The sequence below is a fragment of the Paenibacillus sp. 4624 genome (assembly GCF_050435065.1).
GTDB classification, from domain to species: Bacteria; Bacillota; Bacilli; order Paenibacillales; family Paenibacillaceae; genus Paenibacillus; species Paenibacillus amylolyticus_D.
The window spans coordinates 173,015-230,685 of record NZ_JBNDJR010000005.1 but is presented as its reverse complement, the minus strand read 5'-3'; the positions used below and the strand labels follow the sequence as shown (position 1 = coordinate 230,685).

General features: G+C 45.1%; 43 protein-coding genes (2 of these 43 running past the window's edge). 7 read left to right on the top strand and 36 right to left on the bottom strand.

What is annotated here, in order from left to right:
• A protein-coding gene (locus ABIE27_RS13820; RefSeq protein WP_123063459.1) for a carbohydrate ABC transporter permease crosses the window boundary here: on the bottom strand, positions 1 to 33 show its 5' end (the start). The gene continues 846 nt to the left of window position 1, outside the view; the window shows 33 of its 879 coding nt (coding positions 1-33); its start codon is at positions 31 to 33; its stop codon lies beyond the left edge, outside the window.
• 18 nt (positions 34 to 51) lie between these two features.
• A complete protein-coding gene (locus tag ABIE27_RS13815) occupies positions 52 to 1,002 on the bottom strand; it encodes an ABC transporter permease (RefSeq protein WP_373323151.1) in 951 nt (316 codons plus the stop codon).
• Positions 1,003 to 1,147: 145 nt separating this feature from the next.
• Between ABIE27_RS13815 and ABIE27_RS13810 the strand changes: the two genes are divergently transcribed.
• Both ABIE27_RS13810 and ABIE27_RS13805 read left to right on the top strand, forming a co-directional pair.
• Positions 1,148 to 2,857: a sensor histidine kinase gene (locus tag ABIE27_RS13810; RefSeq protein WP_123063460.1), complete on the top strand. Its 1,710-nt coding sequence runs from the start codon at positions 1,148 to 1,150 to the stop codon at positions 2,855 to 2,857.
• A 9-nt stretch (positions 2,858 to 2,866) separates the two neighbouring features.
• Positions 2,867 to 4,507, top strand: a complete 1,641-nt coding sequence (locus tag ABIE27_RS13805) for a response regulator (RefSeq protein WP_123063461.1) — start codon at positions 2,867 to 2,869, stop codon at positions 4,505 to 4,507.
• A 119-nt stretch (positions 4,508 to 4,626) separates the two neighbouring features.
• On the opposite strand, the gene ABIE27_RS13800 is transcribed toward ABIE27_RS13805, so the two are convergent.
• From ABIE27_RS13800 to ABIE27_RS13770, 7 genes are all read right to left on the bottom strand, one after another.
• A complete protein-coding gene (locus ABIE27_RS13800) occupies positions 4,627 to 6,264 on the bottom strand; it encodes an extracellular solute-binding protein (RefSeq protein ID WP_429350826.1) in 1,638 nt (545 codons plus the stop codon).
• 219 nt (positions 6,265 to 6,483) lie between these two features.
• Positions 6,484 to 7,062, bottom strand: a complete 579-nt coding sequence (locus tag ABIE27_RS13795; protein WP_429350723.1) for a hypothetical protein — start codon at positions 7,060 to 7,062, stop codon at positions 6,484 to 6,486.
• 175 nt (positions 7,063 to 7,237) lie between these two features.
• Positions 7,238 to 7,951, bottom strand: coding sequence for a beta-glucanase (gene bglS / locus ABIE27_RS13790; RefSeq protein ID WP_123063463.1), 714 nt, complete (start codon positions 7,949 to 7,951; stop codon positions 7,238 to 7,240).
• Positions 7,952 to 8,202: 251 nt separating this feature from the next.
• Positions 8,203 to 9,045 carry a formylglycine-generating enzyme family protein gene (locus ABIE27_RS13785; RefSeq protein WP_123063464.1) on the bottom strand — a complete coding sequence of 281 codons (843 nt, stop codon included), beginning with the start codon at positions 9,043 to 9,045 and terminating at the stop codon, positions 8,203 to 8,205.
• A gap of 94 nt (positions 9,046 to 9,139) precedes the next feature.
• Positions 9,140 to 9,772, bottom strand: a complete 633-nt coding sequence (locus ABIE27_RS13780) for a glycoside hydrolase family 11 protein (protein WP_123063465.1) — start codon at positions 9,770 to 9,772, stop codon at positions 9,140 to 9,142.
• A gap of 37 nt (positions 9,773 to 9,809) precedes the next feature.
• Positions 9,810 to 10,577 (bottom strand): alpha/beta hydrolase, encoded by a 768-nt coding sequence (locus ABIE27_RS13775; protein WP_123063466.1) that lies wholly within the window; start codon positions 10,575 to 10,577, stop codon positions 9,810 to 9,812.
• A 55-nt stretch (positions 10,578 to 10,632) separates the two neighbouring features.
• Positions 10,633 to 11,916 carry an SGNH/GDSL hydrolase family protein gene (locus tag ABIE27_RS13770; RefSeq protein WP_429350722.1) on the bottom strand — a complete coding sequence of 428 codons (1,284 nt, stop codon included), beginning with the start codon at positions 11,914 to 11,916 and terminating at the stop codon, positions 10,633 to 10,635.
• Between the two features lie 291 nt (positions 11,917 to 12,207).
• Here ABIE27_RS13770 and ABIE27_RS13765 point away from each other — a divergent pair, with 291 nt between their 5' ends.
• Entirely contained in the window at positions 12,208 to 13,350 is a 1,143-nt protein-coding gene (locus ABIE27_RS13765) for a glycosyl hydrolase family 8 (protein ID WP_429350721.1), read from the top strand.
• 126 nt (positions 13,351 to 13,476) lie between these two features.
• On the opposite strand, the gene ABIE27_RS13760 is transcribed toward ABIE27_RS13765, so the two are convergent.
• From ABIE27_RS13760 to ABIE27_RS13690, 15 genes are all read right to left on the bottom strand, one after another.
• Positions 13,477 to 15,117: an ABC transporter substrate-binding protein gene (locus ABIE27_RS13760; protein ID WP_123063469.1), complete on the bottom strand. Its 1,641-nt coding sequence runs from the start codon at positions 15,115 to 15,117 to the stop codon at positions 13,477 to 13,479.
• A 35-nt stretch (positions 15,118 to 15,152) separates the two neighbouring features.
• The gene (locus ABIE27_RS13755) at positions 15,153 to 16,079 is read right to left on the bottom strand and encodes a carbohydrate ABC transporter permease (protein WP_251503561.1); all 927 of its coding nucleotides are present in this window, start codon (positions 16,077 to 16,079) and stop codon (positions 15,153 to 15,155) included.
• Between the two features lie 27 nt (positions 16,080 to 16,106).
• Positions 16,107 to 16,961 carry an ABC transporter permease gene (locus ABIE27_RS13750; RefSeq protein ID WP_123063785.1) on the bottom strand — a complete coding sequence of 285 codons (855 nt, stop codon included), beginning with the start codon at positions 16,959 to 16,961 and terminating at the stop codon, positions 16,107 to 16,109.
• Positions 16,962 to 17,249: 288 nt separating this feature from the next.
• Positions 17,250 to 19,565 carry a helix-turn-helix domain-containing protein gene (locus ABIE27_RS13745; RefSeq protein WP_429350720.1) on the bottom strand — a complete coding sequence of 772 codons (2,316 nt, stop codon included), beginning with the start codon at positions 19,563 to 19,565 and terminating at the stop codon, positions 17,250 to 17,252.
• Positions 19,566 to 19,884: 319 nt separating this feature from the next.
• On the bottom strand, positions 19,885 to 21,597 hold the full coding sequence (locus ABIE27_RS13740; RefSeq protein ID WP_429350719.1) for an RICIN domain-containing protein: 1,713 nt from the start codon (positions 21,595 to 21,597) through the stop codon (positions 19,885 to 19,887).
• Positions 21,598 to 21,688: 91 nt separating this feature from the next.
• Positions 21,689 to 21,838 (bottom strand): hypothetical protein, encoded by a 150-nt coding sequence (locus ABIE27_RS13735; RefSeq protein ID WP_161556876.1) that lies wholly within the window; start codon positions 21,836 to 21,838, stop codon positions 21,689 to 21,691.
• A gap of 69 nt (positions 21,839 to 21,907) precedes the next feature.
• Positions 21,908 to 22,855: a carbohydrate ABC transporter permease gene (locus tag ABIE27_RS13730; RefSeq protein WP_429350718.1), complete on the bottom strand. Its 948-nt coding sequence runs from the start codon at positions 22,853 to 22,855 to the stop codon at positions 21,908 to 21,910.
• Positions 22,856 to 22,872: 17 nt separating this feature from the next.
• Positions 22,873 to 23,718, bottom strand: coding sequence for a carbohydrate ABC transporter permease (locus ABIE27_RS13725; RefSeq protein ID WP_123063474.1), 846 nt, complete (start codon positions 23,716 to 23,718; stop codon positions 22,873 to 22,875).
• 53 nt (positions 23,719 to 23,771) lie between these two features.
• Positions 23,772 to 26,342, bottom strand: a complete 2,571-nt coding sequence (locus ABIE27_RS13720) for a DUF5696 domain-containing protein (protein ID WP_429350717.1) — start codon at positions 26,340 to 26,342, stop codon at positions 23,772 to 23,774.
• 16 nt (positions 26,343 to 26,358) lie between these two features.
• On the bottom strand, positions 26,359 to 26,994 hold the full coding sequence (locus ABIE27_RS13715) for a YIP1 family protein (protein ID WP_123063476.1): 636 nt from the start codon (positions 26,992 to 26,994) through the stop codon (positions 26,359 to 26,361).
• Positions 26,978 to 28,402, bottom strand: a complete 1,425-nt coding sequence (locus ABIE27_RS13710) for a hypothetical protein (protein ID WP_429350825.1) — start codon at positions 28,400 to 28,402, stop codon at positions 26,978 to 26,980. Before ABIE27_RS13710 ends, ABIE27_RS13715 begins: the two co-directional genes overlap by 17 nt.
• Positions 28,403 to 28,468: 66 nt before the next feature.
• Entirely contained in the window at positions 28,469 to 29,350 is an 882-nt protein-coding gene (locus ABIE27_RS13705) for a carbohydrate ABC transporter permease (protein ID WP_397351719.1), read from the bottom strand.
• The gene (locus ABIE27_RS13700) at positions 29,347 to 30,264 is read right to left on the bottom strand and encodes a carbohydrate ABC transporter permease (protein ID WP_429350824.1); all 918 of its coding nucleotides are present in this window, start codon (positions 30,262 to 30,264) and stop codon (positions 29,347 to 29,349) included. The genes ABIE27_RS13705 and ABIE27_RS13700 overlap by 4 nt, the downstream gene beginning before the upstream one ends.
• A 58-nt stretch (positions 30,265 to 30,322) precedes the next feature.
• Complete coding sequence (locus ABIE27_RS13695) at positions 30,323 to 33,220, bottom strand: extracellular solute-binding protein (protein ID WP_429350716.1); 2,898 nt, start codon at positions 33,218 to 33,220, stop codon at positions 30,323 to 30,325.
• A gap of 102 nt (positions 33,221 to 33,322) precedes the next feature.
• Positions 33,323 to 34,678 (bottom strand): extracellular solute-binding protein, encoded by a 1,356-nt coding sequence (locus tag ABIE27_RS13690; RefSeq protein WP_429350715.1) that lies wholly within the window; start codon positions 34,676 to 34,678, stop codon positions 33,323 to 33,325.
• Positions 34,679 to 34,952: 274 nt separating this feature from the next.
• On the opposite strand from ABIE27_RS13690, the gene ABIE27_RS13685 reads away from it, so the two are divergent.
• Positions 34,953 to 35,717, top strand: coding sequence for a helix-turn-helix domain-containing protein (locus tag ABIE27_RS13685; RefSeq protein WP_123063481.1), 765 nt, complete (start codon positions 34,953 to 34,955; stop codon positions 35,715 to 35,717).
• Between the two features lie 163 nt (positions 35,718 to 35,880).
• On the opposite strand, the gene ABIE27_RS13680 is transcribed toward ABIE27_RS13685, so the two are convergent.
• The 5 genes from ABIE27_RS13680 to ABIE27_RS13660 form a co-directional block, all read right to left on the bottom strand.
• The gene (locus tag ABIE27_RS13680) at positions 35,881 to 37,518 is read right to left on the bottom strand and encodes a response regulator transcription factor (protein WP_429350714.1); all 1,638 of its coding nucleotides are present in this window, start codon (positions 37,516 to 37,518) and stop codon (positions 35,881 to 35,883) included.
• Positions 37,493 to 39,259, bottom strand: coding sequence for a sensor histidine kinase (locus ABIE27_RS13675; RefSeq protein ID WP_429350713.1), 1,767 nt, complete (start codon positions 39,257 to 39,259; stop codon positions 37,493 to 37,495). Before ABIE27_RS13675 ends, ABIE27_RS13680 begins: the two co-directional genes overlap by 26 nt.
• A 38-nt stretch (positions 39,260 to 39,297) precedes the next feature.
• Positions 39,298 to 40,989 carry an extracellular solute-binding protein gene (locus ABIE27_RS13670; protein WP_429350712.1) on the bottom strand — a complete coding sequence of 564 codons (1,692 nt, stop codon included), beginning with the start codon at positions 40,987 to 40,989 and terminating at the stop codon, positions 39,298 to 39,300.
• Positions 40,990 to 41,127: 138 nt separating this feature from the next.
• The gene (locus ABIE27_RS13665) at positions 41,128 to 42,663 is read right to left on the bottom strand and encodes a family 43 glycosylhydrolase (RefSeq protein ID WP_429350711.1); all 1,536 of its coding nucleotides are present in this window, start codon (positions 42,661 to 42,663) and stop codon (positions 41,128 to 41,130) included.
• Between the two features lie 92 nt (positions 42,664 to 42,755).
• The gene (locus tag ABIE27_RS13660; protein WP_429350710.1) at positions 42,756 to 44,285 is read right to left on the bottom strand and encodes a glycoside hydrolase family 43 protein; all 1,530 of its coding nucleotides are present in this window, start codon (positions 44,283 to 44,285) and stop codon (positions 42,756 to 42,758) included.
• 205 nt (positions 44,286 to 44,490) lie between these two features.
• Here ABIE27_RS13660 and ABIE27_RS13655 point away from each other — a divergent pair, with 205 nt between their 5' ends.
• Genes ABIE27_RS13655 through ABIE27_RS13645 form a run of 3 tightly spaced genes read left to right on the top strand, consistent with a single transcriptional unit; the run spans position 44,491 to position 46,138 of the window.
• Entirely contained in the window at positions 44,491 to 45,372 is an 882-nt protein-coding gene (locus tag ABIE27_RS13655) for a helix-turn-helix domain-containing protein (RefSeq protein WP_429350709.1), read from the top strand.
• 32 nt (positions 45,373 to 45,404) lie between these two features.
• On the top strand, positions 45,405 to 45,851 hold the full coding sequence (locus ABIE27_RS13650) for a ribonuclease domain-containing protein (RefSeq protein ID WP_123063487.1): 447 nt from the start codon (positions 45,405 to 45,407) through the stop codon (positions 45,849 to 45,851).
• Between the two features lie 11 nt (positions 45,852 to 45,862).
• The gene (locus ABIE27_RS13645; RefSeq protein ID WP_123063488.1) at positions 45,863 to 46,138 is read left to right on the top strand and encodes a barstar family protein; all 276 of its coding nucleotides are present in this window, start codon (positions 45,863 to 45,865) and stop codon (positions 46,136 to 46,138) included.
• A gap of 157 nt (positions 46,139 to 46,295) precedes the next feature.
• Here ABIE27_RS13645 and ABIE27_RS13640 read toward each other — a convergent pair whose 3' ends face one another.
• The 7 genes from ABIE27_RS13640 to ABIE27_RS13610 all read right to left on the bottom strand — a co-directional run.
• Entirely contained in the window at positions 46,296 to 47,606 is a 1,311-nt protein-coding gene (locus tag ABIE27_RS13640; protein ID WP_429350823.1) for a carbohydrate-binding protein, read from the bottom strand.
• Positions 47,607 to 48,024: 418 nt separating this feature from the next.
• Positions 48,025 to 48,945, bottom strand: coding sequence for a carbohydrate ABC transporter permease (locus tag ABIE27_RS13635; RefSeq protein WP_123063490.1), 921 nt, complete (start codon positions 48,943 to 48,945; stop codon positions 48,025 to 48,027).
• 15 nt (positions 48,946 to 48,960) lie between these two features.
• Positions 48,961 to 49,902 (bottom strand): ABC transporter permease, encoded by a 942-nt coding sequence (locus ABIE27_RS13630; protein WP_240036724.1) that lies wholly within the window; start codon positions 49,900 to 49,902, stop codon positions 48,961 to 48,963.
• Positions 49,903 to 50,060: 158 nt separating this feature from the next.
• Positions 50,061 to 51,740, bottom strand: coding sequence for an ABC transporter substrate-binding protein (locus tag ABIE27_RS13625; RefSeq protein ID WP_123063492.1), 1,680 nt, complete (start codon positions 51,738 to 51,740; stop codon positions 50,061 to 50,063).
• Between the two features lie 119 nt (positions 51,741 to 51,859).
• Complete coding sequence (locus ABIE27_RS13620; RefSeq protein ID WP_123063493.1) at positions 51,860 to 53,599, bottom strand: sensor histidine kinase; 1,740 nt, start codon at positions 53,597 to 53,599, stop codon at positions 51,860 to 51,862.
• Positions 53,596 to 55,164, bottom strand: coding sequence for a response regulator (locus tag ABIE27_RS13615; protein WP_429350708.1), 1,569 nt, complete (start codon positions 55,162 to 55,164; stop codon positions 53,596 to 53,598). Before ABIE27_RS13615 ends, ABIE27_RS13620 begins: the two co-directional genes overlap by 4 nt.
• Positions 55,165 to 55,450: 286 nt before the next feature.
• Positions 55,451 to 57,671, bottom strand: the 3' portion of a protein-coding gene (locus tag ABIE27_RS13610) for a glycoside hydrolase family 95 protein (protein ID WP_429350707.1). 101 nt of this gene lie beyond the right edge of the window; only the last 2,221 of its 2,322 coding nucleotides appear in the window; its start codon lies off the right edge, out of view; its stop codon occupies positions 55,451 to 55,453.

Here is a 57,671-nt window from a genome sequence, read left to right as displayed (position 1 = left end):
GAATATTCGATAGCCTTTTGTTTTGTAATACAAGCCCTTTTCTCCTCTCTACTAGAACACGCGGTAATTCGCCAATTTGTAAGCCATGCGATATGAGATAACGATCAGAATGGTTGCCACGACCGATTTGAACAATCCTACAGCCGTTGCGAAGCTCATTTTTCCGTTCAAGATACCAAGACGGTATACGAAGGTATCGATGATATCACCTTTGTCATAAACGAGCGGATTGTACAGGTTGAACACCTGATCGAACCCTGCATTCAAAATGTTTCCGATGGAGAGTGTCATGAGTACGATTGTAATCGGCATGAGGGCCGGAATTGTAATGTGCAGTGTTTGTTTGAACCGGTTCGCACCGTCCACTTCCGCAGCTTCGTACAGTGCCGGGTTAATACCGGACAGAGAAGCCAGAAATACAATCGTGCCAAAGCCAAATTCTTTCCAAACATCACTAACAATCAGTGTTATCCGAAACCAAGTTCCATCCCCCAGGAAAAAGATCGGATCTCCGCCCAGTGCAACCACCAGTTTGTTCACCATGCCCCCCTGCGGCGATAGAATATCAAGCAATATTCCGCCCAGGATTACCCATGACAGAAAATGCGGAAGATAAACCAGTGTTTGACTGACCCTTTTAAAGGCATTTAAACGAACTTCGTTCAACAAAATCGCGAACAGGAATGGAGCAATTAAACCTGCGATTATTTTGAAAAATGCAATGACCAGTGTATTCCAGATGACCTGGCCTACGTCCGGGTATAAAAATAAATACTTGAAATTATCCCAACCTACCCATTTGGATTCGGTAAATCCGAGGTATGGTTTAAAATCCTGGAAAGCAATCACAATCCCGCCCATTGGTATGTACTGAAATACAATTGCCAGCAAAACCGCTGGTACGAGCATCAAATGCAAGGACCAATTCCGTTGCATGTTCCAGCGCTGTCTTGCCTTGATGGCACGCCCTTTGCGAGGCGTTTCTAACGTATGTTCCTTCACCCCTACATCCCCCATGTTCTAAAATTTGTATTTTACAAGTGGATATGAACTTGTATATTAAAATTATAGCAACGGTTATTAGCAATCTATATCCTAATATTGCAACAACGATAACAATATTTTAATGAGTTGAGGAGGCCCCGCATTGTTCGCTCGTCTGAATGTCTTTACCAAAATTACACTGTTGTTTGTAGCATTGCTTGTCCTGGTTTTGTTTCTGTACACCTATTCAAACCGGGAAAGTGTACGGGTGATCGAACACGAAATTCAGAACAATACGATGAATCATTTGTCCACTTTTGCCGACTCTGTAGAATCCAACATTTACCAACTATCCCTCTATGGGATGTCCATTGGGCAAGATTCGAGCATACAGGAATATCAGCGGCCGGATTACAAAGATGTGCCTTATGAACGTGTCAAAGTCGGAAGTGCTATTCTTGAAAAAATGAATCTGTATAATGCAGCCAGCAAATGGCATTCCACTATCACCCTTTATTTTCCAAGGTTGCAAAAAGTCATTTCCACGGATTATTATGCTTATATCCCGTACGAAGAGGATGAATTTTCCAAGCCGCTTTCGAAATCATGGGCATATAAGCATAATCAATTTGTGTGGTACACGACCGATCCAACGACAGCGATCGACACTCCTGGGAAGTCGAGACTGATTACCAAGATCAGCTTTCCCGTGTATCATCTGACCAGCATGCTGGATCAGAACAAATTGAATAACAAAGGTGACCCTTTTATGTTCCATCCCGAGTTTGGCTTAATTAGCAACACGAGTGGAAATGGCACATTGACTGCGATTCAGTCCAAGCTGAAAGAGATGACTTTGCAGGGAAAGGGCGGATTCACCACGACGCTTGACCGTACAGAATACTATGTCTCGTACATACATTCAGACAGTCTGGGATGGTACTATGTAGACTACGTGCCTATGCAGCAAATTTTAGGCCCGATCACAAATAGTCGGAATCTCTTCTACGCTTCCATAGCCGTTTTGATTGCTATGAGTGTTGTGGTTTTGTATGTGCTGTATCGTAGTGTGCAGCTCCCATTGCTTCAGCTCGTAAAGGGAACGAACCGTTTGTCGACTGGAGATTTCTCCGTTCGTCTGCATCATTCGTCACGTAATGAATTCAGTTTATTGTTTGCACGATTTAACATCATGGCGCAGCGAATTCAGGAGTTGATTGAGAATGTATACGAAGAACAACTCCGAAGACGTGAAGCCACATTGAAGCAGTTGCAATCACAGATTAACCCGCATTTCCTATACAATTGCCTCTTCTACATCAAAAATATGGCAAGGATGAAAAATGAGAAAGCCGTTGTGGCAATGGCGCTGAATTTAGGTGAGTATTATCGATACATCACCAGATCCGAGAATGATCAGGCCACCATTAAAGAAGAGCTGACCATGGTGAAAAATTACTTGGAAATCCAGGCGCTCCGGCTGGAACGCATGCATTTTACCATCGATGTACCGGACGATATGCTGCATAAAACGTTACCCCGTTTAAGCTTGCAACCTATCGTTGAGAACGCTATCATTCATGGCATTGAACCCCGTACCGAAGACGGTCATATCAACATAACAGGCCATCATACGGATGAAATGTGTACGATCACCGTCGAGGACAGCGGGCTGGGTATGACTGAGAATCAGATGCAAGAGTTGGTCGATAATCTTAACAAACCGCTCGATGGCAACATGGGATGCGGAACTTGGAATGTTCATCAGCGTTTGTCTTTTTTGTATGGTGAAGATGCGGGTTTAAGCTATGAACATACGCCTGGCGGAGGCGTTAAGGTAAGCATTACATGGTACAACAATATCAATGAGTAGGTGAAGTAAATGTTACAAATTTTGTTAGTTGATGATGAACGTTCGGTTGTAGAAACGCTGGCGGAAACCATTCCGTGGGAAAGCTGCGGAATCGGCACTGTACACGAAGCCTTGTCAGGTGCCGTAGCACTGGAAATTATGGAGAATCATGATATTGATATCGTAATCACTGATATTCGCATGCCGGAGATGTCCGGTATTGAGTTAATCACGGCAATTCACGAAAAATGGTCGCATGTGCAGACGATTTTACTCTCGGGCTTTGCTGACTTCGAATACGCCAAACAAGCCATGGCTCAAGAAAGCTTTGATTATTTGCTGAAGCCTGTAAGTGATGAAGACCTGATCGAAACCGTACAGCGGCTTGTTGACCGAATCAAGCAAAAATGGGAAGCGGCGGCCTCCTATCAACGTGCCCTGCATGCATTCCAGGATAACTTGCCTTTATTGCAATCTACGATGCTTCATGAATTGCTGACAGGAAAAACCTATTCTCCCTCCGCACTCGCAGACAAGCTGGAATTACTAGATCTGCCCTATTCGGTTGGCGAGGAACTGGGCATGCTGGTCATTCGGATGGAAGAGCATCTATCCGAGATGGCTGACCATGATCTTTCGCTGATGCAGTATGCCATTAGCAACATTATCAGCGAGGTGACGCAGCACCATTTTCATATGTGGCATACGCGGGATGTTCATGATTATCTGGTTGTGCTGGTTAGTGTCAAAAAAGGCGGCATGCATAGTGTGAGCAAAGAGGAGAAACCTCAAGCGCTACTGGAACACTACGCTGCCCAAATCCAGACAAACGTACAGTTATATTTAAAAGGGGCTATTTCAATCGCTGTGTCTCACTGGGGCAAGTTTCCTAATGAGATTGGAGAGATTTATGAGAGTGCTGTCAGATCCATGCGGAAGCGTATGGGACATGCTCAAGGTTTGTTTATTACGGCTTCAGATGATAAGGATGTACATCCCCTCCCTGCCATCCGCTCTCTGTATAAGCCTCCAACCCTAATCAGTCTTCTGGAAGCCGGTCGCTTTGACGATGTGGAACAGAAGATTGAGGTCATTTTCGAGGAATTGCTCGAATCGGCGCAGCATCATGATATCGCAGAAACAACGATTGAGGTTTATCATGCTTTGGCTGGGGCTTTTGCTTATATCATCCACAAGAACGGAAAACAGATCTCTTCTGTCCTGCCTGCCGAAACGTATAAATACTTCCAGGCTCCAAGCTATGCTACCGCCCAGCAGTTGAAAGACTGGTCGATCCGTACACTTCATTCCATCAGTGAAGACGCAGAACAGGAGTTGAAGGACAATCACAGTACCATCGTTCGCAGCGTCAAAAGCTTTGTGGATCTGCATCTGGCTTCCGATGTCTCCTTACCGGCTATTGCCGAGCATGTCCACCTGCACCCGGTGTATCTATCCAAAGTGTATAAGGCAGAGACTGGAGAAGCGCTGACAGCCTATGTCTATCGGTTACGGATGGAAAAAGCAGCTTACTATTTGCGTTCGTCCAGCGCCAAGGTATTCGAAATTGCGGAGCTTGTCGGCTACAACAACACGGCGTATTTTATTCGGGTATTTAAGAAGTTTTACGATCTGACACCGCAGGAATATAGAGAGAATCTGCCGGTGTGAAGCAAAAAGGCCTCGCTGGAATGGTTTCCGGCAAGGCCTTTTCTTTGTACTTTTTCACCTGCTTGAGCAGCTTGGTGTGAATGAAATAACGGACAAGATTTAGTTGCTTTAGCTCGTACTTACTTTCCACTAGTTACAGATTGGTACCACTCATTAACTTCCTTCGTATTTTGATCTCCACCGGAAGATTTCCACTTCTCTACAAACGTATCAAAAGCATCGATCGGAGCTTTACCATAGATGATTTGCGAGAACAGGTCCTTCTCCATTTTGGTTAAGATGTCGTTGTTCATTTGCATTGACATCGTTGGTGCACCAGTGAACATCTGTTTTAAAGCGATATCTTTTTGATCCTGAACAATCTTGGCCGCTTCCACCATTGGTACCGGTACGCCAGACTTAAGTTTTTTCTCGAAAGGTGTTGTTGCTTCCTCACCGTTAGCAAACTTCGCAAGCGTAGTCATGTTCAGACTCGGGATACGTGCACCATCAAACGTTAATGTGTATTTCTCAGGAGCATAACCGCCTGTCACAGCTGCATCCGTTGTTGGTTTGCCGTCTTTCATTGCCCAGTCATAACCTTCAGCGAAGCCGTATTCGAATTCATCACCTGCTTTTGGATTTGCATAGTGATCAAACAGATAGTTTTGATAAGTGAAAAAGACTTCCGGGTTTTTCATATCTTTGTTAATCAGAACTACACCGTTGTCGTTCGCGGTACCGCGTCTGCCTGCCTTGCCATCAGGTCCAGATGGAATCGGGTAAGCTTTGTACTCCGCTTCCGGATTGTTTTTCTTCACATCTTCGAGCGGCCATGACGGCATCCAGTGAGGCCCTACGACAATCCCTGCTTTACCTGCTGTAAATTCTTCTGCTGCTTTGGTTTCATCATATACCCCGGCTTCTTCTGGAATATACCCTTTTTTCATCCAGTCAGCCAGTGTTGCCAAAGCTTGTTTTGCTCCTGGATTTACAGAACCGTACTCCAGTTGGCCTTCTGCGTTCAGATTCCACTGATTTGGCATCGTGCCGTAGGCTCCGAAGACCCACCCAGCATCAGACATCCATGTGCTGAGCCAGTTTTTGAATCCGATGGTCAGACCGTAGGTGTCTTTTTTACCATTGCCATCCGGGTCTTTATTCGTAAACGTTTCCATAATCACTTCAAGATCAGCCAGCGTTTCAGGTGCTTTTAAATTAAACTTCTTCATCCAATCCTCGCGAATCCACATCACCGGATCACTATTGTAGGAGTAATCCAGAATCGGAATACCAATCCGTTTACCATCCTGCATGTACGGATACCATACGGAAGGGTCTTCATTCACGGCAGCTTTCCAGGTATCGCTTGCGTATTTGTCAAACAATTCGCCAGCATCGACGAACTTGCCCGTTTCAATCAACTCACGTGCAAGATTGAAATCGCCGCGATATGAGATGATGTCCGGCATTTCTGCATTGGAAGCCAGCGACAGGCGAAGCTTCGTTTCAAACGCGTTGTTGGTGGATGGTGACACCCATTGATTTTTCAATTCAATACCGAGCTTGTCTTTTGCCCATTTCGTGTGCACGTTATTGTCCTGATCTTCACCAGACTTGAATTTGATTTCGGGTCCCCAAGGACGTAAATAAGTTAGTTTTACGGGTGGATCATACTTCCCGTCCTTCAATTCCAGTGCAGCACTCGGTGTGCTTGGTGCAGCCTCTTTACTTGCTCCACTGTTACATCCGCTCAGAACTGCTGTAAGCGCCAACATTCCTGCCAAAGCCAAACCGCCAATCTTTCTTTTCTTGATTGTTCTCAACTTGTGTGTCCCCCTGTATGTAGTGATGTTGTCTACAGAGTCCATCATAATGAATGAACCATATGGATGCCCATACTAATATTGCAACATTTATTGTATTAATTTAGGATATTAAAAAGTGAATACCGATGTTGCATTATTACAACGTCTTACTTTTGTCTCTCTTACTTATCAGGGGACAAACACTTCCGGGTAATCACTTCTCCAGGCACCCATGCAGCCAATTAAGCAAAACTTAACACATGTGATCACACTGCTGTCCTCATCCGTTTCATATTCGACTGAAATATTGATGTCAGATTTGCGCCAAGCCAGATAAGGACCGCTGCCGCCAAGCCAGTCACCTTGCTCGTAGATATCCGGTTGACCATATGCTTCAATCCATGCGTCAGGTGTTGCATTCATCGTTATACCTTTGGGCATTTGTCCGGCAAACGGTTTTTTAATTCGATCGTCCGAACCCGGTGCAAGAAAATGAAACGCTCCAATGATCCACTCATCCGCAGGGAGATCATCACGTCCGGTTAACGTATTGATTTTGGGGGAGCGATACACATCAATACGCACAGAAGCTTTAACTGACCAGATGATGTCGTCCTGAAAAGGACCGTCTGGCTTCCCTATTTTTTTCACACCGAAAGGTTCCAGCAAGGTTTGTACGTGCTTGGCATCATATGGTTGACCTAACAGTTCGATAAACTGCTCAGGTGATTGGTTGTTATTGGTATCGTTGTTGTTACTCATACTCATGGTTTTCCATCCTCTCCAAGTGGAATCGTTTTTACCCTTTTCCTTCATCATCTTACGTTTCGTTTGTTCTGTAAAGGTTGAAAATAATCATAAAAAAACAGAGGAATGCGGAAGTAATCCGCTCCTCTGTTTCATGCAGTTTATTGCGCTAGTCGTACGTGCCCGTGAGCTTCTGTTAATTACTCGTATATTTCACCCAATCATATTCGGCATGCAATGGATTAGCACCATTATAGGAACCGAGCCACCCGTCCACACCCGTTCCATTCCAGATATTCATCATAATTTTACCTGGTGTTTTCGGAATATTGGTTGTAGCTGTATGTTTCAGCACACCGTCGACGTACCACTTGATATGACCTGGCTGCCAATCAAATGCATAGGTGTGGAATCCCTGGGATGCATCGAAGCCCAGATTAACGATTTTCTCATGATTGCCAACGCCGTTCGTATAATAATTAAATTGTACTTTCGTTGTGTCTTTGCCCAGGAACTCGATATCAATCTCATCCCATTGTGTGCCATGAGCAGGACCGGTATAGGTGAAGAAAGAGGATACAATCCCTGTATTCTTAGCAGGCTTCATGCTTACTTCGTAAAGACCATACCCGTAAGTATTCGTTGACCGATATTCTCCACAATCAAACTTGTTGTTTGAAGGACTTGTCAGACTCAACCGCAGCTTGCCATCATTCGTAAAATTAGCATTATTTGCCCGCCACGTACAATTGAACATGGAACCGTTGGAATACCCATCCGCCTTCTGCCAGGTACTTGCATTGTGATACGTCAGTGGTTCCCAAAACACCCACCCTGCGAAAGCGCTTACCGAAATAAATAATGAAACCACTCCCGATACGATTAATGTGAACCACGTCTTCCTCTTCATCAATACACCTCCATCTCTGATTCCAACCGGGTAAACGAATGTCTTAAAACTCCCTTTCGCTCTTGGATTATCAGTCAGTTGATCGTTTTAATCATTTTTAAAAGCGCTTACATTGGTTGGTATTTCCATTTTATATCCTTCATAAAGGGTGAACTATAGCAAAGTTTAAAGAAAACATATTCATTTTTTAAGATTTCTCTCCCTTTTTCGGGAGAAATGCACAAAGGCCCATTTTAAATGAACGGGCCTCCTTATTTACTACGTACGACTCGCAATCCCTGATCGGGACCCAGGCCATTCGCATCGAATTTTCCTGGATATGAAATCTCTTCTGTATTTACACTGCTAACCCAGCCGCCTCCCTTGCTGACTCTCCAAGTGTTGTCCGGGGTTTCCGGATGGCTGTGCCAGTCCCAGCACCATTCTCTAACATTACCAGACATATCATAAATGCCTAGTTCATTGGGCTTCTGCTGACCGACTGGCTTCGTTTGATTCCGATTGTTTTCAATGGCAGGCCAGTTCCAGTCTCCTGTTAACGGTTTTTCACCGGCATTCATCCAGTACCACGCCACTTCGTCTGGATTGTTGCTTCCGCTATAAGTAAAATTCTCACTCTTTTGTCCGCCACTTGCGGCATATTCCCATTCTTCTGCCGTTGGCAGACGATATCCATTCGCATCTTCATTGATGGTTACAGTCCATTTGACGTTATCGTTTTCATTCTTATTTTTCGTATCCATCGTTTCTTTATCAATGGTGTAATACGGTTTGAGGTTTTCCTTCATGCTACGTGCATTACAGTATTCGATTGCATCGTACCAGCTCACTCTTTCAACGGGTCGGTCTTCACCTTTAAAACCAGAGGGATTGTCTCCCATAACGTCAGCCCATTGTTTCTGGGTTACTTCATATTTGCCGATATAAAAGTCAGACACTGTGATGTCTTTGCCGCTATAACTGGTTTTACTGCTCTTGAATGCCCCACCCTCTACCAATACAAGATCATCGCTCACGGTTGTACTGCCACCTGTCGAACAAGCACTTAATCCAACAACCGCTGCGATGAGCAGAAATACCATCCACTTTCTCATCTGGAAGTCTCCTTTAAAACGGGAATTGATAGCAAGACAGATCCATAGACCTGCCTTGCTCGAATCTAGGCTTGAAAATAAATGATAATGACGCTTACCAAACAGTCACATTCGAGCTACCGCTACTTTGGTATCCTTCAGTGGCCATCACTTGATAGGACCAGCTATTGCCCAAATACATTCCTTTGCTCGCCCACGCATTTACGTGATTTTGGAATGTAATCTGTGAGTTCACACCAATTGGACGTTTGGATTGTCTAACACTCCAGTATTGCGGGAATGTTGAATACCCATCAATGGATGGCTGATTGTATCTCATCGTTGTATAGATGTCATACGTACCACCATCACTGTTTACCGTACCTTTGTAAGTTCCTGTCGGACGGTATGTGCCCCAGTTATCTACCACATAGTACTCAATAAGTGCATTACGGGTCCAGCCATAGAACGTCAGATAGCCATTGCCGGAAGGTGAAAATACGCCAGCGTTGTAGTTAACTACACGATTAGGTGTTCCGTAAGTCCAACCTTTACCAACGACAAAATTACCTGTGTTTTGCCAAGTTACGCTGTAATTCCCACCAGAACCGTTCACAGCATTAACGTAACCCCCGCCATCTGTCCAGTTCTGCCAGTAATCTGTAGCACCTGTCGTAGCGGCGAATACACCAAAACTCATGGAAGCTGCAAGAACAACAGTTAACAATTTTTTACCGAATTTGAACATAAGGAAAACCCTCCTGATATTTTAGTTTTTTGTTTACTTACTTGAAGAGACGTTGTGAAAAAAGATACAGATCATTCTTCCACACGGGCCAGTCATGACCGCCGCTCTCTTCATACCAAATATGAGGTACGCCTTGCTGCTTCAAATGTTCATGAACATCAACACTAATCTGAATCAGGTTATCCTGATCTCCACAAGATACCCAAAGCAATGACAAAAGTGATGAAGCCCGAGCCGGATCAGGGATAAGCACCTCAGGTTCTTTGGTGTTTGGCGCTGCTGAAAAAGCACCGACCCATGCAAAATGCTCCAGATTACGCAGTCCAATGTTTAATGACTGTCCTCCACCCATGGACAAGCCGGCAATGGCTCTTTTGTCCCTCGTTTGAGCTACCGGGTAACGGGACTCCATATACGGGATAAGATCCTGAATGAGATCGAATTCAAATTGTTCAAATGCCCGAATTTTCTCAGGATCAAAGAGGTCACCTTCTGCAACGTCGTTAGACATTGCGCGTCCATTAGGACAAACAACAATCATTGGTTGGATGAGATGATCGGCATAGAGGTTGTCCAGGATGATTGCCGGAGAGCCATAGGTATGCCACTCCTTCTCATCCCCTCCAATTCCGTGCAGCAGATAGAGTACAGGATAGGTAAGCTCCGAAGAAAAACCCGGCGGCGTATATACCATCGCTTTACGCACGTTGCCAACCGTCTTGGAATCATACTCTATCGTTTCAACTACGCCGCGTGTTATGTTACCACGATACTGGTCAAAACCAGCAGATGCTGAAGCTATCATTAACCTTACTCCCTTCACGGTTAGCATAATCCTCTAGCCTCAAATCAAATTCCCGCTAATCAACGTAACCAAAACCCAAAATCGTGAACTGCTTGTCCTTCTGGCCAGGTGCCATGTCAATCTCGATAACATGTTTCCCCACTTCCTTGTTGCTAAATAGAAGCATGGCATGGCAATGAGTCCAGTTCACTTGGTGCGGGTCCGCCTCTTTGACAAGTTCTCCATCCACTTTTATGTGGGCGGTTCCGAACTTATCACTGTCCGAGTCTTTAAAGATCAGGATGAGCCGGCTGCACCGCAAATGCAGCTCGAAACCTTTGTCGCCTGCTGTTTCGCCAGGAACGTACATCCAGTTATTCGGGAAAAGCGGTGTACCATAATCATGATCGTCCATCTCAGTCATCTGTAGCTCTGTGTCGATGAGACAGAAGCTCCCTGATTCAATCTGGGCAATCTGCTCCCCGTTTTTCCGATCCAACAGTTTGACATTCACATAATCATTTCCAATAATCGGTAAATCCGTTAATTCATCTTCTTTCTGATCGAGATTTGTACGATCTGTAACACGAAACAAATTCCCCAGTGCGTCCGCCATGATTCGATGTCCCACATTAGTGGGATGATAGATATCATGGAAGTACTGCTCTTTAGTTATAACGCCACCTTCGTCTTTCGTCTTCTGAAATTGCTCTACAAGAGCATCCTTCATGCTCACCATAGGCAGATCATAATGAAAGCCCACAGGAGCGAGACGGTCCTGAAGATTCCAATCATTTTTAAATACACTAAAAAGCAGGATGACTGCTGGTTCGTTACCTGAAGCAAGCGCTTTCAACACTAAGCTTTCGTAACAGTTTCCACGCGTCTCATCGTCAGCATCGTTTACCGCAAACTCGATAATGACAATGTCCGGTTGCACGCTGCCATCTCGGAGCACATCCCGCTCATAACGAATGACGCCAAGTTGCGAAGGCGTCCCGCCTACACCCGCCTTGATCAGCTGCACTGCATCGCTGTCCATAGGAGCGAACATTTTTTTGAAGTGTTCATAGGAGTGGTAGGCATAACTTTGGAGATGAATCGGTGCTGCACCAGCGCCATGAGTAATCGATCCCCCAATAAAAGCAATGACAACAGGTTCACCACGTCTAGCTTTTTCGATAGCTCTCTTTAATCTGACGTTGTTCCCTAAATTCAGGAGTGATCTGTCAATCATGTCAAGATAAGTCGGAGAGTTATAATCAAATTCAGCCTCAAATGATGAAACAGTAACTTCTACGGGGTCACGTGGTGCATTGGTTCCTTGATTCTCATCTACATCTCCTGAATCGCCAAGCATGTTACATCCTCACCAACCTTCCAGCGAAAATTTACACTCTGAGTATTGCCATGTGAAGAAACCTGGACTTGATTGATGTCGATATCAGGCGGTTCCTTCTCTCCGAGTGTAGCGCTTACATAATTTAACAACAACCTGATAAACTATAGGACTTGACTAAATATATCATCCGCATCACTAAATGGAAATAGATGGTATAACACACCTATAATTTTCCATGTAAACGCTTTAATTTGAGTAGTATTACGAATGATATACTTGCATATATAAGCATTTTTGAAGGAGGATCTCATGAATATCACAGGAAAAGGCGCTTATAGGACAGGTACATATGTCAATCTTTTTCACCAATCGGGGTATAGCAAAGAAGAAATCAACGCAAGGCTGGAACAGACCTGGAATGATCTATTTTATGGAGACGAATATACACGAATCTACTATCCCGTTGGCGAAGACAAAGGTTACATGCTGGACACAGGCAACGACGACATTCGTTCCGAAGGTATGTCCTATGGCATGATGATGGCTGTACAGATGGACAAGAAAGAGGAATTTGACCGGCTGTGGAATTACGCAGTCACGTATATGCAGCATACAGAAGGACGTTACAAGGATTATTTTGCGTGGCACTGCAAGCCTGATGGGACTCGTCTGTCTCCAGGGCCTGCTCCTGATGGCGAAGAGTTTTTTGCTATGGCTTTGTTCTTTGCATCCAATCGCTGGGGAGATGGACCCGCTCCTTATGACTATAAATCTCAAGCCCGAAAGATCCTTCATGCCTGTGTGCATAAGGGCGAAGAAGGCAAAGGTGATCCCATGTGGGAGCCAAGCAACAAGTTGATCAAGTTCATTCCCGAGACTCCTTTTAGTGATCCTTCCTATCACCTGCCCCATTTTTACGAGCTGTTTGCTACATATGCGAACGAAGAAGATCAAACTTTTTGGAAAGAAGCTGCCGAAGCAAGCCGCGCTTATCTGCATACAGCCTGTCACCCGGTAACCGGACTTTCTCCGGAATATGCCAATTACGATGGTACCCCTGCTCCGATTCAGCCGCATGGGGATTTCAGGCACTTCTACAGCGATGCCTACCGCGTGGCAGCCAATGTTGCATTAGACTGGGCATGGTTCGGTAAAGACACGTGGCAAGTGGAACAATCGAACCGCATACAGGCCTTTTTCAGTAATATCGACGTAGCGGATTATCGCCGCTACACGATTGAAGGTGAGCCTTTTGACGAACCTGCACTGCACCCTGTAGGTTTGCTGGCAACCAATGCGATGGCTTCACTGGCAGCAGATGGCCCTCATGCAGATGCTTTTGTCAAGCTATTCTGGAACACACCTCTCCGCCAGGGAAAACGTCGTTATTATGATAACTGTCTTTATTTCTTCACGATGCTTGCCTTAAGCGGGAGATACAGGATGTATTAAGATAATATTTTCTAATTTTGCTACACCGACTCTGCCATTGGTTCTATCAGGATATAGACGCAAAGACGACAAAAAAGACGGGCCCGGTCGCATACCGCGAGCAAGGTCCGTCTTACCATTGTTTTTTTACTTGGATGATACGGATGAAGCATCATAGGCGGACTGCATAATTTCCAGATAACGATTCATATTCAGACCTTCCAGTCCTTTTACATATTCATCCCAGTCTTTATCCAAACTCTTTGCTCCTGTGATGAATTGTAGTGCGTTCTGGTCGATATAATCCTTGATATTAGTTTGCATCATGCTCGTTTCATCCGCAAGGGACGGATCAACCCACAATGCCCAATGCGGGAATACCTCTTTAGGTTCCTTGCCTTCCATCAACAATGTAGCTTCATACAGGCGACGTTCATATCCGTCGTTCGCATAGATGTCTGTTCCCTGTACTTCTGCATCACGATATGCCCGGTGATGATTGTACTGGCTGAGTGCAGACCAGCTGTCGTTGCGAGGCTCTTCCCCGGATGGAAGCGGAATAGCTTTGTAGAGTGGTTGCACCTGATCGTTCAGGGCTACTTCACCTTCCTCCGGTTTACGCCAGCTTGTGCCCTCTTCTCCTAGATAGGAAGCCATAGCTCCTTCTTGGGTGTAGAAGTAATCCAGCATTTTTATTGCTGTGATCTGCGTTTGCTCACTGGCTTTGTTGGTCAATACAAATGTTGCTCCCGGATCAACCGGATAGTTGTACGATGCATATTCAGCATTCGGCCCTTTTAATGGCGGAATTGGATTATAATCATTGCCGTAAGGTGACCCTTCAGCTGTAGTCACGAACAAGGATGGATGCATAGCCGCTCCTGCGCCCAGAAGCTGCGCTTCGGCGTTGTCTCCAATTTTCTTGAAGGCACCGACATTTTGTGTAAAAGCACCCGGATCAATCAGCCCTTCATCGTATAAGGATTTGATGTACGTAAGACCTTCTTTCCACTCCGGTTTATTCGCTACCGTTTCAACTTTGCCCTGATTCAGGATGAGGTAGTTCCGGTCATCGTCATAGATGAAACCATTCATCAGATATGGAATAATGTGTACACCAAAGTTTTCCGTTGAACCACTCAGCGGCACTTCATCTGCCTTGCCGTTTCCGTTCGGGTCTTTCGTTTTAAACGCTTTCAGCATCTCCCGGAACTCTTCTGTCGTTGTTGGTTCTTTGATATTCAGCTGCTCCATCCATTTGGTATTCACCCACATCTTGTTTGGATACGAACAGTGAAAACATTCATTCAGCCCGGTCAGTCCATAGATTTTACCGTCAGGCGCGGTATTCATTGCTTTGTAATACTCATTGCTATCCAGCACCTTCTTGATGTTAGGCGCATGCTGATCAATCAGGTCGTTCAGCGGCAGGATTACGCCCTGTTGCCCAAACTTCAACAAGTCTGTCTGTGAGAAACGATCGACCCAAGGGATAAGCAGGTACAGATCTGGATAATCCCCGGAAGCAAGGGATATCTGTCTTTTTTCAGCTGCTCCGTCAAAAGGAACTGTCGTCCAATTAAACTTGATGTTGAACTTTTCCTCCATCTTCTTAGTGAATTTATTCGTAGCCAGGTTCATATCCGATCCTTGGTGCACAAATACATTCATCGGGACTTTTCCATTCGCATCTACTTCACCACTGCCTTTTTCCGAAGACGAGCAACCTGCAAGTACCAACGTAAGAAGCAACACACAAGCGAGTATCAATGCACTTGTTTTCCTCAATAAAATCCTCTCCCTCATGAAAGTTGTAATTGAACTTATCCTTTAACTGAACCAATCAACATGCCTTGCACGAAATAACGCTGTACAAATGGATAGATGATCAGAACCGGTAAGCTAGCCATGACAATCAAGGAGTACTTCATCAGTTCAGCCATTTGCTGCTGTTTGATCATTTCAGAAGCGTCCATATTTCCTGAGCTGCCGAGAATTAGAATACTTCGTAAGATCAGCTGTAGCGGGTAGAGCGACTGTGATTTCAAATAAATCAGTGCGTCGAAATAGGCATTCCATTGACCAACTGCGTACATCAACGACAGCACAGCCACAATTGGCTTGGCAAGCGGCAGAATTACACTGAAGATAAACCGAATATCGCTGCAGCCATCAATATCAGCCGCCTCTGAAAGTTCATCCGGAATGGAATTTTGAAAGAAAGTACGTGCAATAATGACCTGCCATACCCAGATCGCGTTTGGAATCAGAAGTGCCCAGCGTGTATCAATGAGTCCCAGGGATTTAACAACCAGATACGTTGGAATCAAACCACCAGCAAAGAGCATTGTGAACGTAATGAAAATCATCAGCGTGCTGCGTCCGACAAAAGTCTTTTTGGAAAGTGGGTAGGCGATCATTATCGTTAACGCTACGCTGATAAACGTACCGCAAATTGTATAAAACAATGAGTTTGCGTATCCCATCAGCACTTGTTCATTTCGCAATACGGCCTTGTATCCTTCGAATGACAGATCAACCGGCCAGAGCCATACCTTGCCTGAAGAAACGGCTGACGGACTGCTGAGTGACGAACTTACGATGTAGATCAATGGATACAGCACAGCAACCAGCACGAGTGACAGAATGATGTAGATCGCCGTAATAAACAGACGATCCCCAAGCGATTCTCTAATGACAGGGTTTTTGTTCGCTCGTGAACGACCTGCCTGTGATTGTAAATTAGACATCCTTCAAGTCTCCTCCCCTCCGTGTGGTTACCATAGGCTTGTATTGGACAGCCGTTTTGCGGCTGCATTGACAGTTAACAATAAGATGAGATTAATGACAGAGTTGAACAAACCAACTGCTGTAGCGAAGCTATAGTTCGCATTGAGTAGTCCCATTTTGTACACATACGTTGAGATAATCTCGGAAGCCGATAAGTTTAGAGGATTTTGCAGCAGATATATTTTCTCAAATCCCACCGCCATGATATTTCCGACACTTAGAATCAAAATAATGACGGCTGCCGGCAACAAGCCGGGCAAATCCACGTTAATGATCTTCTGCAGCCGATTGGCTCCATCCACTTTGGCGGCCTCATACAATGAAGGGTCAATCCCGGCAAGCGCAGCCAAATAGATGACTGCTGAATATCCCATACTCTGCCATACATCAGAAAAGACGTAGATCGACCGGAACATATCTGGATTGCCAAGGAAATTCACCGATTCAAAGCCAAGTGCGCCTGCTATGGTATTGACAATACCAAGCCTCGGTGAGAGGAATAACATGATAATCGATACCATAACCACCGTCGATATGAAATAAGGTGCGTAGGTTACCATCTGCACGGTTTTCTTAAACTTCATGTTTTTGATTTCATTCAAAGCCAGTGCCAGCAAGATCGGGATCGGAAACCCGACGATGAGACTGTAAAATGAGATGAGAAGCGTATTTTTGATTAACATCATAAAAGCGGGATTCTGGAAAAGCAGGTCGAAATACTTGGTGCCAGCCCACGGGCTCCCCCATATTCCTTTGATGACGTTATAATCCTTAAATGCGAGGACCGTATTCACCATCGGTACATATTTGAAAACGATAAAGTACACCACCGGAGGCAAAATAAGCAGATATAACTGCCAATGCCTCCTGAAACTTCTGGCTAGCGCATGCTGTAACGTTGATCTCTTGCGCTCCTTCACACTTGACTTGCTTTCACTTGTCATTGTTGTTCTCAGAATCATCCCCCCAGTCAATAAATCCTATGGTTGAAGTGAGCGTCACCTTGTATTGGTAGCGCTTTCTTTGTGCCCATATCATAAGTTTGACCTGAAGGAATCGTAAAGGTACATCTCGGAAATCAGCGTACATTATACGCATAAATACTATATCGGCAGCGTACATTCACCGCCCTAATTATCCATCTTCCGAAATACACTTGGTGAAATGCCGCGTACACGCTTGAATGCTCTGCGGAAAGAATGCGCACTGTTATATCCCGTAGAAAGTGCAATTTCATCGATGGTTTGATCACTTTCCCGAAGCAGTCCAGACGCTGCATTGATCCTCACCCGCTCCACATAATCGGAAAGATTCTCGCCGGTATGCTCTTTAAATAGTTGGGAGATGAATTTTTCGGATTTCCCCATATGTTCGGAGATTCGGCAGATCGTCAAATTTGCGTCGCCATAATGATTTTCAATGTAACACGTAATTTCTTGTACGGTATCCGCATGTGTGGATGATCTTTTTCGCAGCACTTCTTTGCAGATGTCTTCGGTTAAGCGCTTGAATTTACCCCGTAATGCGGCAATGGAATCGGTAATCTGAATACTGGCGACACCGTTTTTGTATTCTTCTGCAAAGGAATCATCGTGTTTGATTTTAGGCTCATCCAGCTTGAGGTAAGTTCCCTTTAACTCCATAACAAATTGCTGTGCCATCTCATAGGAAAGTTCGCGCTCTTCGAAATTGCGTACAAACAGCTGATCCAAAATACGAAGAGCCTCTTCCATTTCTCCTGCCTTGATCGTATTCAGCAAGCGCTGTTCTGACTCAATGGGATAATAGTACATTTCATTTTCCTTCAATGTATCTTCGAATCGGACGAGCTCATCCACTCCCATATGAATCGCATATTCCATGGCCTGTTTGGCTTCATCAAATGAACGGCCTACGTCATTCCAAACTTCGTACTCAGCTCCGGTACCGATTGTTGTTGATATCCGGTATTCCGTATAAATGAGTTCGGTTAATCTGCTGAGTTCAGACTCACAATGAAGGATCGCTGTATCTAGCGGCATGTCGGTTACGGGACATATAAAAGCAATCTGATCTGTGCCCCAGTCCGTCATCAGCACATCGGCGTTCCATTCTGTCATCGTCTGTCTGATAATCAATTTCGCCACACCAAGCTCCTGAATCGTCTCTTCGCTATCCAGACTCGCATAACCGTTCACCTTGAGCAGACCAGTAATTCCCTGGCTGTTCTCAATGGAGAGTTGTGTCTGAGAAGAAATGGCTTCCAATTCACGAGTAGTATAGAACTCACCTGTAAGCAAACGTTTGATGAATCCGTCTCGCAAGAGAGGAATTTGTTCATTCAGCGCGTTCTCGAGCGATTGATTATTGGCGATCAAATGATGAATATGGCTTGCCAGAAAATCATACTCATTACGCCTTTTACCCGAAGGCTCACTGACTTGTTCTCGGAAGGCAGACAACAGTTTATAGATGGGTGCACTGTTTCGATAGGCCAGGATCAGTCCAAAACCTAAGCCAAGCATCAATGTTGCAAGCGTGAAGACCAATGTCACTTTTTTGATCTGATCCGCATTGGTCATAAGTGCTTTCTCGGGAATACCTGCCATATAACTCCAGCCGTTTCGATCTGAATGAATGGATATGAGCAGTCGCCCATCCTCAATTGGTTGTACCTCATTCGAATCGTCACCGACATTTTGAGCTAAGCGCTGGGCTTCTCTCTCATCAATGCCGCGAGAAAAAATAATTTCGCCGCTCGCATCACTAACCAAAGTCCACCCGCCATATTGATCAACGATATGCTGTGTGAGGCTTGCCATCTCATCTTCATCAATTAATACACCAATGGTAGCCTGTGGTTTATTGAAACTATTCAGTGGCAAGGATTGCAGAAAGGTAATTGCCGGTGCCGTGGTACGCAAGTTGCTGCTTATTTCACGTTTGTAGTTTTGAAGTGGAATAATCTCATTAAAGTGTGGCTTTTTCAAAATATGTTCGCTCCACTGTTCGAAGGTCATACCCTCCATCGCGTTGGCTGCGTAATAATGTTCTGGTCTGTAATAGACCGTATTGGGTGTAATAATGACGTTATAGTTTGGAATGTAAATAAAAAAATGAGATAAGTATTCGTTTGTACTGCTGTACATCGATAAACTTCGCTGCATTTTACCTATGCCATAAACATTGTAGGTATCCAGTGGTTTGGGATCGGCAATCAAACGGTACAGATCCTGATTGATGGCTAGTTGCCTCGTAAACGCTTCGACCTGTAGCAGATTTCGTTCAATGATTTCTTTTCCCAAATTCAGAGACTTCAGACTATTTTCGATTGAGCTGGCCCTCGCCGCTTCAATGGATGCGCGGTAGGAAGCGTATCCGGCGATCTGTGGAATCATTAGAATGATTACATACGAAATCAAAAAACGGCGGAACATCGGTGAAAATTTGGACCATAGGAGTTTCATTGTACTCCCCCCTTTTTCTAATCAAGCGCTTACATTTATCGGTTTATAATCATCATTTCATGATACAACGGGCATTTCTGAACAGTGAAGGTACAACTTCTTCCCTATGGTACATTTACACCTGCAGCTATACAATACTTGATTTCTACAGTGTAATGTGCCGCTTCACGAGACAAAGGCAATGAATAACAACCTTTTCGCTTATCCAATTTGGTTGCAACCATACCTAAATACAATAAAAATAACCTTCTCAAGTCATCAGATGACCTGAAAAGGTTATTTGTTGCCACTAATTTCGTGATGGAAATGCTGAGGTTAGCTAATTACTAACCGCTACAAATTTCCACTGTTGGTTCGTTGCACCCGTGTAGGTGTTCTGTTGCAGTTTGGCTCCATCGGATGTGGAAGCGTTCTCAACTTCAATGGCTTTATTACTGTTTACATTGATGATGCTGTAGTAGCCATTGCCCAGATCGTTCACTTTGAAATGCTGTGCCGTTGTATTCAGATTAGCCATGAGTTGAACGGCTTCACCATTGGTCTGTGTACCGTTGCGAATGTCGATCACTTTGTCAGGTGAATTCACACTTGTCAACGTGTAGTTGCCCCCACCAATGGAAGTCAGCACCCACTTCTGAGGATTACCGCCGAGATCACTCCATTGTTGTAATTGGAGGTTGTTCTGATTTTGTCCACCAGGAACATCGATCACTTTATTGGAATGACGGGCTACAATTTTGTATGTTGCACCGGAGACAAGACCTGTAGACGGATTCGTTGGATTGGTCGGGTTACCGCTGCCGTAATTCTGGGAGCGTTCATTGTACCAGTTGAACAGGAATCGTCCCATCGCACTGCGTGACGCATCTCCATCCCACTTCAGTCCTGCGGTTGGATCAGCGAATGAACTGCGTGCTCCCGGTTCGAGGATAAAACCATTCATATGAGCCGCGATGCTGACATTGCCCGCGGCATTGAAAATGGTTTTGGTGTTCGTTCCGAAACCTTCATTACTACCGTTGAACAGATTCCAATAAGCTGAATCACCTGGTTTGTTTTTGAACCATGTCACTTCTGTGATGTTAATTGGATATTTATCCGCGGCCGCCTTCACATTGGTGTTCCATTGATCTTGCAAAATGTTGAAGTTGTCATACGCTCCGTAACCTGGATACCAGTGAACCGCATAACCGTAGTTGTTCAGAGGGTCAGTCAGCGGATGACTTGCTGTCAGGCTGTAGAACTGATTGTAACCCAGACCCGCAGCCCAGATGACGTTGTCTGCGCCCTGATTACGAATGGTGGAGATCATGGAATTTTGGAAGTTGCGCAGGTCATTCCAATGATCCACGAAATCATTTTCCCCGTTGTATCCACCCCAGTGTCCGTTGGCATACGATTTCACCGGCTCATTAATCAATTCGAAATGAACGTTGTCTGCACTTTTAATCTCTGGACGGGAGGCAAGGTAGCCCCAGATTTGATTGAACTTTTGCAAGTTGGCAGCTGTCGTAGCCTGATCATCCTTCAAGGTGAAGTCGAGTCCCAGAACGACATATACGCCTTTTGTTTTTGCATACTGGATATAAGGAATGATGACGTTCTGCGTCACAGTTTGCACACCGGCAAAGTTGTATGTACCTGCCGCAACATCTCCCATGTCCTGACGATCGATGAACAGACGTACCTGATTCATTTTCCAGCCATGATTGCTGCCATATTTCGGACTGGTATCCGCAAATGTGTCTGTGATGTCTTTCAGGTAGGCCAATGTTGCAGCATGACGATTGTTACCATGAAGGTTGAGGTAATAATTACTGTCCTGATACGTCCAGTATGCGCCGGAAGGTTGATGCCAGCCATTAAGGAGTACAGGTTGATTGTTGCTGTTGACCAAGTTTTTGCCACTCACTTTTAGTTTCCCCATAGGCATACCTACCCAAGCATCCGCTTTGCTGCCGCCCCATGGAGCAATCGTAATCAGTAATGCCAGAACGAGTAAAAGCTTGCAAGACATCATGAATTTTTTCACTGCTATTCCTCCTGTTTGATTAAATTGGCTTACATTATTGCGATAGGAAGCTACCGTCAAACCTGATTTTTAGCAAGATCAAGATTTAACCTTATCCAGACTCGGTCGGCGCGCGCTCCCTTAAACCATTCCATATCCAATGATTACGCTGGTTGTAACACATACAATCAGCTGTAAGCCATACTCTGTAATTCACCTCATCGATGTAAGCTTCTTTGGTATACTTCTTAAAATCGCTCATGAGATCTGCCTCCTTTCGTTCAGGAATGCTTAAACATCTTATTGCTGTCCACCTCTTCGCTCTAAGCGTCTATCCTACGATACCTGTACGCTCTACACTTTCCACGAAATAACGTTGCACAAACAAATAAATGATAATTAACGGGAGGATCGCAAGCAGAATACCTGTATCCTGAATCATGCTCAGATAGAACGGATCGGCCTGAGAGGCTGCACCGTCTGTAACCTGTTGAGCGAGATTGTACGGCAATGACGATAGCTGTGTTGACATGACTTTGCTCGAAGTCAGATACGTTGTTGTATAGAAGCTGTCATTCCATTGCCATACGAAGGAAAACAGCATAACGGTGACCATGGATGGAATGGCATTCGGCAGCATGATACGAGTGAATGTGCGACTGATCCCTGCTCCGTCCACGTATGCCGCTTCCTCTACTTCTTTCGGAATGCCTCTGAAGAATTGACGGAATATAAAGATATACAAGCCTGCCTTTAGTGAATTTGCGGTAACCGCTGTCAGAATAAACGGCCAGTACGTATTGAGCAGGTTCACCGGTTTCCCGGAAAACAGCGTCATCAGCCCCATTAGATCAAAACTTTTCAGGTTCAGATACACCGGAATAAGAATGGTTGTTGGCGGCACCAGAATCGTCAGAATGACCCCTGCAAACAGCCAGTTACTTCCTTTGAACTTCAGTCTGGCGAATCCATAACCTGCAAGCGCGCATGAGACTGTAGTCAACAGTGTTGTTGTGGCGGACAACGCAAACGTATTAAACAGCGTTGCCCAGTAATCCATGACACGAATAGCCTGCTTAAAATTGTCGATCGAGAAGTTCTGAGGAATCCATACAACTACTGCCGAATAGAGATCACCCTTGGCCTTGATCGATGTAGATATTTTTTGGAATATCGGAAATAAAATGACAAAGGAAAGTCCGGTGATCAGAACAAATCGGATGATAGACCACAGCCAGCTCTTCCATTGCTCAAGGGATAATAATCGTGATGTTGTCACGCGGAATGCCCTCCTTTCTAATCTTGATAGAAGACTCGTTTTGAGAAAATAATCGATACGATCACTAGAATAATGGCAATGGCTACGAAATACACCCATGCCATCGCGGAGCTTAGACCAAAATCAAATTTCACAAATCCCGTATCACGGATCAGTTTCGTCATTGCATTATTCGCAAAGGAGTCAATTATCGTATAGATCGCGTTAACAAAAATAAGCGGACTGACCATTGGAAACGTGATTTTCCAGAAAGCCTCGTATCCTGTCGCCCCTTCCATCTTGGACGCCTCATAGAGCTGCGGGGAGATGGTCTGAATACCGGCCAGGAAGATCAAAATCTGTACACCAGATTGACTGACGATCTGGTAGATTCGGTCTACAGCCCCGCTTAAATACGTAACAATCCATTCACTCACGCCCGCATTGAGCATCAGACCTTCCAGCTCCAATGTGCCAAAAGAACTTCCGCCGGTGCTGTTCTGGTTCACAGCTTCAATCAAACTTGTGCTTTCGAGTGACATTATGACACCGGATGCCAGAATAACAGGCAAGAAAAAGATCGATCTGGCCACAGCGCGGCCTCTGAATTTCTGATTCAGAATGACTGCAAGGAACAAACTGAAAATGACAATAAGCGGTACATTCACAAGTACATCTGTAATGGACTCAATCAGTGCCCGGTTAAAGCTTGTATTTACCGTAAGTGCCTGAATATAATTGGCGAATCCCGTAAATTGAATAGCAATTCCTTCTGCGTTGGCTTGAATGGTGCTCATGCTGTATCGCAGAGACGCCAGCAACGGAACGAAGAAAAACAATACAAATCCGATCAGCCACGGAAGTACGTAGATGACACCCCACATCGCTTTTTGTTGAGCATACGTACGACTTCCCCATTTGAATTTCAGGAGTGTCTTCAGAGCTGCTCACCACCAGTCACATAGCTTAGGGCTTCTACGGTATGATTCTCCACTTCAACAGGAGATTCATTGTAATTGACAATCACATATCCTCCGCCTTCATAGGTTGTTCGGAATACACCTTCACTCAGAGATTCATGAGCAATCATTGGACGTCCAGTGAACGACTGATTCACTTGGCTAACTTCGGTGTAGATCTCCGCTGCCAGATCCATCCACTGTTCGTAATTCGCAGCATAGAGGTGGTTGTAATCCGTTTCTTTCACCACATGGTTCGGAGCATTAAACCAGGCAAAATAAGGGCTAGCTCCATATTCAATCAGCTTCAGCACATACTGTCTTGCATCGGTATACGTGGACAGATTGTATGGAGAACCGGTATAAGGAATACTGCCGTGCACGACCAGCTGGAAGAATGGAACTTCTTCGTCCTCCAGTTTGAACCGACTACTGTTCATTGGAGCATCTGTAAGGCCTGTAACATAAGGCAGTGCGTATGCGTTCCCGCCTTCAGCCACGATGGAGCCTGTTTGTTGCTTAATCTGATCAAAAGCTTTTCGAACCGTATCCAGTGCCTGCGTACGATCAAGCAATTTCTTCGGATTCATATCGCTGTTCAACTGTTCAGCCATATCTTTCAGAGAAATGCCTTCTACCTCAAGCGGTTTTATCTCCTTGAGCATATCTGTTGTTACATCTTCAATCCCATTCGGTGAGAGGACATAGGAAGCAGATAAATCTTTTGCTCGTCGCTCCAAAGCGAGATCCATTGGATAGAGGACTGCTGGTTCCTGTGTTAAAGACCGGGAAGCCTCACTCGATGGACTGAATCCTTTCTTCGATTGTACGTTCAGTATCGCTACGTCCGGATAAAACCCGATTCCCGCTTCACTTGTAAACGAACCGAACTCTTTCATTCCTTTTTTCCCCCCGATTACTCCATCCACCTTAATGGAATCCGGCAATCGGTGGTGCAATCCGTCATTGAACCATCCGGCATAACGTACTTGAATGTTCGACACGTTTTTTTCCATCAGCTTCGAAAGAATCTCTTTTCCCTCATCGAAAGTCGTCAGAGCCTCCGTGGAATTATACGGTATGCCGAGCATATGCTGTCTCGTTGTCATTCCTCCAAAAAGCTTGAGATAAAACGGGATCGTAGACTGCTCCTCAGACGATTTTATTTCAGGAAGTCCTCCAGTTTGCACCAGATACTCCCGGTACAGTGAGGCCAGACCAGAATATGAAGCCTGCTCCGCACCTACAAAAGCGTACCGAACCACGAAGTCAGAGGATGTTGGTTTATTCTGAAACTTCGGCAATGTGCGCACCATGTCGCTGGACTGAAGTGTAATATCACTTTTGTTCACGACATAAAAGCTGGGATATACGTTATTGTAGCTGTTCAGCTTACCACTGATATCCGCATTCACCACCGCCACCGCGTCCCCTTCTTCGATGATGCCCAGGAAAGCGCCTTCGGGACGAATCACGCCAAAAACAGGCAATCTCGCTTTACTTTCATTGGAACTGGCTTCTCGCAGCTTCATCGTTAAATCCGGACCGTAAATATCCTGCTGGTAGGATGGGTACTGCAATTTACCATTGTTAAAGTAGATGAGTGCTCCTGAACCGTCTGGTACGAGAATCGATCCATCCTCCTTGGACCCACCAGCTCCGAAATACTCCAGCACAGACAGGGTGTTAATTGGATACTCTTCTGGAAAATGAATACCGGAAGCTGGCACTCGTACTTTCAGTTGCTCTCCGTCCAGTTCATACTCCATCGTGAGCATGAAAAGACGTGGACCGCTTCGTTCCTGCTCAATGCCATACTCGGCATGATCTTTGGCAAGGTCTTCTTCTGTGTATCCGGCGTCTTCAAAAGCTTTCAGTGCACGGGTCAGTTGCAAACCTTGCATAGCCTTGTCAATCCGATTGTAAACACCTTCATCTTTATCTTCCGCATATCCAACTTTCAAAGCCCGTTCACCGGATTTATCCAGCTTCGCCAGCACGTATTGTTCGAAACGTTCCTTGCTGATCTTCACTGGAAGATCTTCAATGGATCGCTCCGTGTTGCCGAATTGATAGTTCACGCGCACCCCATTTGGCAATGCTTCATAGCTCACTTGTTTATGCCTAACACTGTCCGTGTAGGAATTCACCATACTGCTCTGGCCTGAGCTGTTAAAAAAGCTGAGTCTGGATTGAGAGGACAGAAGGTCCTTGTTAATCCCGGCTGCAATGCCATCCTTCTCGCGTTCTTCCGGATTGCTCCGCCAGATTTGTCCGCTTTTGCTATGGATTACAGCAATTTCGGCAGTCTCCTCGTTGATTAACAGCTGCAAAGCATTGTTTCGGGCGACACCGATCATGCCGGGAATGCGTGTATCACTAAAAGCAGATTTCAGTTTTTCTCCGGGAGGCAGGGAAGGAGTCTCCACTTGACTAACATCTGCTGCCGTCTCGCGAGCCGCCGTTGAGGGCGAGAACTGACAACCGCTTAGAAGTAAACTGCTCACTAGCAGCATTCCGGTTATTTTTTTGGCTGCGGCATATTTCATTGTGATTTCCTCCTTCCTAACCCCGAAGCACTAATTCCTGATAGATCGTGTAGACAAAAGAGACAATCTGCTGCACAAGGCTAAAAAACAACAAGCATAGAAATGCCATAAATGCCATAGCTACAAGCGTGAGCAGCATCGTTAGAATCGTTTTGGCTGGTGTGTACTGATGCACGGTCATGTTGCCTACAAACAGCAGGTACACGGTCCAGCAAACCGCAATCGCGTTAGAAAAGTAATAAAATGCCGTTTCCTGTGCAGAAATAGCCAGACTTAGCCAGATCCACGGGAAATGCACCAGAAACATCGGAACCAGGGCAAAACACGTAGACATGAAAATTTCAGAGAACTTGCCCTCGCCGTCCATCAATGTAGTTAGCGACCAGTTGGCTACACACCAGAACAACACGGGAATAACAACGTACACCGTCTCAAGCAGGCTGTTCAGATACTTGGGATTGTTAAAATTAATCAGAAAGCCACTGTATTGGGCTTGCAAAATTTTGGTAAATACCAGTAACACCATAATCATCAAAGAGATTAGCAGTGTCGTTTTTTGATTCCGCTCATATTTCAATTCCCAATACCCGTCAAAGGGATGAAAAATGAGATGCAGCGGGTACTGGTACAATTGTTTACTTGATGCCTGCATTCGTTGTCCTCCTTTTCTGTCTGCGAACGATGGCGACGGTGACGAACGCAGCTACAGCCAGGAATATACCGGACATCACCCATGAAAAGTGCTCACGCATCAGTTCTTTACGATAGAGAAGAAAAGCTTTGGAATACCCTTGACGCTCCATGCTCTGTTTGAAGTATTGTGCCGACTCGGCATATTCTTTCTGGCGAAGCAGCGCTTTACCAATACCTGCATAGGCATATTCCAGATTGGCATTCATCTCGGCAGCCTTCGCAAACAGTTCCGAGGACCGATCTTCTTCTCCGTTGTAATAACTGCGCACGGCATCATGCAGTGTGCGTCCATACTCTGTGGTTTGGAATACTGTAATTTCACCAAGCGCTTTATCCAGTACAAGCATCCGGTCTCCCGCTCGCTCCAGCGCAACAGGCGTATTAAACATGCCCAACCGGTTCCCGATGCCACCAAAAATATGGAGCAGATAACCGTCGCCATTGTAGGTGAAAATACGGCCCCTGTTTGAATCGAGTACAGAGTACATATCGCTGTCACCTACATCGACATCAATCAGTCGGGATGGTCCAGCTTCTGTGGTATACCTTAGATCACCTTGAGGTGCTGAATATCCTTCTCTCCGTAAAATGTCTGTTCCTTGAGCATTTAATTTCTTGATCGGATCTTTGCCACGATCACCGCTGGTTGCGTAGATGAATCCTTCTTTGTCCATATCCAGATTGGTGAACTCGGTTGGAGTAAACATGACCATCTGACTGCGTTGCTCGCGAGTTGCGAATCGTTTCCAAAGATATTCGACCGGATCAACCTGAACCCGATTCGCACCAATAAAGGAGGAGAACTCGCCATCGGCGCTGAATTCCATGAATCCGTCAAATACACCTGCAGCCATCACGTAAATGCGCTCCCCTTGATCCATCACAATCCGAATAGGTTTAAATTGAAAGTTCTCATTTAACAAGTCCGACTTCGGTTCAGATACAATCTTCACGAGCTCTCCCTTGTTATTTAAATGCACAACCCGCTGATTATCCGAATCAGCTATCAATAAATCTCCTTTTTCCGTTACAAACAATCCTTGCGGATTTTTAAATTGATCTTCTTTGCCATCGTTTTTGAACGACTCGATCGTCCGTACTAGCTTGAAGTTGCGATCCATCTCTACAATTCTTCCATTGCCCGAATCAAGCACATAGACATGCTCATCTGTGGTGACATGCATATCACTTGGTTCCTTGAAAGGTGTTATATTCAGTTTCTTGCCTGTAATAATCGTTGTGGCTTCGTAAGCAGCCGGAGCTGGAACGGTATCTCCGTAATAGGAATAATGGTAGGCATCTTGCTCACCGTCTGCGCTCACAGGCAGTGCTGCTGAACTGAACAGCAGGAGGCAGACCATGCCCATGATGACCCATTTGCGTTGTTTCCATGTGCTTTTTCGCGTGCTATGTTGCACTTTGCTGCCTCCTTTCTATTCTTTCATGCCCGAAGTAGCCATCGTCTGCATAACACTGCTCTGAGAGATAACAAACAGCGTGATCGGTACAATCATGAGCAGCAACGCTACCGCTGCACCTACTCCCGCTCTTGCAATCCCGCCCTGTACGATCTGACTGAGTGCATAATGAAGCGTTTTGAGATTTTCACTGTAGATAAAACTTCCACCGTCTGTTCCCCACAGAGCAGGGAACTGCAAAATCATAAGTGTAAGCCATGCAGGCTTCACGTTAGGCATTACAATGCTCCAAAAAATCCGATATTCATTCGCACCATCAATCTTCGCTGCTTCCAGCAACGCATCAGGAATCTGTTCCATGAACTGTTTCATCAGGAACAGCCCGAGTGAGAACGCCAGAGAAGGCACAATGATGGAAGCGTGTGTGTTGATCCAACCAAGCCAGGACATCACCATGTAGTTCGGAATTGCGGTAACGTGCGGCGAGAACATCAATGACAAAATGACAATGGTGAACAATATTTTGGATCCCGGAAAACGATATTTCGCCAAGGGGTACGCTGCTGCAGATGCAAGCAGGATGTGCCCGGCCGTGCCCACTAATGTAATAAGAAGTGTATTGGCAATATATCGAGATAAGGGTACCCATGAATTGCCCATCAGATTAATCAAATCTGCGAAATTTTCTGTCGTCGGATTGTTCACCCAGAAGCGCGGCGGGAAGATAAAAAGTTCATCCAGCGGCTTAAAGGCATTGTTGACGGCATAAATCAGCGGAAGCACCATGAATGATCCGAACACGGCCAGCAACGCAAACAACATGAAACTGACGGTAAATGACCGGTTAAGTCTCTTCGGCATGCCGAAGATCGCACGTACTTTGCTGGTCATCGTCATTCACCTATCTTTCTCAGCATTTTTTGCGTGAAAATGTTCGTTCCAAGCATCAGTCCAAACAGGACGGTTGCGATCGCTGAAGCGTATCCCATCTCAAAGCGAATCGTACCAAAGTCCATCAAATGGGTGACCACGGTATGGGCTGCATAGTTAACACTTGGGAAACCTGCCAGTGCAATCGAGATTTCGGCTACTGCGAACGAAGCTGTAATCTGCATGACTGCCCCAAACATCAACTGAGGTCTCATGGATGGTAATGTGATGTACCAGAGCTCCTGCCAGCGGTTTTTGATGCCGTCCACTGTTCCGGCTTCCACCAGTGAGCGATCAATCGTCTGCAAACCTGCTATAAAGGCCAGAAAGCTGGTTCCGAGACTAAGCCAGAGCTGTACCAGAATCACGATGCCGAGTACATATTTCTCATTGGCAAGCCACTGAATCGGCTCCAGAATCACGCCAAGGCGCATAAGAAAACCGTTCATGTAACCGTAGCTGTCACCAGAGAAGATGATCAGCCAGATGAAAAATACATTACCAGAGATCGATGGTGCATAGAAAACCAGTGTCATAACCGCCCTGACTTTAGGAGACAGCTCATTGATGATCCAAGCAAACAAAAAACAGGCGATGTAACTGACTGGGCCCGTGATTACAGCAAACAGTAACGTGTTTTTAAGTGCGATCAGGAATACGTCGTCGTTCAGGAACAACCGCGAATAGTTCTGCCACCCGACAAAACGAGGCAGTTCCAGCATGTTAAAGTGGAAAAAGCTAAGACCGAGCGATATGCCGACCGGAATGACCGTAAACATGAAAAAGATCAGCATAAACGGTGCCATTAAGACGTAATAATGCCTGCTGAGATACAGATTCTTTTTCAATAAGGACCACCAGCCGACCTGGCGTGTATGCATGACAGGAGCGGCGGCTGTCTTGGATGTTTTTACTTCCAACCGTTACCCTCCCTTTCTTTTATTTCAGATTAAATTCCTTACGTTTCAGTTCAATCTCATCGTCAATATAAAGTACATAGTCTGATAAAGCCTCACGTGGATTTTCATTCGCGTTAACCACTTTGCGGAAGGCGTTATCCAGATGTCGGCCTGTAAAATAACCTCCTGGCATCTGTGGGATTCCTTGCACCCACTCCCATTGCTTCTCCAGGTTCTGGTAATCTTTCACCGGCCAAGGTAATTGCTCTAATGCTTCAATGTTCGCTGTAGGATAACGAGCAGCCGCTCCCATCAGTCCTTCCATTTCTCGTCCATACTCAATCTGGGTTGACTCATCCGTCCACCACTTCATGAATTTCCATGCCGCTTCTTTGTTGCTGGCATTTTCGAGCATCATGACCGCACTGCTCGCGCTAGCTACCTCATGCCTTATAGAACCATCCGGAAGCTGCGTGCCAGGCACAATCGTGAAGTCCCACAGGTTACGGATTTCCGGTGCTAATACCGTCAGCATGTTATAGGTCGTGTAGTCGGCAATACCGATCGGCATTTCTCCTGTACGGAAACGGTTCGGGAAATCGGCTTTCAGTGGGAACTTGTAATTCGTATAAAATTGCGTCCAGCGTTTGAATGCTTCCATCGAAATTTCCGAATCGAGTGCACTCTTTTTCCCGTCTTCAGTGTAGAAATTCCCGTCATTTTGATACAACAGCATCGCAAAAGTTGCGTTAGGAACCATGTTGGCATTGTTCAGCGTATCTTCAATCGGCAGATAGAACTCCATATTGTGCTTCTGCAATACAGCGATCGCATTATACACGTCCTGCCAAGTTTTTGGTGGCTCCAAACCTAATTCATTCAAAATATCCTTGCGGTAAAACAGCATTGGAAAATGCTGTTGCTCCGGGAGTGCATATACTCCACCGTCATACTCATAAGGTGTTATTCCGCTTGCCCGGAATCTGCTGGCCACCTCTTTAAAATCCGGAAACTTGTTCAGATCCGCTGCCGCATTTCTCATCGCATAGTTCACAGGAATATCTTCACCCATCTGCATCGCCACATCAGGACCTTCTCCGGAGAGCGTTGCGGGCAACAAAATATTCGGCGGCACAAGCCGTAGTTGAACAGACACATCGGTATCCGGTGTAAACGTATCGTCAATCATGCCCTTAAGAACTTGAGCCTGATCCCGTCCGGTGGTGATCCATACGGTGATCGAGTCCTTCTTTTTCTCCACGTTACCGATGCTGTCATAGTCTTCCGTGTAGGAAGCGACATAAGCACCAAGTTCATGCTTCACCTGTTGGAACGCAGAAGCTTCGGCCTTTGGCATTTCTTGTCCTGGAGGAGCGACAACTAGATAATCCATTGTAATCGGCTGCTCACGTACGGTCAGAATCCACGTGCCCAGACCGCCGACGTTAATTTTGAACGTATCCAACCGTTTCGGAACGGTTTCTGGTCTTGCCGCCATATCCTTGAGCTGTACTACCATGGCATTCAGAATGGCTACTTTATCACTCTGTTCCCCGGTTGCCTTTTCGAGATACGCAGCGACAGAGGTGAGGATCTCCGCTTGCTTTTCAAAAACCTCTGTCATCTCTGGAATGCGTTTCTCCAGCTGATAATCCCGTAGTGGATCCGGTTTGTTGGAGGTAATCATCAAAATTTTGCGGTACATCTCATTCAACTCAAGTACGCTTGATTCCACGGTTCGTAGTAACGGGGCTATATCGCCGAGTGTGACAGTCATCCGTAAGCGGTGTTTTCCCTTCTCCAGATGAAACTGATAGGGTTCTTCTCCCCCATTTCCGAGCACTTGTGTCTGCCAGGACGGACTGTAGTTGAAGCGAATTCGCTTCATCTCTTCAAACGGAACTTTGCCGTTAATGGTAAGACTCCGCGTGGCATAGATGCCCCGAAGCTGATCCTGCTTCACTTTTAACGCTATCTGGTACAAACCATCCTCAGGTACATCTATCTCCCATTCGACCCATTCCCCCGGAAGTTTCCAGTTCACGCCTCCGATCGCATTGATCCGAATTTTGGATACGTCGTAGGGTTCAAGAGATGGACTGGATCGATCCGAGATGGGTGCAAGTGTAGGTGAAGATTTGGTGATCGCTTCTTCGCCTTGCACTTTTAGCATGGTGGGACTGGCTGCCTTTAAACCTAACGAATCATACGTCTTCTGAATTTCGGCATACGTAGGAATGGCCTCTTCCTGATACAGTTCGATGTAATCAATCGCCATACTCTCTCTAAGAGAAGTCAAAGCTAATTGCTGTTTGCCTTTTTCAAAATAAAACTGAAACGGTTCTTCAAAATATCCGGCACTGTCTCGAAACGAAGCGAGCTGCCATTCCGGCTTCTCCACCTGTCTTGGTCTGAGATCGTTGCCCCGATCATCTTGACGGACGTGATCTTCGCGATTGCCCCATACCCTGTCGAACAGAAGTACATCTGCTTCCCGAAAGGGAACTTCCCCGTTTATCTCCAGCTTGCGCTCGATTCCGGAGCTTTTGCCTTCGACAGGATAATAGTGAATGCGAACCTGATATAAACCACTCACTTGAACGGGAACATCCCATCGAATGGTTCCGGATTCGGGTGTAATGACAGCACTGCCATCCAGCCCTTCATATCCTTGCACCACCTTGAACTCTCCGTTATCCGCCTCCGTATAAGCTTCACCTTGAATTCTTACGGTAGTATCGGGTTTGGCAGTGCTCGCATACGTTTCCTGATAATGTTCATAACTTCGTGAATCCCTGGTACCCGCTACAGCATCAAAATCCTCAAGTGCATGTACTGTCCCGGGGCTCTGATTCTTGGATGGATAGATCACGATGATCGAGAACACCAAAGCCAGAACAAGTGCCAGAATCAGTACCTTTTTCTTACGTGACCGCATGTTTGCATGTATCCCCTTTCCTGTAAGCGTATCAGCAAAAGAATGATTGACTAGGACAGACCGCACTTCTTACTCGCGCGTTCTGCCCGTATTTAGCAGTGCTTATTTGTATACCTCATCAATTGCGGCTTGGAAAGGAGCCTTGTATTTCTGAATCAACGTAGATACGGATACGCCTTCTTTCAGTTCTCCATCAAAATCCCAATATGGAAGGGACGGAAACGTGTTATGGTCGAGAACAAGCATGCCAGCTGCCACTTCTCTGGCATTGTTAATATCTGCTTCATCGGTCAGATGTCTTTCGAGCGTGGATTGTTCCGGATAATCATAGATGGAATCAATCTCATTGATTTTTTCCCAGATATACATCAGTTGCTCCGGATTTTCTACCGCTTTAGGGATGGTGATCGCTTGATAACGAGATTCACCGGAGTGGTATGCAGAAGCGCTAGGTCCTTTCGGGTACGGCAGGAAGCCGATATCATAGTCAGGCATATCTGTTTTGATGCCTTCAATCTCGTACATTGCTCCAGAATACATGAGTGTATTTCCTTGACGGAAGAAGGTAGCTGGTTCAGTCCAGTCACCGCCTTCTGTTGGTCTGCCCACTTTCTCTGTAGCTAATTTATTCAAGAAATCAAGCGCTTCTTTTGTTTTTGGATCTTCGAGGTTCTGTTTATCCTCTTTCGTCAGTGAAGCTTCGTTGGAATACAGGATTGGTTCAAGCAACCCTGTTTGAGCTAGGCCCCACGTATCCAGCTTGCCGTCATTATTCCGGTCTTTGTTGGCTTGCTTGGCTACAGCCAGGAAGTTATCCCAATTCCATTCGTCCGCATCAACATATTCCTGCAGCGGCTTCATACCAAGCTCTTGCATCAGAGTACGGTTGTAGAAAATACCGTTGATAAACGAAGACTTATCTTCCGTAAATCCGTAACCTTTACCTTCATATTGCATATATTCCTTGGTTGTTTTTTGATTGAATACCTGGTCGTTCTTAATATAATCATCTACCGGCCACAACAGATCTTGTTTGGTCAGTGCCGGAATCGCGTAGTTTTTACCGAGTCTGACAAAGTCGCCAAGCGGCTCGCCTGCCATCAAGGAAGCTACAACTTTCTCCTGATATTCACCAAAATCGATGGATACGTATTCGATATTAAAATTGTGTTTTTTCTTCAAAGCTTCGAGGTTCTCGAGTCGTTTGATATTGTCCGGATTGTTATCTGTAATTTGCATATCCCACCATGCCACAACCTTGATCGTTCTACCACCCATGTCAAAATCCATCTCCGGTGTAGAATTTTCATTTTTCGGCTCTGTTTCGGCTGGTGCTTGCTCCTCCTGCGGTGCCGGTTTTTCAGGTGCCGGCTCAGCAGAAGGTGCAGAACTACAAGCGTTGATCATCAACATGACCGCAAACAATAGACTCAGTAGCATAAACTTGTTTTTCTTCATTGTCTTCCCCCCTGATTGTCGTGTGCTACCAAAGTTTATCGTCCAAATGTAAGCGCAAACAACCTGCTTAAATACAGGTGTTTACCCGGTCAGATTATAGATCAGGTTCATTTGAGGAGTGATTTAGAGTATTTCACCTGCAATTGGTAAAGAAATGCACTCTCTGCAAAATAATGCACATTGTATGCGCTTTCTTTTCTTCCCATAATGAAATTAAGCCTTATTTCAGTTAAACATTCGATCGGAATATCAGGAGAAGGTGAGGTCATGCTTTATGTACAGTGTTTTACTTGTTGATTATAGCCGCCGCTTGTGTAGAGAGCTTGAACTGCTTCTTAAAGACAACAAACTCCCATTTACAATTACAGATTCAGTTTCCTCTTCAAACGCTGCTCTTGCCGCATTGTCTGACCGGGATTTCAGTGTTGTCGTTGTGCATACAGAGCATTTCGATACGGCTGGATTATGGTTGTGTCACCACATTCGAAAAACAAACGATATCCCTATCCTACTGCTTGGTGGAAGGGATCAATTCAGACTGGTTCGCAAAGCATTAACTTATCAGGTAAATGATTATTTACCCTCACCTTTTAGTGCTTCCGCGCTTGTACACAGTTTATACGGGCTTCTGAACAAACTTGGGCCTGTTCCTATGAAAAAAAAACCTGGCCTCAAGCCCACCATTCAGCTTAACGGCAAAGCGATGGATTCCAATCATGTGATTCGGATCGTGAAAGCTTACGTAAGAGATCATCTGAAAGAAGAGATCACGTTGAAAAAGATCGCGGATATGATGCATTTCAATTGTGCCTATCTAGGTCAAAAGTTCAAAATGGAGGAAAATGTTTCATTTAATGACTACATGCTACAGGAACGAATGAAAAAAGCCAAACAGCTTCTCCTGTCCACTGACCTGCGAATTTACGAAATTGCTTTGGAGGTTGGATATCGGGATATTGATTGGTTTTATAAAAAATTTAAAGCTTACGCCGGGTCAAGTCCTAATGCCTATCGCAGGCAAAAGGCTCACACGGCTTAATCCAACGATTGATATACGCAACCGAGTGGATACGGAGCGTATCCTCCATTTTATCCTGGATTATCTTAATTTTGCCGACAGTGTCTGCATATATAGAAAAATCTATCTAATGAAAAGCACGCAGGAGTTGCTACTCCTGCGTGCTTTATTACGTTCTTATTACTTACCGATCAGCCGAACGAGTCAGTAAAGTTTCGCGATACTCTTGAGGTGTCATGCCCGTCTGTTTTTTAAACAGCCTAGTAAACGAATGTGCAGATTCATAACCGACCTGAAGTGCAACTTCCCGCACCATAAGCTCATGGTTCATGAGCAGCTCCTTGGCCTTTCGAATTCGGCTATCATCAATAAATTCGGATAAATTAATGCCCATCTCCTGTTTGAAAAATCTGGATAGATACGAAGGATTAAAGTGATGCAGTTCTGCCAGTCGTACTAACGTAAGATCTTTTTCCAGATTACTCTTGATATAATTACACAAACTCTGTACGACCATATTCGCACGTTCCTCTTCGTTTGAACGTTTGAAGTTGACCAGCTCATCGGCTGCTAGATAGAGATATTGAACGGCATCTTTCATGCTTGAAAAATGATCCAAATGCAGAAAACTTCGCTGATCCGAGGTTTTCTGCTTGAGCCCCCAGCGATTAAATGCAGCGTAAATGGTCAATGCCAGATGATAATATGTCTCCATCGCCCGCTCCATCGTCATATCCTGTTGAAGGAGTTCTCCCACAAGTTCTTCGAAGATATCATAAAAGGATTGAAAACGCCCTGTCTCCAGAAAACCATTCATTGCCTCTACCCTGCTTGAGATCCTCAGTGATTCCTTCGGAGTACCCGCTTGAGGCTCCTTGTAATTGTCTGTCAGAACCATCGACATCCCATCCCCAACTTTCATCCACTGTAACAAGCGTAGACGCTCGTATTGCTGTGGAATTTGGAACCATTCACACCCCCGCCCACTAAGTGTACATGCAATCGACACGCCAAGTGAAGCTAGACACGACTCCTGTACAAGCTCTAACGTTCCTTCCATGTATCTGGCGAAATGCTGTTCTGCATCTCGTTGCCCATCTTTAGGTTGAAGGAGCCATACCGTATCACCATAATGATCCGTAGCACTGGCACATTCCATATACTCACTCATCAACGATGTTCCAATAATCCGAATAGAAGATTGAGCACACCCTTGTTCAACTTCTGCTGGTTCATTTTGCTTATTCAATCGTGCAAGTACCAGAAACACGGGAGAATCAGCTTTTAAATGAATCTCCCTCTCCAGTAGTTCGGCCTGAATTTCAACCGAAGAAGCAGCAGTTGAACCTTCCTGAAGAAGCTTTCGGATGTATTCATCCTGCCTCAATGCGGTTAGCCGGGATGTAATCTCGCTTTGTTGTTTCAGAAGATTATGCATATCATAACTTTCCCTGATCTCTTCCATAACCTGCTCCACCATATGCATCACTTTGTCGTACCCTTCTGTCTTAAGCAGGTACCGTACGTTGTTCATCTGAAAGGCTTTGTAGGCATATTCAAAATCACTGTGTCCCGTCAGGAAAATAATACGGCACTGCGGCCAGCGGCTTTGAATCTCTTCCGTCAGCTCCAGCCCGCTCATGCCCGGCATACGAATATCCGTCAACACAATATCAATTCTGGAACGCCGCATCCAAGAGAGTGCTTCTGTAGCAGAATATGCTTTGCATACATCCAGCCGATCCGGCATGTGTCTCGCAAATGTTTCATACAAACTATCCGTAATGATTTCCTCGTCATCTACAATCAGAAGTCGATACATTCATGTCCCCCTCTTTCCACTGGATTCGGATAACAACTTTCAAACCTTGCAGCTCACTTCGTGACAGAAATAATCCGCTTCCTTCGCCAAATGTCAGAACCAATCGCCTGTGGATATTCATTAATCCCGTTATGTCATCTGTCATAGCCTCACTATGCAGGAGATGTTGCAGCTTCTCTATATCTTCTGTCTGGAGATCATGCCCGTTATCTTCCACCGTAATCTCCGCACAGGATGTCTCTATATGAAATTGGATACGCAAAAGACCTTCGGTCGTATTTTTTTCAAGGCTATGCTCATAGGCATTTTCAATAATCGGCTGTATTACGAGTCTGGGAACCTGAATCTGTTGCAATTCCAGCGGAACTTCCCCGAATTCAACCTTGATTCGTCTGGAGAATCGCAGTTGCTGGATATCCGTATAAATTCGGGAATGATGTACTTCTTCCTTCAGCGGCACATGATCTGTTCCATTACGAGTAATAAAACGAAAATATTCTCCAAGCATATTCGTAAATTGTTCGATACGATCCGTTTCTCCTGTTCTTGCAAGCGAGTTCAGAATGAAGAAACTGTTGTACAAAAAGTGTGGATTAATCTGAGACTGGAGTTGCTTTAATTCAGCTCGCTGCATCATCATCGTTTTTTTGAAATCGCGGTCAATCAGTAACTGCAGATTCTCAATCATATGGTTGAAGCGGCCATATAGGAATCCGAACTCGTCTTTGCGATGGTGTACGATCGGGATATCCAGTACTCCGCCCTCCATCTTTTTAAATCTTTTGACCAGCAATAATAAAGGAATGTGAATCAGTTTGTACGTAGAGTAGAGATAAGCTGAAATGGCAATAAACGATGTGATGGCAAAAATCCATGCCCATTTATAAAATTTGCTCAAGGGTTTGGTGACCATTTTCTCAGGCAAATATGTGGCAATGGATAAACCAAGAGGTTCCATATGATGTTGGTTCACATGGTACGCTGTATCCTCTACATTTACGCGAAAGCTCTCCAGTGAGTTCTTTTGACTATATTCACGGTAATTGGCAAGAATGATCTCGCGCTCTTCCCGGTCTAAAATAGCAAAACCTGTTTTGTCTTCAATAAGAAGGGAAGCACTTTCAGGGTATAGATTAAGTTGAGATAATTCATTCTGAAACGCAACATTATCCAGTTCCACCTGAACAACAAACAGCGGCGAGTCTCCCATTTTGCCTGTTAAACGGACAGCACTCAGATTCAGGGTATCGTCTTTGACTGCGAATCGAATGCTTTCTTCGTGCGTGAATGAACTGAAATAATCGTATGAGGTATTATTAAATTCATCAATGCCCTGCACTGCAGAGATACTCTTGTGGACTGTAGGAATATGTACATAAACGTTCTTGATATAAACACTGCTGTTTTTGAAAGAGGCTAGCCGTTCGGACAAATAATTTAGTATTTCCCGTTTTTCAATTTGGTCCATATTGTTCCAGAGGATCGCCAGCCGATTCAGCTTGCGGTCCTCTGCAATGTCAAACTGCTGCAACTCCATCCACTCAATCTCCCGGTTCAGTTCGGTTGCGTATTGACTTAACCGCCTCTCTGTCGAGAAAGAAATTTCCTGACTTGCCGTATCATAGCTCCAGTGGTACAAATACACGCCCAGAAGAATCAAAGGTATGACAAAAACCAGGTAGGTCATAATCAGCCGCGCAAATATACTGTTAAACCACGACTGTGCCGGTATTTTGAACAACGAATTCCCCTCCTGATTTCAGATCAAAGACACCTGCCTTAATAAGATAAAGCGAACGCCTGGTGATCCCTGGCGGCATCAGTTCTATACCATGCGTTCACCTCCGATGTAATCTCTTTTCCGCCCAGCTCCAGCCAATCTTCTACAAATTGATCGAATTCTTCAATAGGTGATCCATAAATAATATTCATAAATACTTCGAGCTGCAGATCCCGAAGAATAATCTGCCGGTCTACCATCGTTTCCGTAATTCCACCTGTGAATTGATCATAAAGAAGCTGTCCATTTCTCTCGTATTCATCTGCGATGCTAAACGCACCTTTTGGCCCATAGGTTTGTTTCCATCCCCATCCGCTCTTCAAGCCTTCTGATTCATACGCAGCAATTCGTTTGTGAATAGCAAGCGCTTCGTTCTCCAGTACAGAGAAGTCACCTGTCTTACGTGCATCCCGAATATCTCGATATGCATCTAAATTTTTAGTTCCCGGAAAAGGAGTTACCGGAGACAGCATCCACACAGCACGTGAGTCGTCATTATAGTACGTTTCATATTCCGCATTCTGTCCCCAGTTTTTGTCCAGATGCAAATTCATTAGTTTAACGACAACTTCAGGATGAGCAAAGCCTTTTCTCACGGCAAAGTAATTCCCTGTATTGGAACGAAGCGGCACAATATTATTTCGACCTGCCTCGGCCACAAGTGGAAATGCCTGCCATTCTGCTTCCGGATCTTCTTCACGAGTAGACTGGACAACGAACGGAGTCCACTGCTCACCGTATAGCATGCCAATTTTCCCCTGTTGAATCAGACGATATTCCTTGCTTCCATTTTTGTAAGCAAAGTCAGGATCCAGCTGACCCTCAAGGTACATGGTCTGTAATACTTTCAGCGCCTTACGCACTTCTGGCTGTATGCCTCCATAGGCCAAACCGCCCTCTGAATCTTTAATCCAAATGTTCGGAAAAGCACCGTAACCGGCCATAAATCCCGAAACGCCCATAACCGGGTCCCAGAGATAACTCGTCAATGCAAGACCATAGGTATCTTGTTCTCCATTGCCATCAGGATCACGAAATGTAAACGCTTCCGATATTTTCAGCACGTCTTCCAGCGTTTCAGGTGCTGGCAGACCCAATTTATCCAGCCAATCTGTTCTGATCCACAAGTACTGTGCCGTTTCAATGGAAGAAGAAGATTCGGGGATTGCCATAAGCTTACCGTTAATCGTAGCTGCATCAAATGCGCCTTTCCCTTCGGCTTCCAAAATATTTTTGGTAAGTGGCGTGGCGAAGTCACGGTATACTTCCGTCAAATCTTCTATTAAATTGGCATTGCTAAGTTGCCTTAGCTGATATGGGTTAACTCTAACAACATCCGGGAAACGCCCGGCAGCAAGGGAAACCCCTAACTTTTGATTGTAAACATCTCCTGTTGCAATCCAGTCATACCGAATCTGAATGCCAAGCTCCTGTTCGTACAAACGAGTCCAGCGGTTATCGACCAGTGTCTCACCGGGTAGTTGCTCAATCATACGTTGCAGATCCTCTCCCGTTTCTCTGACAAAAGATACTTGAATGGGCGGGGAATAGGCCGACGAAGATAAGGCCTGCTGATCTTTAGATAAGGTGTCAATTTGCCCGGAGTCTCCCTGCGTATGTCCAGCGGGTATGCATACAGTTAAAAAGATAATAATTGTCCATCTTGTTTTGTACATCCATCGCTTATGCATGGTGACATGCCCCCATTTTGATTAAATGAACATATCTTTTTCTTTTCCAGAATTGTTATCATTGTACAACATTTGACCTGTCATGAGTACGAAAAAGCCGCCGTTTGGCGACTTTTATTTATAACTCTGAGCACGGATTTATGGAGCGATATGATATTCAAAATTCGAAAAGTCGGCCATGCCTCCAATCTCTTGTGTAGAGAACAGGAACAATCCAATTCTGCAACCCATAAAATGATCCAGCTTGTAAACCATTTTGTGCGGAGTCCCGAGGTTCTTCCATTCTGGCCCATCGAGATAGGCAAAACGACATTCATCTTGATTATCTACAAAATTGGCTGAGGCTTGCAGTTTCACTAGAGGTCCTGATACAGGTATACGGGCGTACTCTGTGGCAGGCTCCTGGTCAATCATACTGCCAAATATGCTGGTATCCTGACTCACTCTAGCCTGCATAACGAGGTAGTACTGACCTGCATTCTTGGTCATTGCGATCAAACCATAGGTGCCAATCAAAAAACATAGACCTGCATAATCACCATCATTCAGTCCACTGCCATCCAATGTTACTGACGCTGCACAAGCCGGACCCATGGCACGCTGAGTGAGTGTGTTCACTGCAAATGTCAGGTTAGGGCTAAGTTGACCCGTCCGAATTCGATACACTCCCGGTACTTCCGTAACAGACCATAAATCATCATGCGGCGTATGATTCCATTGCCAAACGTCCCGAAGCCGCACCTTGCCCTGATCATCCAACGTATATTCGAAACGATCACTTGCAACCAGCGGTTGGTAACGGTAGTCCGGCCTTGTACTGGTCAGATCGATTTGTTTCGGAGCCTCTTCTGAAAATACGGGTGCCCCCTCCTCGAAACGCATCGGTACCAGAACAGGAATTCTCCCTACAGCCCCATGGTCTTGAAAAAGCACAGCGTACCAGTCACCATCCGGTGTATCCACGATGCCGCCTTGAGCGACCCCTGAATTAAAGTATCCCATATCATCATCGAACACTTCTCCGCCAACAAATGTACCATCCAGCGTATCCGCCCTGTAACAAGCTTGCGTTCTTCGCCCTGCTGCCTTCGTCATATGGATCAGGAAGACATAATAGATGCCTTCAATTTTGTAAAAATGTGCACCTTCATACCCCAAGTAGTGTGGCTGATGGTCTGTCACTATGATACGATGCCTCCCCTCCGGCTTGGGACCGGACAGATCGGTTTTTAATTCGGTCAAGTGAATCTCTCGATTACCATGCACCAGATACACCCGTTCATCATCATCAAAAAATAACGAGCAGTCATGATAGAATCCTTCTACAATCTGTTTAGTCCAAGGCCCTGTTATCGTTTCAGAAGTATACAGATATGTCTTACGTGTGTCATTGGCTACAAAGATGACGTAATACTTGCCTTGATGATAACGGAGTGAAGCTGCCCACATTCCTTTGCCATAGATCTGCTCCCCGTTCTCCAACCGCTGCGCTGGTGTGTTATCCAGTCTGTCATACACATACGCAGCTGTTTCCCATTGGATCAGGTCGTACGAGCGCAAGATAACACATCCAGGCATCATATGCATGGTCGTACTTACCATATAATACGTATCTTCAACCCGAATGACGTCCACATCCGGATAATCGGCCCATATAATCGGATTTGAATACATCGTTTAAAACACCTCTTTTTTTGGAGTTCTGCATCCTATCTGTTCTGTCTGACTCCAGCTCTCCATTCAATGGGATAAATCCCTTCATGATGCTAGGCTTCTTCAAACATCCAGTGCTTTAAAAGGATACACGGGTTTTGTTCTGATGGCTTCAGTACAAGATAGAGATCGTGTTCATGCTGAGCGCCAGTTACTGATGTTAATGTCTCGATCCACTCTTGGCTTTCCGCTGATCCAGGAACATGTACCTTCCCAATTAACTCACCGTCTTCACGTCCTAGTCGAAGTTCAAGAGTACATGGCCCGCCTTGACTGCATACGGTTATAGTAAAACTTGCCGCCCCTTTTTGACCAAAATCTACACGCGAGATGGCGATCCAGCTTCCCCCATGCAACACACTGACAACCTCATCTTGCCTCGCAGACTCTCCTTTTTCTACTTGCTCCGAACCCGAGCCGCTTAATTGACGCGTGTTTACTCCCGCATTCCAGCCCATCGTTGACCCGCTGACCTTTTGATATGGATTGAATGATTTCAGTTGCTCTACACCTTTGTAGTCCGCTTGAATTGCTTTGATTCTTCCACTTGTATCTTCATACTGCACCTTGTTCAGATGTGTGGAACGATATCCTTCCGGAATATCCATCGCTTGGCACAGAGTCTGCGCATGATAAGCAATATACCACTGATTCCCCAGCGGGAAGATGGCATGATGATTGTTACCGCCAATTCCGAAGAAGTGACCCGGGTTTTTAAGGATTGTTCCCTGATACGTCCATGGACCCATCGGCTGCGCACTTGTCATGTATGCAATTTCTCCCGGCGACGGGCTATCCTCGTCACGTTCCACTTGGAAAAAGTTAGAGCAATACGTGTAATAGTAGATGTTATCATATTTATGTATCCCCGAATTTTCAAACATAAAGGGAGCAGGAATGATCTTGGCTTTACCCTCAACACTGACCATATCCGTTCCAAGTCTCATCACTCGCGCCGTATCGGGACGCTCTGGCTTCCCCTCGGGCACGCCTCCACCAAAATAAAGATAAGCTTGATGGTCATCATCCACAAGCACAGCAGGATCAAATAACCAGGTTACGTCTTCAACACCCGGCGTTTCTCTTGTCACCAAAGCCTTTCCGATTGGATCTGTCCAAGGCCCTATAGGTGTTGGTGCGCTCAGGACACCTATACCGCTGGCATTATTGGCAAAATACAAATAAAAACGATCTTCGCCGTTCAAACTGCGATGTGCCGCTGCTGGAGCCCAAGATTGGGAAGCCCAAGTAGCTGCTCCTTCCGGACCTGCTACTTTGATCTCCCCATGATCTGTCCAGTTGATCAAATCATCCGATGAGATAACTGTAATTTTATTGATTGACTGATAACTGTTTTTCTGAGGAATTTCATTCGCGTCATACTCCAGTTTATCACTGGTCATATAGAGGTAGACCCGGTTATTAAACACGAGTGCATATGGATCGGCTCCAAATTTGTGTGCCATTAGAGGATTGGCGTTGGGACGAAGCTTCCCAATTTCCTTTTTTGTATGTTGCAAATCAGTTGTTAAGCCAGGTTCAGACTTCTGCTCGCCAGCTTGTGTCATCGTTTCTTTATTCATTTCATTTCCTCCCGTGAATAGAATGATCTTGCCATTATCTTCAAATCTACTTTGATATCTAATATTAGGGCATAACAAATAGAAAGCGTTTGCAAATCAAACGTTTTCATGATAGGATGATTACATTTTAAGTGAAACTAAGTCCAATTTCATTGCGTAGTTTGCATGTTTTATTGCGCCAAATGACAGGAGGTGCTTCTGCGATATGTCTTCTGATTATTTTTATGATGCGATCCAGCCAGAGCTGTTGTACCGTCACCCCCTAACAACTTACAGATACGATTCCCGTTATCACCGCCACAATGCGTATGAAATCTACATATTCCTGAAAGGAAATGTGCACTTCTATGTCGATCATCGTTGTTATCCCATGCAGCGCGGCGACTTGCTTGTCATTTCACCTGAGGAGATGCATCGGACACTTATTGTGGACGAGGCTGAATATGAGCGAATCACGATTAACCTCAAGAAAACTTATGTCTGCCAGCTTTCCACGGTTTTAACGAATTTATTATCTTGTTTTGATCATCGTCCTGAAGGAAGTGGCAACATCATTCATCTGCATGAGGATCAGTTAAACCAACTTCTGTATTGGACCCGTCAGATTGAAGAATCAGCCGATTCTAATAAATATGGTTCAGATGTGCAGACCAATGCCGCCATGGCACAACTGCTTGTTCTGATCAACCAGTGGTTTCAGCATAATTCCTTTGTACCTCAAGATATCATGCCTGAACTAGTGTGCAGAACGATGGAATATATTGAAGAACACATCACACAACATATAACTCTTGGCGACTTAGCCGAACAATTTTATATGAATAGCACCTCGATCAGCCGACAATTTAAAAAGCATACCGGACTTACGCTTCGCTCCTACATTTTAGGTAGACGCATTGAACTTGCCAAAACACTCCTGTCAGATGGACTGAGTATCACAGATGTCTGCTTCCAGTCAGGTTTTAGTGACTATGCCAACTTCATTCGCAGCTTTACCAAAATCGTTGGAACCTCGCCAGGAAAATATACGAGATATCGGCAAGCCGAGGTTAGAATTGATTTGTTGCCGGAAACCGATTACCATTAAAAGCATTGTCATCATTAAAAGGAGATCAGAACATGCTTTTAAGAAAATGGTTGTATCCACTGTTCATTTTGCTTTCCGTATTGCTGGTGGCAGGTTGCACCTCACAGTTCATTACCAATACCAATACCGGTTCTCACGCTGGTCAGCCCTCCAAAGAGATGGGATTTCAAGAGGTCGCCGATTATATCAAAGAGCATCATGAACTCCCGCCCAATTACATTACGAAAAAAGAGGCTCGTAAGCTGGGCTGGGAGCCTAGTGAAGGCAATCTGGATAAGGTAGCTCCGGGAAAGAGCATTGGCGGTGACGTATTCAGAAATCGCGAAGGGTTGCTTCCCAATAAAAAAGGTCGGATCTGGTATGAAGCGGATATCCATTATACTGGTGGAAAACGTGGAAGTGACCGGATTCTATATTCAAGTGACGGTTTAATCTATCAAACCACCGATCATTATAAGACCTTTCAACAGATCAAATAACGGAGGAACACATGAATATCATTCAGATCGACGGTCGTTACCTTCTTAATCGGGAATCACTCCATCAGTGGTTGCAGGATAAATTGCAATTGGACGAGCACTACGGACACAATCTGGATGCACTATGGGATGCCCTGACAGGTGAAGCCAACATGCCGCTGACGATCCGCTGGAGCCATTTTGATATAAGCAGAGAAAAGCTCGGTGATTATGCAGATCAGGTGGTTGATTTAATGCGCGAAGCAGAGCAAGAGATTGACGAATTCACATTAGAGTTATGGTCATAATAGAACAGGCTGCCTAAGGGCAGCCCGTTCTACTATCTTCTACTATCTTTTTTTAACTTCTTTTGACTTCTATTCACTTCTTTTCCTCGTTCTTCTCTTCCTTATATCTATACTTGCTCTTTAACTTCTTGCCTTGTTCTCTTTATTCACATCTGCCTTAAGGCTGCACAACAAATGTTGTTACACTTTGGGCTGGCAGATCTGCTGAGAATCCGTTTCCGGACATCTGCAGGGCAGAGCCAGCTGCCAGATTTCGTGTGCTGTCGGTTACCCAGGAGGATACAGCAGAGGCTGTTCCATTTTGCACGGTGAATCGCTGATTCACGCTTGAAGTGTTTTTGTTAATAGCCACGATAACGATCTTGTTATTCGCTCCCTTGTATGCAGATACATACACGCCGTTTGCCGGATTTTTGGTTGCATCTACTCTGACATCACCCGGACGTACGAATTTGGAGTAATGAGCCATACTGTAGCCACGTTTACTTATCGTTCCGTCTTCTTTAATCGGCCCATAATTTCTACGGATATACCACCATACATACGTCTGAAAATTACCTTCAACCATCGCGTTGTACATATGCTCCGCTACCCCGAGCGCTTCAGGCCAGCGATCTGCTGAATTAGTTTCACTGTTTGGATAGTAAACTTCCGTCATCCAAAGCTCTTTTCCTGCTCCCTTTTGTTCGAATAACGGATACGGAAAGTCGCTGTATTGTGTACCATACGTATGTGCCCCCAGAATATCCATATTCGCAAGGGCTTGCGGATCATTCAAAATAGGGTCCGACATGTTTTTCACATAAGAGAAGGATTCCGGGGCAATGACCCGATTGTTGATGGAACCCGCGTTTTCTTTCATGAAACGAAGCATTTCCTCTGGAGACCACCATGTCCAGTCATGTGCATAGTCCGGCTCGTTTTGTACGGAAATCGCGTACAAGTTCACGCCGTTATTTTTCATAAATGTATCAAATTCATTCAAATATTGAGCGTAAGCCTCGTACTTGTCGTACTTGAGTCGTTTGGCCTGTGTAATCTGTGTATATGCAGTTACGTTGATGTTATCGATGTTTGGTCCACCCGTTCCTGTAGTAACCAGCTTCAACGTGCTTGTGCCATTCACCATCGGTACCTGAATCGATTTGTCCTTCCATGTGTTTCCACTGCCTGTAGCTTCAAATGGTATGTTACTAAGCGCTAATGTGCCGTTCACGTAGACATCCAGGTTGCTCGTTCCTGATGGAAGTGAATATCGAATTTTAATGTTTTTGGTGCCGGTGCTGCCAATCAGAATCGTATTCCACTGAACAGCCGAGCCACTCGCGTTTTGGAAAGAAACATAACCTGATCCTGTATATCCTGTAAAAGAACTCCCCGCTACTGCACCAGTCAACGTTGTCAAAGATTCAGCTTCATACGTTGAACCACCGCCCGAAGTAGTGCCCAGGGTGACCAGTTCCGTCATATCTGTTGGTGGATTCCAAGGAGATGCAAATACAATCGCACCATGCTCAATCGCCTTTTTCGCAGTCTCCACTTCCCGTAGCCAGTTGTTCCTGTTCTCATCAATCGGAATTCGTAGTACAGAAAATCCAAGCTGGTTAGGTCCATTGCCAAAGGCCGTCTCCCGCTCAGACGCAGTGAGATCACCAATCCAGCCGGAATGCGTCATACCTCCAAAACCCCGAATCACTTGTTTAGGTGCAGTTACATTAATTACAGCATCGTTTGCAGCAGACACTTTAGAAGAAACGGGTACGTAAAACAGAGGCAGTGCTGTCATAGCTGCAAGCATCGTACAGAGTGATTTTTTGATCAAAGCATTCACGATGTCTCATCTCCCGACAATTAAAATTCGAACACATCAACCTTAACCTTAACTTTTATCCCTTTACGCCTCCAATAGTCATACCTTGTACGAAATATTTCTGAAGGAACGGATAGACCATCAGGATTGGCACACTTGCTATTATGGTCATCGTTGCTCGAATGGAAGTCGGCGTCACGGCTACGCCGCTGTTCTCGGCAGCCTGATACACATCACTTGCTGATGAAGTTGCTGCTGTCGTAGAAGTTTGCAGAATCTTCATCAATTCATACTGCAGCGTGCTGAGTTCCTTATTGGAAGAGTTGTACAGGAAGACGTCAAACCAAGAGTTCCACTGACCGACTGCGACGAAAAGGGAAACGGTAGCCATGGCCGGAATCGTTAACGGCAGCACTACTCGAATAAATGTCGTAAATTCCCCGGCTCCGTCAATTCGGGCCGACTCCAGAATGCCTTCAGGCAAACCTTCAATAAAGGAACGAATTACAATCATATTGAACACACCGATGATACCCGGAATGATATAGACCCAGAAAGAGCCAATCAGGCCGAGATCACGGATCAACAGATAACCCGGAATCAGTCCTCCGCTGAAGTACATTGTGAAGACAAAAAACATCGTCACGAACTTACGAAGCACAAATTCCTGCCTGCTGAGTGTATAAGCAAGCATCGCCGTACAGAAAACAGACACGATCGTTCCGATAATTGTACGAAGCGCCGAGATCAGCGTGGCATGGTAGATGTCGGATTCTCCAAAAATATATTTGTAGTTATCCAGTGTCCACTCCCGAGGCCACAGATAAATACCTCCGCGAATCGCATCATTTGCATTATTCAGCGAAACAGCGATCATATTAATAAACGGATAAATTGTAACAATCATCAAACAGATCATGAAAGTGATATTAATGGCATCAAACGCCCGGTCCCCGGCACTGCTGTTCCGCAAGCGGGATGATTTTGCTTTTGGCATGGCCTAGGCCTCCTCTTAGAATAGTCTGCTTTCTCCCATTTTTTTGGCGATATAGTTGGCGGTAAAGAGGAAGATGAAGCTGACCACAGTTTTGAAAATCCCTGCCGCTGTACCCAAAGAGAAGTTCCCCATTCCCAAACCATACTTCAAAACAAAGATATCCAGGTTCTCTGAATAATCCATATTCATTCCGTTGCCCAGCAAATATTGAGGTTCGAACCCAGATTCGAGGATGCTTCCCATATTCATAATCAGCAAAATCACGATAACCGGCTTCAAACCAGGCAGTGTAATGTACAGCATACGTTTGAAACGACTGGCTCCGTCAATCTCAGCTGCCTCATACTGAGCAGGATCAATGGCTGTAATGGCCGCCAGATAGATGATCGTGTTCCAGCCGACGTCTTTCCATACTTCGGTGGCCCCAAGTATGCCCCAGAAATACTCCCCTTTGCCCATCCACAGCACTGGACTGTCTATCAAGTGCAGTTTCATAAGAATGAGGTTGATGATACCATCAGGTGAAAGTACAGTAAGCACAATACTTGAAGCAACAACCCAGGAGATAAAGTGAGGCAGGTAACTGACCGTTTGTACAAAACGTTTAAAAACGATATTTTTCAGCTCGTTTAACAGAAGTGCCAGCGTAATCGCTGTAACAAATCCGAGTACCAGCTTGATGGAACTCATCACCAGCGTATTTCGCAGCACCCGATAGAACGTATTATCTTCAAACAGGGTCTGGAAATGCTTCATTCCTACCCACTGCTGATCTGCGAAAGCTCTTGCCGGTTTGAAGTTCTGGAACGCCATCGTCCAGCCCCATAACGGCAAATATTTAAATACAAACGCCCAAATCACAAAAGGAATACACATAAATGCCAAGCTACGCTGCTGAAGCAGTCGTTTGTAGAAGCTGTTTCCTCGATCACCCTTTGGACGGGAAGCCCGTGGAATCGATTGAAGGGGTACGTTTGGTTCCTCCACGATGCAGATACTCCTTTCCCTTTTCTGTTATTCGTGCGCGGAGAAAGGTTGTTATAGAGGGCTGTGCCCCTTTTTCTCCAGCGCACGTAACAGTTTGTTTTATATTTTTTTATTTTTGTTGGATCGAATTACCACTTGCCAGCAACGCGATTTTGAATGACCTCAGTCATTTTTTTCTCGTAACCTGCTTTATCCAGCTTGCTGAATTCGGCCATGTAAGCATTCCAAATATTGTCGAAGTTTGAAGGTGCGCTCAGAATCATCTCAGGCAAATATTTGCGCTGTATATCATCTGATTTGGTGGTGAACACCTGTTCAGGTGAACCCTGCTCAAGAGCAATGGACCATGCAGGGAACCACGGACGCTCTTCCGGCTTGTTGAACAGTTCACTGAACGTTTCGATGCCATAAGCATCAAGGAATTTTTTATCTCCTTCGGTATATGTTGCTGCGACAACTTCCGGCTGATTACCTGGATTGTATGCGTTCCCATCAGACAGCGTGGATTCTGTACCATAACGCGGCCAGTCATTGGCGAAATAAGCAAAGCCGAATTTGCGGCTCAGTTCTACATCGTCATGCATTTTCCGCTGCTCATCATTGGCGTAATAGAAGCGGCCCTTTTCATCTACGCTGTATGTTTGATCCTTGATACCCCACTGCACGAGGATCTGATTCTCTTCTTTGAGCAAATTATCAAAATACTTGATGATCCGTTCAGGGTCTTTCGCATTCACGCTAATTCCGGTTGCATAGTTGTTTACAAAGCCAGGAGGATCAATGTATTGGTCTTTGATGTTTTTGTCAAAGACGATTGGCAGAGGTGCATACCGCTTCTCGTCAATGCCTGCCGCAAGCAAGTTATTGGTTGCATCTCCAACCTGCCATGCGTAGTTAAAATAACCGAGAACCCGACCCGAGGTCAGTTTCGCTAAATACTGATCCTTATTCATCGTGAATGATTCCGGATCAAGTAAACCTTTTGCGTTAATTTCATTCAGTTTTTTGATCCAGCGTTTCTGTTCTTCCGTGCCCGAAACCGTTCTTGCGACATGGGTTTTCATATCTACCATAACGCCGCCGTCGTTTGGATATCCTGCAAGGTGCATGGCCGGATTCTGCAGGGTGAAGAAGTTATTGGCTACACCAGCAAGCGACACAAAACCGATGGTTTCTGCTCCGTCAACCTTCGGATGCTTCTCTTTGTAATCCTCGATCAGATCAAAATATTCATCAAGCGTCGTAATTTTAGGATAGTTAAATTCCTTCAGTACAGAACGTTGAATCCAGAAAGCTCCTCCGCCAATGTTAGGACTGCCTGAATATTCGCCCTGGTTGGCTGTATAAGGCAGCGCATAAATTTTACCGTCTTCCGGGTTTCTCATTTTGTCGAAGTAAGGTCCATACACTTTCTTAATATTCGGACCGTATTTTTCGATCAGATCATCTAACGGAATGTAAGCTCCGGCATCCAGCAATTTGGACATCTCTCCGCTGGAGGCGATAACATCAGGATAGTCACCGCTCGCAATCATAACCCCAGCCTTTGTGGCACTGTCACCAACCAGATATTCCATTTTAAAGTCCACACCCGTCTGCTTCTGCAGCTCTTTACCAATCGCCGTTTCACTTGCCAAAATGTCTTTCTTGCCAGAAGAAAACATATAATACGAGAATGTGACAGGGCTGTTATCATCTTCTTTTCCTGTAGATGAGGCCCCTGGAGATGAGCTTCCAGACGAGCACCCAGCCAACAGGGATGCCAGCAATACGGCTAGTCCTGTCGTTTTCAAAAGCGGTTTTAACATGTGTTTTGTTCCCCCTTTTTAGTTAAACGATGTATGTAAGCATTTTCAATATATCAAGATAACGCTTTCATAGTTACCTACAAAACTGTACATTGTTCTTAAAAAAGTATATCGAACTATCATTCGCCTTCCGGCTCATCCCCATCCAGTGGAAGCCAGATTTGAATACATGTCCCCTTGTCTTCCTCTGATTGTATAGAAAAAGAGAATCGATCTTTGTAACAAAGTTTCAACCGGCTATAGGCATTTTTCATTCCTACATGCTCACCTATATCCATATTCTGTTCCAGATATCCTACCAATTCTTTCAATCTGGCTTCGGACATGCCAATACCGTTATCCTCCAGCCCGATATGAAGATTCTGACCCTCCAATTGAACAAATAGCCGAATAATTCCTTCACCCGGTGTAGATTCAATACCATGTATGCTCGCATTTTCCACAAACGGCAGGATGACCATTTTCGGAATTCGGTACTTTAATGCGGCAGGATCAGCCTCAATGTAATACTGAAGTTTTTCTCCAAAGCGATATTTCTGGATTTGCAAAAAGCTGTCGATTAGCTCCAATTCCTCCTTCACAGTCACGTCATGCTGATTCCAGCTAATGGACTTACGGAACATTTTGGCCATATGATGCACAATCTTAGCGGTCTCTTTCTCGCCCTTGATCAGGCTGCGCATCCGCACAGATTCAAGCGTGTTAAACAGGAAATGTGGATTAATCTGACTATGCAATGCATGAAGCTGCGCCTGCTGCTGTTTAAGCTCCAAATCTTTTTTTTGAATATCCGCAAGGTATACTTCATCAATCAGGTTCCGAATCGTCTCAGTCATCCGGTTGAATTCCGTTGTCAATTGACCAATCTCGTCCCTTGCATCTTCTGGAGGAATGGTCTGAAAATTTTGCGTTTTTACTTTTTTCATATGTTTGAGAATACGTACCAGTCTAACGTGAATGGATCGGGACATCGCCGCAATGATAATAGAAGGCAGCACAAAATTGATGCAGGCCAGCCAGACGACGAAGGATCGTGATTTACGAACTTCCTGTAACACAATTTCCTCGTCCATCACACCTTGCAGGGACCATCCTTCTAAATAGTTAATGCCAGAATAAACACGATCAAATCGAATCGTTTTATTAGGGAATTCCATCTCCCGGTATAGTTGTCCAACTGAAACATTCTCTGTTCTCGAATCATTCGAAAAGCGAATGTGCCCCCCCGGATCAACCAAATACACTTTGCCATCAAAGCCGCTGTTACGAAATTGCTCATGAAGTAGATCCATATTAAAGTCAATTTTGAGTAGCTGTTCGATACCACCCGTGTTCAGATTATTTAACCGCTGCACGAGACTTAACATCTGATCGGTTGCAATCAAAGTTGGATAAGGAACAACATTATCCTGTAATTGTTTGTACCAGCTACTGTTGCGAACCGCTTCATTTAAGTGTTCAATGTAGCCTGAGGACAAAATCGTTGGATTATCGGTATACACTTGGTACCAGCGAATGCCTTGACTCAGTTGACCGGAGAACTCTCCTTTGAGATAGGAGTTATATGCCCGAATATACTCCGAGTTACTTTCGAACGAACGAGATAACGTGTCATTAAATACAGGATCAGCATAGAGCGAATAAGACAGACCTACCCCTTGATCAATCGTCACACGCAATTCGTTCTTCAGGTTGTTTAACGCCATTCCGGCATCACGAGTTTTCTGGCTACGGATATTTGCTGTGGTTACTTGATAGAAAACGACATTCGTCACAACAATCGGGATGAACACGGATAACACGTACATCAGCAACAATTTATCCCGAAGCTTCATGTAATTCCATTTCCATCTAATCATTGGGCCCCCCGCTGTCCATCCTCTTTCAGAAGATTACGGTAGGCTGTTGGGGTCATATTGACGATTTTCTCAAACTGCGTCACAAAATAGTCCGCATTCTGAAAGCCGATCCGGGCTGCGACCTCATACATTCTCAGATCCGTCTGGCGGAGCAACTTCTGTGCCTCTTGAACCCGAAGATTCAGCAGGTACTCATTAAAATACTGGTTGTAACTTTTGCGGAAAAGTCGACCAAGATAGACCGGATTCATATAGAACTGGGCCGCTATGCTTTTGAGACTGATATTCTCCATGTAATGGGAATCGATATATCGTTTGATCTTGTTAATATCTCCTTTGGACTGCTCCATCCGCAGCTGCGCAATATACTCCTCCGCTTCCTCCAATGCATCCAAAAATGCAATTTTTAATAATCGCAAATTCCATCCATCCTGACCTTGTTCGGCTAATAACTTGAGTTTCTGCAACCCTGCATCCGTACCTCCCATTTCATGCACAACCGCGAGTATGCCCGTAATACAGCGAAGCAGGGAACCTGTAACAGCCTGAGTAGAAAACCGGCGAGAGTGAAACTTGTTGAACATATCTTGCACAATTTCATGACAAGCCCCGCGATTTCGCTCTTCCAGACTTAGGATCAGGGGATCAACCTCTTCCTGATTTATGTTAAATACGTATAACGCTCTATCCTTCACTTCTGTATAATGGATAACACTTCCTGATTCTGCGAATTTATGCTTGGATGCTTCCTCTGCTTCCGCGTAAGATCGAGGTGCATCGGTCATGTCATCTACCAATGTACCTGCATACAAGCCTACATCTGCGCCAAGATGGTCGCTGAGCATGTTTTGAATCCATTGAATTTTCTCAACTACACGTTGTTTTGGAGAGGGTTCCTTCAATAGAACAATCAAGGCAAATCTACCAAGCTGCTCCTCAATAACGTATAGGTTGAACCGATGATCTGCCAACGGATGAAGGATGTCATTAACCTGGTGAAGGGTCACTTTCCGATGCTCTGAACCTGTTTGTAGTTCAAACAGCACAATGATCAATGACGTCTGATGGTCAATACCTAACATCTCTGCGTATCGGATCTCATCTTCTTTTCGAATCTGTCCCTTGATCATGTCTTTTAACATAATTCGACTAGCCTGTCCTTCCTCCAAAAATGCATGTTTTCGCTTATTCTGGATCAGGTTAGCCGCCTTTTGCAGCGTTGCGGTCATTTCTTCGTCATCAATCGGCTTGAGGATGTAATCCTGAACACCGTACCTTATCGCTTGTTGTGCATATTTGAAATCATGGTAACCACTAATGATAATGATTACAGGCTCTAGCGTAGGTGACTTGTCGACAGCACGAATTAACTCGAGTCCATCCAAAATAGGCATTCGGATATCGGTAATAATGACATCGGGATGTAGACATTCCGCCTTATTCAGCGCCTCCAGCCCATTCTCTGCTTCCCCCGCAATCTCCATGCCGAGACTGTGCCAATCAATCAGTTCATGCATTCCTTTACGGATATACATCTCATCGTCGACCAGAAGTACTTTTAACATATTATCTGCCCCTTCCCTTCAAGCGAAATCGTTAAATAAAATCAACAAAAAACGGTATATTCCAATTATAATTAGAAACCGCTTACATTTCTGCAGTTATTTATACACGATGGTTTCCATTCTATCGTTTGCCGTTTGCAAATTCATTGCACGAATCGCTGATTTTATTGCGCGAAAGTACAGTTAGCTGCTTCATAATATAAAAAAAGCGAAACGGAGTCGAGTCTAAACTCGGACGTTTCGCTTAAGAAATGGAGATGAAATTTACATTATATCCTCCTCCTAATCAAGAGGTTACCTTCCACTCTTTTCCTTGTAAAATAATTGAATCTTTTGCACTCTGGAAATCCAGTTCCATATGTTGATCCAGATAAGAAACGTGGACTTTACTTGCTTCGCATGCGCGTATGTTGGCATGAAGCAGCTTGCCTTCGGACCATTCTATATCGACTTCAAATCCGCCGCGTGCTCTCAACCCTCGAACTGAACCATTTGGCCATGCCTTTGGCAATGCAGGAAGTAAACGAATCTCGCCGCCGTGACTCTGGAGCAACATTTCGGCTATGCCCGCCGTACCTCCAAAGTTGCCATCAATCTGAAACGGAGGGTGATCGCAGAATAAATTGGGCAATGTCGAGGAGCGAAGCAGCTCCATAACGTTATCATGTGCATGTTCAGCCTGCTCCAGTCTAGCCCACATGTTCATAATCCAAGCCCGGCTCCAGCCCGTGTGTCCCCCGCCATGTTGCAGTCTGCGATCCAGCGTAATCCGGGCGGCCTTCGCTAATTCAGGAGTCATTTTCGGGTTTATCTGTGATCCCGGATGGAGGGCAAACAAGTGTGATATGTGTCTATGGCCTGGTTCAAGTTCATCATAATCCTTGCTCCACTCTTGAATTTGTCCGTGTTTTCCCACAGCGATATCTGGAATGCGAGTTAATGCTTCTTGCAACTGTGATGCAAATTCCTGATCCTGTTGCAGAATGCATGTACTTTCGATACAACGAGTGAACAGCTCCCGAATAATCTGGTTATCCATCGATGCCCCGTAACAAATTGCACCCGACTCACCATTATCCAGTATGTAGATATTTTCCGGTGAGGATGAAGGACAAATCGTGAGATTCCCCTCAGGGTCTTGCACAAGAAAATCCAGAATAAACAAGGACGCCTCTTTCATCGTTTCGTACACTTTTTTCAAAAAATTCTTGTCTCTGCCGTATTCATAATGATCCCACAAGTGAAGAGACAACCATGCGCCGCCCATCGTCCAGAAGGTCGACGTTAGACATACATCCTGGGGAGCAGGATCTGCCCATATGTCAGAATTATGATGTGCTACAAATCCGCTGCAGCCATACATCTTACTTGCAGTTTCCCTTCCACGCACCTGTAATCGCTCGATAAAATCAAATAACGGGATGTGACACTCCGGCAGATTACAGCTCTCCGCTGGCCAATAGTTCATTTCTGTATTGATATTAATGGTGTATTTACTGTCCCATACCGGAAGCATATCTTTGTTCCATATACCCTGCAGATTGGCCGGTAACGAACCGGGCCGGCTGCTGGAGATTAACAAGTAACGCCCGAACTGAAAATACAGACTGACCAGTTCAGGGTCATCCTGACCTGCTCTAAGCCGCGCGAGTCGTTGATTCATCGGTAGATTCATATAACTGGTATCTGTGATTTCACCCTCCAGATGCAAGTCCATTCGTTTAAAGAGCGACTGATAGTCAGTGATATGATCCTGAAGCAACTGTTCATATGTCTTGGCAGAAGCCGCATCTATTCTTCGTAAACATTCCACCTCTAACTCTTCCTTGGCATAACGAAAATCGGTGCATGCTGCTATTAGCACGGTGGCTGAATCAGCATTTAACAGTGATAGCTGACCAGCCGAATACTGAATCTCTCCTTGTTCATGCGTGACCCGAATCACACAGCAGAAACGGATTCCCCCTTCTCCCCCGCTTCTTCCCCGGATGATCATATCACCATTGCTGCGTTGTTCGATTCGATCAATCAAAGATTGGAATCCGACCGGATGTCTTAGCGCTCCCGATAACGGCGACCATTGTAACACGGAACCTCTGCCAAACAACGCTGTGAAAGATAACTCGCCTGAAACGCTGCTAGACAGACGAACTGCCATGACCTGATCAGGATAACTTGAAAAATATTCTCGCTTGTATTTGGATTTGCCTGATGTATACTGAACGCGAGCAATTCCTTGTTCCAAATCAAGATATCTCTGGTACTCCGTTGCTCCCTCGTCTCCATGATGCATGGCCACGTAGAAATCACCAAGCGGCTCGTAATGCCGCTGTCCATCCGGCACTCCAACTAATGAAGTTAGTGCAAGTTCTTCTGCCTGCCGAATATGTCCACGAAACAGAAGTTCCCTTATGTTACCCAGTGATTGAAGTGCTTGCGGATTGCTCCGTTCCATCGGTCCGCCGTACCAAAGGCTATCTTCATTTAATTGCACTCTCTCTAGATGT

Coding starts and splice junctions, on each gene's coding strand:
- ABIE27_RS13805 (WP_123063461.1), top strand. CDS start 2,867: ATGTTACAAATTTTGTTAGTTGATGATGAACGTTCGGTTGTAGAAACG.
- ABIE27_RS13800 (WP_429350826.1), bottom strand. CDS start 6,264: ATGTTGGCGCTTACAGCAGTTCTGAGCGGATGTAACAGTGGAGCAAGT.
- ABIE27_RS13795 (WP_429350723.1), bottom strand. CDS start 7,062: ATGAGTATGAGTAACAACAACGATACCAATAACAACCAATCACCTGAG.
- bglS (WP_123063463.1), bottom strand. CDS start 7,951: ATGAAGAGGAAGACGTGGTTCACATTAATCGTATCGGGAGTGGTTTCA.
- ABIE27_RS13785 (WP_123063464.1), bottom strand. CDS start 9,045: ATGAGAAAGTGGATGGTATTTCTGCTCATCGCAGCGGTTGTTGGATTA.
- ABIE27_RS13780 (WP_123063465.1), bottom strand. CDS start 9,772: ATGTTCAAATTCGGTAAAAAATTGTTAACTGTTGTTCTTGCAGCTTCC.
- ABIE27_RS13775 (WP_123063466.1), bottom strand. CDS start 10,577: ATGATAGCTTCAGCATCTGCTGGTTTTGACCAGTATCGTGGTAACATA.
- ABIE27_RS13770 (WP_429350722.1), bottom strand. CDS start 11,916: ATGCTTGGCGATTCAGGAGATGTAGATGAGAATCAAGGAACCAATGCA.
- ABIE27_RS13765 (WP_429350721.1), top strand. CDS start 12,208: ATGAATATCACAGGAAAAGGCGCTTATAGGACAGGTACATATGTCAAT.
- ABIE27_RS13755 (WP_251503561.1), bottom strand. CDS start 16,079: ATGTCTAATTTACAATCACAGGCAGGTCGTTCACGAGCGAACAAAAAC.
- ABIE27_RS13745 (WP_429350720.1), bottom strand. CDS start 19,565: ATGAAACTCCTATGGTCCAAATTTTCACCGATGTTCCGCCGTTTTTTG.
- ABIE27_RS13735 (WP_161556876.1), bottom strand. CDS start 21,838: ATGAGCGATTTTAAGAAGTATACCAAAGAAGCTTACATCGATGAGGTG.
- ABIE27_RS13725 (WP_123063474.1), bottom strand. CDS start 23,718: ATGTGGGGTGTCATCTACGTACTTCCGTGGCTGATCGGATTTGTATTG.
- ABIE27_RS13720 (WP_429350717.1), bottom strand. CDS start 26,342: ATGAAATATGCCGCAGCCAAAAAAATAACCGGAATGCTGCTAGTGAGC.
- ABIE27_RS13715 (WP_123063476.1), bottom strand. CDS start 26,994: ATGCAGGCATCAAGTAAACAATTGTACCAGTACCCGCTGCATCTCATT.
- ABIE27_RS13710 (WP_429350825.1), bottom strand. CDS start 28,402: ATGGGCATGGTCTGCCTCCTGCTGTTCAGTTCAGCAGCACTGCCTGTG.
- ABIE27_RS13705 (WP_397351719.1), bottom strand. CDS start 29,350: ATGACGATGACCAGCAAAGTACGTGCGATCTTCGGCATGCCGAAGAGA.
- ABIE27_RS13700 (WP_429350824.1), bottom strand. CDS start 30,264: ATGCATACACGCCAGGTCGGCTGGTGGTCCTTATTGAAAAAGAATCTG.
- ABIE27_RS13695 (WP_429350716.1), bottom strand. CDS start 33,220: ATGCGGTCACGTAAGAAAAAGGTACTGATTCTGGCACTTGTTCTGGCT.
- ABIE27_RS13690 (WP_429350715.1), bottom strand. CDS start 34,678: ATGAAGAAAAACAAGTTTATGCTACTGAGTCTATTGTTTGCGGTCATG.
- ABIE27_RS13685 (WP_123063481.1), top strand. CDS start 34,953: ATGTACAGTGTTTTACTTGTTGATTATAGCCGCCGCTTGTGTAGAGAG.
- ABIE27_RS13680 (WP_429350714.1), bottom strand. CDS start 37,518: ATGTATCGACTTCTGATTGTAGATGACGAGGAAATCATTACGGATAGT.
- ABIE27_RS13670 (WP_429350712.1), bottom strand. CDS start 40,989: ATGCATAAGCGATGGATGTACAAAACAAGATGGACAATTATTATCTTT.
- ABIE27_RS13665 (WP_429350711.1), bottom strand. CDS start 42,663: ATGTATTCAAATCCGATTATATGGGCCGATTATCCGGATGTGGACGTC.
- ABIE27_RS13660 (WP_429350710.1), bottom strand. CDS start 44,285: ATGAATAAAGAAACGATGACACAAGCTGGCGAGCAGAAGTCTGAACCT.
- ABIE27_RS13655 (WP_429350709.1), top strand. CDS start 44,491: ATGTCTTCTGATTATTTTTATGATGCGATCCAGCCAGAGCTGTTGTAC.
- ABIE27_RS13650 (WP_123063487.1), top strand. CDS start 45,405: ATGCTTTTAAGAAAATGGTTGTATCCACTGTTCATTTTGCTTTCCGTA.
- ABIE27_RS13645 (WP_123063488.1), top strand. CDS start 45,863: ATGAATATCATTCAGATCGACGGTCGTTACCTTCTTAATCGGGAATCA.
- ABIE27_RS13640 (WP_429350823.1), bottom strand. CDS start 47,606: ATGACGGAACTGGTCACCCTGGGCACTACTTCGGGCGGTGGTTCAACG.
- ABIE27_RS13635 (WP_123063490.1), bottom strand. CDS start 48,945: ATGCCAAAAGCAAAATCATCCCGCTTGCGGAACAGCAGTGCCGGGGAC.
- ABIE27_RS13625 (WP_123063492.1), bottom strand. CDS start 51,740: ATGTTAAAACCGCTTTTGAAAACGACAGGACTAGCCGTATTGCTGGCA.
- ABIE27_RS13620 (WP_123063493.1), bottom strand. CDS start 53,599: ATGATTAGATGGAAATGGAATTACATGAAGCTTCGGGATAAATTGTTG.
- ABIE27_RS13615 (WP_429350708.1), bottom strand. CDS start 55,164: ATGTTAAAAGTACTTCTGGTCGACGATGAGATGTATATCCGTAAAGGA.